This is a genomic window from Sporolactobacillus shoreicorticis (genome assembly GCF_024125445.1).
Taxonomy (GTDB): domain Bacteria; phylum Bacillota; class Bacilli; order Bacillales; family Sporolactobacillaceae; genus Sporolactobacillus; species Sporolactobacillus shoreicorticis.
In genome coordinates, this window is sequence record NZ_JAMXWM010000035.1 from 1 (window position 1) to 47,420 (window position 47,420).

47 protein-coding genes and 1 pseudogene are annotated in these 47,420 nt (G+C 43.7%); 3 read left to right on the top strand and 45 right to left on the bottom strand.

Annotation, left to right across the window (positions count from 1 at the left end; all coding sequences use genetic code 11):
- From NIE88_RS19625 to NIE88_RS19725, 21 genes are all read right to left on the bottom strand, one after another.
- Positions 1–825, bottom strand: an 825-nt coding sequence (locus NIE88_RS19625; protein WP_253065082.1) for an FtsK/SpoIIIE domain-containing protein, incomplete at its 3' end; no start/stop codon positions are given.
- Positions 826–855: 30 nt separating this feature from the next.
- Positions 856–1,239: a YdcP family protein gene (locus tag NIE88_RS19630; RefSeq protein ID WP_253065040.1), complete on the bottom strand. Its 384-nt coding sequence runs from the start codon at positions 1,237–1,239 to the stop codon at positions 856–858.
- A 12-nt stretch (positions 1,240–1,251) separates the two neighbouring features.
- Entirely contained in the window at positions 1,252–1,566 is a 315-nt protein-coding gene (locus NIE88_RS19635) for a YdcP family protein (RefSeq protein WP_253065041.1), read from the bottom strand.
- Positions 1,567–2,608: 1,042 nt separating this feature from the next.
- Positions 2,609–2,950 carry a 50S ribosomal protein L19 gene (gene rplS / locus NIE88_RS19640; RefSeq protein WP_253065042.1) on the bottom strand — a complete coding sequence of 114 codons (342 nt, stop codon included), beginning with the start codon at positions 2,948–2,950 and terminating at the stop codon, positions 2,609–2,611.
- Between the two features lie 144 nt (positions 2,951–3,094).
- Positions 3,095–3,838 carry a tRNA (guanosine(37)-N1)-methyltransferase TrmD gene (trmD, locus tag NIE88_RS19645; RefSeq protein ID WP_253065043.1) on the bottom strand — a complete coding sequence of 248 codons (744 nt, stop codon included), beginning with the start codon at positions 3,836–3,838 and terminating at the stop codon, positions 3,095–3,097.
- Positions 3,828–4,355: a ribosome maturation factor RimM gene (gene rimM / locus NIE88_RS19650; protein WP_253065044.1), complete on the bottom strand. Its 528-nt coding sequence runs from the start codon at positions 4,353–4,355 to the stop codon at positions 3,828–3,830. The genes trmD and rimM overlap by 11 nt, the downstream gene beginning before the upstream one ends.
- Before the next feature lie 96 nt (positions 4,356–4,451).
- A complete protein-coding gene (locus NIE88_RS19655; protein WP_253065045.1) occupies positions 4,452–4,682 on the bottom strand; it encodes a KH domain-containing protein in 231 nt (76 codons plus the stop codon).
- Positions 4,683–4,702: 20 nt separating this feature from the next.
- Positions 4,703–4,975: a 30S ribosomal protein S16 gene (rpsP, locus tag NIE88_RS19660; RefSeq protein ID WP_253065046.1), complete on the bottom strand. Its 273-nt coding sequence runs from the start codon at positions 4,973–4,975 to the stop codon at positions 4,703–4,705.
- Between the two features lie 28 nt (positions 4,976–5,003).
- Entirely contained in the window at positions 5,004–6,347 is a 1,344-nt protein-coding gene (gene ffh / locus NIE88_RS19665; protein ID WP_253065047.1) for a signal recognition particle protein, read from the bottom strand.
- A 12-nt stretch (positions 6,348–6,359) separates the two neighbouring features.
- Positions 6,360–6,695: a putative DNA-binding protein gene (locus NIE88_RS19670; RefSeq protein ID WP_253065048.1), complete on the bottom strand. Its 336-nt coding sequence runs from the start codon at positions 6,693–6,695 to the stop codon at positions 6,360–6,362.
- A 99-nt stretch (positions 6,696–6,794) separates the two neighbouring features.
- On the bottom strand, positions 6,795–7,796 hold the full coding sequence (ftsY, locus tag NIE88_RS19675) for a signal recognition particle-docking protein FtsY (protein WP_253065049.1): 1,002 nt from the start codon (positions 7,794–7,796) through the stop codon (positions 6,795–6,797).
- Between the two features lie 34 nt (positions 7,797–7,830).
- Positions 7,831–11,403, bottom strand: a complete 3,573-nt coding sequence (gene smc, locus NIE88_RS19680; protein ID WP_253065050.1) for a chromosome segregation protein SMC — start codon at positions 11,401–11,403, stop codon at positions 7,831–7,833.
- Between the two features lie 130 nt (positions 11,404–11,533).
- On the bottom strand, positions 11,534–12,262 hold the full coding sequence (rnc, locus tag NIE88_RS19685; protein ID WP_253065051.1) for a ribonuclease III: 729 nt from the start codon (positions 12,260–12,262) through the stop codon (positions 11,534–11,536).
- Positions 12,263–12,379: 117 nt separating this feature from the next.
- Positions 12,380–12,622, bottom strand: coding sequence for an acyl carrier protein (gene acpP, locus NIE88_RS19690; protein ID WP_253065052.1), 243 nt, complete (start codon positions 12,620–12,622; stop codon positions 12,380–12,382).
- 160 nt (positions 12,623–12,782) lie between these two features.
- On the bottom strand, positions 12,783–13,529 hold the full coding sequence (fabG, locus tag NIE88_RS19695; protein WP_253065053.1) for a 3-oxoacyl-[acyl-carrier-protein] reductase: 747 nt from the start codon (positions 13,527–13,529) through the stop codon (positions 12,783–12,785).
- A 4-nt stretch (positions 13,530–13,533) separates the two neighbouring features.
- The gene (gene fabD, locus NIE88_RS19700) at positions 13,534–14,478 is read right to left on the bottom strand and encodes an ACP S-malonyltransferase (RefSeq protein WP_253065054.1); all 945 of its coding nucleotides are present in this window, start codon (positions 14,476–14,478) and stop codon (positions 13,534–13,536) included.
- 71 nt (positions 14,479–14,549) lie between these two features.
- Positions 14,550–15,125, bottom strand: a complete 576-nt coding sequence (gene fapR / locus NIE88_RS19705; protein WP_253065055.1) for a transcription factor FapR — start codon at positions 15,123–15,125, stop codon at positions 14,550–14,552.
- Positions 15,126–15,298: 173 nt separating this feature from the next.
- Positions 15,299–17,344, bottom strand: a complete 2,046-nt coding sequence (gene recG / locus NIE88_RS19710) for an ATP-dependent DNA helicase RecG (RefSeq protein WP_253065083.1) — start codon at positions 17,342–17,344, stop codon at positions 15,299–15,301.
- Positions 17,344–18,246: an L-serine ammonia-lyase, iron-sulfur-dependent, subunit alpha gene (gene sdaAA, locus NIE88_RS19715; protein WP_253065056.1), complete on the bottom strand. Its 903-nt coding sequence runs from the start codon at positions 18,244–18,246 to the stop codon at positions 17,344–17,346. The genes recG and sdaAA overlap by 1 nt, the downstream gene beginning before the upstream one ends.
- 32 nt (positions 18,247–18,278) lie before the next feature.
- On the bottom strand, positions 18,279–18,941 hold the full coding sequence (gene sdaAB, locus NIE88_RS19720) for an L-serine ammonia-lyase, iron-sulfur-dependent subunit beta (RefSeq protein ID WP_253065057.1): 663 nt from the start codon (positions 18,939–18,941) through the stop codon (positions 18,279–18,281).
- A gap of 15 nt (positions 18,942–18,956) precedes the next feature.
- A complete protein-coding gene (locus NIE88_RS19725) occupies positions 18,957–19,355 on the bottom strand; it encodes an Asp23/Gls24 family envelope stress response protein (protein WP_253065058.1) in 399 nt (132 codons plus the stop codon).
- Positions 19,356–19,593: 238 nt separating this feature from the next.
- Between NIE88_RS19725 and rpmB the strand changes: the two genes are divergently transcribed.
- Positions 19,594–19,782 (top strand): 50S ribosomal protein L28, encoded by a 189-nt coding sequence (rpmB, locus tag NIE88_RS19730; RefSeq protein WP_253065059.1) that lies wholly within the window; start codon positions 19,594–19,596, stop codon positions 19,780–19,782.
- Between the two features lie 142 nt (positions 19,783–19,924).
- Here the strand turns inward: rpmB and spoVM are convergent, their stop codons facing one another.
- The 16 genes from spoVM to NIE88_RS19810 form a co-directional block, all read right to left on the bottom strand.
- Positions 19,925–20,005, bottom strand: coding sequence for a stage V sporulation protein SpoVM (spoVM, locus tag NIE88_RS19735; RefSeq protein WP_253065084.1), 81 nt, complete (start codon positions 20,003–20,005; stop codon positions 19,925–19,927).
- A gap of 100 nt (positions 20,006–20,105) precedes the next feature.
- Positions 20,106–20,747 carry a thiamine diphosphokinase gene (locus NIE88_RS19740; RefSeq protein WP_253065060.1) on the bottom strand — a complete coding sequence of 214 codons (642 nt, stop codon included), beginning with the start codon at positions 20,745–20,747 and terminating at the stop codon, positions 20,106–20,108.
- A 51-nt stretch (positions 20,748–20,798) separates the two neighbouring features.
- Entirely contained in the window at positions 20,799–21,686 is an 888-nt protein-coding gene (gene rsgA / locus NIE88_RS19745) for a ribosome small subunit-dependent GTPase A (protein ID WP_253065061.1), read from the bottom strand.
- Positions 21,687–21,724: 38 nt separating this feature from the next.
- Positions 21,725–23,710 (bottom strand): Stk1 family PASTA domain-containing Ser/Thr kinase, encoded by a 1,986-nt coding sequence (gene pknB / locus NIE88_RS19750; RefSeq protein WP_253065062.1) that lies wholly within the window; start codon positions 23,708–23,710, stop codon positions 21,725–21,727.
- Positions 23,707–24,456: a Stp1/IreP family PP2C-type Ser/Thr phosphatase gene (locus NIE88_RS19755; protein WP_253065063.1), complete on the bottom strand. Its 750-nt coding sequence runs from the start codon at positions 24,454–24,456 to the stop codon at positions 23,707–23,709. Before NIE88_RS19755 ends, pknB begins: the two co-directional genes overlap by 4 nt.
- A gap of 34 nt (positions 24,457–24,490) precedes the next feature.
- A complete protein-coding gene (rsmB, locus tag NIE88_RS19760; protein ID WP_253065064.1) occupies positions 24,491–25,831 on the bottom strand; it encodes a 16S rRNA (cytosine(967)-C(5))-methyltransferase RsmB in 1,341 nt (446 codons plus the stop codon).
- Positions 25,831–26,772 (bottom strand): methionyl-tRNA formyltransferase, encoded by a 942-nt coding sequence (gene fmt / locus NIE88_RS19765; RefSeq protein ID WP_253065065.1) that lies wholly within the window; start codon positions 26,770–26,772, stop codon positions 25,831–25,833. The genes rsmB and fmt overlap by 1 nt, the downstream gene beginning before the upstream one ends.
- 75 nt (positions 26,773–26,847) lie before the next feature.
- On the bottom strand, positions 26,848–29,268 hold the full coding sequence (gene priA / locus NIE88_RS19770) for a primosomal protein N' (RefSeq protein ID WP_253065066.1): 2,421 nt from the start codon (positions 29,266–29,268) through the stop codon (positions 26,848–26,850).
- The gene (gene coaBC / locus NIE88_RS19775; RefSeq protein WP_253065067.1) at positions 29,265–30,461 is read right to left on the bottom strand and encodes a bifunctional phosphopantothenoylcysteine decarboxylase/phosphopantothenate--cysteine ligase CoaBC; all 1,197 of its coding nucleotides are present in this window, start codon (positions 30,459–30,461) and stop codon (positions 29,265–29,267) included. The genes priA and coaBC overlap by 4 nt, the downstream gene beginning before the upstream one ends.
- Before the next feature lie 182 nt (positions 30,462–30,643).
- Positions 30,644–30,838 carry a DNA-directed RNA polymerase subunit omega gene (rpoZ, locus tag NIE88_RS19780; RefSeq protein ID WP_253065085.1) on the bottom strand — a complete coding sequence of 65 codons (195 nt, stop codon included), beginning with the start codon at positions 30,836–30,838 and terminating at the stop codon, positions 30,644–30,646.
- 9 nt (positions 30,839–30,847) lie between these two features.
- Positions 30,848–31,462: a guanylate kinase gene (gmk, locus tag NIE88_RS19785; RefSeq protein ID WP_253065068.1), complete on the bottom strand. Its 615-nt coding sequence runs from the start codon at positions 31,460–31,462 to the stop codon at positions 30,848–30,850.
- A gap of 35 nt (positions 31,463–31,497) precedes the next feature.
- Positions 31,498–32,385 carry a YicC/YloC family endoribonuclease gene (locus NIE88_RS19790; RefSeq protein WP_253065069.1) on the bottom strand — a complete coding sequence of 296 codons (888 nt, stop codon included), beginning with the start codon at positions 32,383–32,385 and terminating at the stop codon, positions 31,498–31,500.
- An 81-nt stretch (positions 32,386–32,466) separates the two neighbouring features.
- Positions 32,467–34,203 carry an Rqc2 family fibronectin-binding protein gene (locus NIE88_RS19795; RefSeq protein WP_253065070.1) on the bottom strand — a complete coding sequence of 579 codons (1,737 nt, stop codon included), beginning with the start codon at positions 34,201–34,203 and terminating at the stop codon, positions 32,467–32,469.
- Positions 34,204–34,335: 132 nt separating this feature from the next.
- A complete protein-coding gene (locus tag NIE88_RS19800) occupies positions 34,336–36,528 on the bottom strand; it encodes a sensor histidine kinase (protein WP_253065071.1) in 2,193 nt (730 codons plus the stop codon).
- On the bottom strand, positions 36,506–37,198 hold the full coding sequence (locus NIE88_RS19805; RefSeq protein WP_253065072.1) for a response regulator transcription factor: 693 nt from the start codon (positions 37,196–37,198) through the stop codon (positions 36,506–36,508). The genes NIE88_RS19800 and NIE88_RS19805 overlap by 23 nt, the downstream gene beginning before the upstream one ends.
- Positions 37,199–37,303: 105 nt before the next feature.
- A complete protein-coding gene (locus tag NIE88_RS19810) occupies positions 37,304–39,460 on the bottom strand; it encodes a glycosyltransferase-like membrane protein (RefSeq protein WP_253065073.1) in 2,157 nt (718 codons plus the stop codon).
- A 662-nt stretch (positions 39,461–40,122) separates the two neighbouring features.
- On the opposite strand from NIE88_RS19810, the gene NIE88_RS19815 reads away from it, so the two are divergent.
- Both NIE88_RS19815 and NIE88_RS19820 read left to right on the top strand, forming a co-directional pair.
- Positions 40,123–40,896: an RDD family protein gene (locus NIE88_RS19815; protein ID WP_253065074.1), complete on the top strand. Its 774-nt coding sequence runs from the start codon at positions 40,123–40,125 to the stop codon at positions 40,894–40,896.
- 10 nt (positions 40,897–40,906) lie between these two features.
- Positions 40,907–41,221 carry a PadR family transcriptional regulator gene (locus NIE88_RS19820; protein WP_253065075.1) on the top strand — a complete coding sequence of 105 codons (315 nt, stop codon included), beginning with the start codon at positions 40,907–40,909 and terminating at the stop codon, positions 41,219–41,221.
- Between the two features lie 41 nt (positions 41,222–41,262).
- Here NIE88_RS19820 and NIE88_RS19825 read toward each other — a convergent pair whose 3' ends face one another.
- The 8 genes and pseudogenes from NIE88_RS19825 to NIE88_RS19860 all read right to left on the bottom strand — a co-directional run.
- Positions 41,263–41,541 carry a hypothetical protein gene (locus NIE88_RS19825; RefSeq protein ID WP_253065076.1) on the bottom strand — a complete coding sequence of 93 codons (279 nt, stop codon included), beginning with the start codon at positions 41,539–41,541 and terminating at the stop codon, positions 41,263–41,265.
- Between the two features lie 836 nt (positions 41,542–42,377).
- On the bottom strand, positions 42,378–42,629 hold the full coding sequence (locus tag NIE88_RS19830; RefSeq protein ID WP_253065077.1) for a hypothetical protein: 252 nt from the start codon (positions 42,627–42,629) through the stop codon (positions 42,378–42,380).
- A gap of 205 nt (positions 42,630–42,834) precedes the next feature.
- Positions 42,835–43,071, bottom strand: a complete 237-nt coding sequence (locus NIE88_RS19835; protein ID WP_253065078.1) for a hypothetical protein — start codon at positions 43,069–43,071, stop codon at positions 42,835–42,837.
- A gap of 335 nt (positions 43,072–43,406) precedes the next feature.
- On the bottom strand, positions 43,407–43,754 hold the full coding sequence (locus NIE88_RS19840; RefSeq protein WP_253065079.1) for a hypothetical protein: 348 nt from the start codon (positions 43,752–43,754) through the stop codon (positions 43,407–43,409).
- A gap of 116 nt (positions 43,755–43,870) precedes the next feature.
- Entirely contained in the window at positions 43,871–44,524 is a 654-nt protein-coding gene (locus tag NIE88_RS19845) for an ABC transporter ATP-binding protein (protein WP_253065080.1), read from the bottom strand.
- A gap of 3 nt (positions 44,525–44,527) precedes the next feature.
- On the bottom strand, positions 44,528–44,851 hold the full coding sequence (locus NIE88_RS19850) for a DUF1430 domain-containing protein (RefSeq protein ID WP_253065086.1): 324 nt from the start codon (positions 44,849–44,851) through the stop codon (positions 44,528–44,530).
- A 58-nt stretch (positions 44,852–44,909) separates the two neighbouring features.
- Positions 44,910–46,916, bottom strand: coding sequence for a DDE-type integrase/transposase/recombinase (locus NIE88_RS19855; RefSeq protein WP_253065081.1), 2,007 nt, complete (start codon positions 46,914–46,916; stop codon positions 44,910–44,912).
- A 171-nt stretch (positions 46,917–47,087) separates the two neighbouring features.
- Positions 47,088–47,420, bottom strand: a pseudogene (locus NIE88_RS19860) (helix-turn-helix domain-containing protein); the annotation flags it as partial.

Below are 47,420 nucleotides of genomic sequence, written 5' to 3' on the forward strand. Positions count from 1 at the left end.
TACTTCCGAAAGATCGGCAAGATCCGCGTTCTTTGGGTCAAGGACGTAAAGAACAGCGTTGGTCCGCGCCAAGGCCTCGATGAGCGAGAAGATAAAGTAGGTCTTTCCTCCACCCGTTCCGCCGGCGATGAGCATATGGGGGAGCTGATCATAGTCCCACCAGACATTTCTCATGAGCCGAAGTCTCCCATGTTCTGCCCTTACCTCGTCAATCGTAATCCGGTTCGCAATCATATCGTAGAGCAATGTATATTCGATATAGGCATCCTTAAGCTCTTTATCCACCAGCTCACAGTACAAGCCGCTTTCCAGTTTCTTCTCTAAATGCAAGAGCTGATCTTGATATTTTCCTAAGGGTATTTCGACATGAATATGAATCAGCCCGTCTTTTAGTCGGTAATACATCCTTGGAAAATGAGTGATTTTCTCTTTTGACTTCCCAGACGGCCAATCTTTAAAAAATCCTTCATGCTGGACCTGTTCGGATTCGTACCACTTATTTTCCAGGATCATTTTGGCTAGTTTTTGACAATGCATGAGCCGGTTCACATGATCCCGCTGAAAATGGTAAAAAAGATAAGCGGCAAGCAAGCATACTCCTGCGGCCGCAAGGACACTGAAAATCAGATAAGGCGTGATGAAAAACTGAAACTGCCCATCACGTAAAAGTCGGACTTTCTGCCAATCCGTATGCATCAGCCATTTCCCATGGAAGGCCAACAACACCAGTAGGAAGACAAGGCCAAGCGACGTCGCGGCAAAACGCAAGATAAGATGTTGATCACTCGCTCGAATCCGTTTTCCTTTATAGACAAAATGGCACATCATCGATCCTTTCCGGAAAATGAAAGGGCGTTATTTTCCTTTTGTTTGCGGCTGGGCCTGTTGACTCGTTGAACGAGAGAGGGACTGCTTCTTTTTCAGTACAATATCCTCAGCCTTGATATACCAATCCACATCGGCCCCTCGAAACGTCGCGGTTGCCACTGTATTTGCCACTGGATTGACCAGTTCGACTTCGGCATTATAGTCATACTCTTTTAACGGGATGGCGGCCGGAATACTGACTTGGATCATCTGCCCTTGTCCACGGGATTTTAGATCATAGGTGCGTTCCTTGATTTCGTCACTGACTGTCCCATCCTCATTATTCACGCGCACTTCACGGCGGAGTGCGGAGAATTTCAACGCACCAAATGTCTTGTCCTTGTCAATCACAATACCTTCAGCTAATCTCATTTTTTGCCCTCCTTATGCTTTTACTAGATCGTCGGCATGCAAGATATAGTTGGTGAACGCACGATTGCCAATTTTATAGCCCTCTGCAGTAATTCGAGAATTGACTAGTTTTACTTTATCTTCGATCTCAAAATGCTTTTCGCCCGCTTCCGGTGGCAGCATCAAAACAATATCATCCGCTCTTTGGATGTCAGAATACAAGTTATAGCTGCGGGAAAGGATCGCTAGGCGTCCATTGACCCGGCGTTGTTCCACATTGCCTTCTCCGGCATATTCCAGATTTCCAAAAGTTTTCTCCATATTTGGGATGACAAATTTTAATTTCATAATTGTTTTCCTTTCTGTGCATAATTTTGTTTTGGCGAATAAACTAATCATTTGTCACAAACAGAGGGAAATGTTTAAGAACCATCTCCTTTCAAAAAACTAAAACCTGAAATAAAAAAGCTAAAATGATTTCTCATCTCAGCGCATTATTGATTAAAATTCGCGGCACAGTAATGGCACACTTCCGAAATAAAAATATTTGGCGGAAAAACACAATAAAAAAGAAGGCATATTCTACAAAATATACCTTCCAAATCTCGAATTGATACGGTTCTCTGATTCTGGCTCTTGGCGGAATCTTGGCGGAGATCCTTATCAATTTAAGTGCTTTTATCCATTTTACCTTTGCCAAAAATGCTGTTAAATCAACGTTTCGACACCAAACGAGGTATCTACTTTATTCCCACTCAATAGCTAGTTTGAAAAATCCACTTTTTAATATGCGTATGATTAGTTATATAAGAAACGTATTTAGAATTGCCATAATAGGAGACAATATTTCCTGCTTCGGCAATTTATTCTTCCATACTATTTTACACAAATATTACACAAATCATCAGGAAAATCTTATTAAATCAGTACTTAGACCGTTTTTTCGCCCCCGACCACCAGAGGTACTATTCAAGATTTCCGGAAAATATTTTTGGGCAAATTTTTGGGCAAAATCTGATGTTTATTGCTTATTATTGCTCAACATAATAAAAATCACGACATTTTAGTAAAGGTTTAGAAGAACCAAAATATTTCAGATAAAAATTAAAAAGCCCTTTAATTATAGGGCTTAGAGCTAATCATAATTCAAATTTTATCATTCTTCGGCTTTATGTTTTCTTTTGGAGTTATCATTCAGGTCATTCTACCATTGAATGGTCACAATTCCTGCCTCCTTCTTTTTCAATTTAAGGACTGATCTCTTTATCTCCGTGGAACAATTCGTAGCTTTTTCTAATATGGAACCTTCTCATATAAAAAATCGGAGAAGCTTGGTCATCCCAAGCCCCTCCTCTCTTCAATGCCCTGTACATTCAATTTCCAATCATGATTATCTGCTCTTAATGCGTGCTTTCTTACCACGCAGCGCACGCAGATAATAAAGTTTCGCGCGACGTACTTTACCGTGACGTACTACCTCGATCTTGTCGATCTTCGGTGAGTTAACCGGGAATGCACGTTCAACACCGACACCATAAGAAATCTTTCGTACCGTAAAGGTTGCGCTGATCCCGCTGCCGTGACGTTTGATCACGACGCCTTCAAACACCTGAATACGTTCATGTGTACCTTCAGTAATCTTCACGTGCACTTTCAACGTATCGCCAGGTCTGAATTCCGGAATATCTGTTCGCAACTGTTCTTTCGTAATTTCATCAAGAATGTTAGACATAACAAAATGGCCTCCTTCCGTACAAATGCTCTTGCCCTCTTTAAAGAAAACAGCGGAACATCGTATTCACTGGCATTTGCCACAGCGATTATCATACCATAATCGAGAGCGCTCATGCAAGCATTTAAATGATTGAAGAATCACTTAATCATCTTGATTTTCTTGTTCAAATTGTTTGATCCATCTTTTTTCCTGTTCACTCAATTTATAGCCGTCCAATAAATCCGGTCTGCGTTCATAAGTACGCCTCAGTGATTCCCTCAGACGCCATTCGGCAATCTTCTCATGGTTCCCGGAAAGCAAGACTTCTGGAACCTTCATGCCGCGAAAATCCGCCGGCCGCGTATAATGCGGATGCTCCAGCAATCCCGTGGAAAATGAATCGGTCACTGCCGATGTATCATTGCCGAGCACACCGGGAAGCAGCCGTACAATGCTGTCGATCATTGCCATCGCAGCCAATTCTCCACCGGTCATGACAAAATCACCAATGGAATACTCATCAGTAACAAGGAATTCAGGGACGCGTTCATCAAATCCTTCATAATGTCCGCAAATAAAAATAAGTTTTTTTTCTTTTGAGAGCATCTCTGCGTCATGCTGCTTAAATGGCTTTCCCTGCGGTGAAGTCAGAATGATACGTGTTTTTGTGTGTTCTTCATTACATACCGCTTCAACCGCATCAAAAAGCGGCTGAGGCATCAAAACCATTCCGGCACCGCCGCCAAATGGATAATCATCAACTTTATTATGTTTATTCGTGGTAAAATCCCTGAAATTCGTCATTTTAAAAGAAACAACGTTTTTTGCGACTGCCTTGCCCAAAATCGAACTGTTTAGAACACCCGCAAACATTTCAGGAAAAAGGGAAAGAATATCAATCTTCATCGTCCACCAACCCCGGAATCAAATGAACAGTTACCTTTTTTTGCGCGACATCAACATCTTTCACCACATCGGCAATATACGGGATTAAAACATTCTTTACTCCCGTATCAACAACCCAAACATCGTTCGCTCCAGGAGAAAGAATTTCCTTAACTTCGCCTAAATGACGTCCTGTATCTGTAATAACTTGTGAGCCGATAATTTCATGATAATAGAAAGTTCCTTGCTCTAAATTCGATAACTGCTCTTTGGAAACAAACAGTGAACGGCCCTTGTATTTCTCTATATCATTGATCGAATGATAATTTTCAAAAGTTAGACAGTCAAATTGTTTGTGCCGACGATAACTTTTGACCTTCAGCGGTTCATACGTATCTGTCTTTGGATCCTGAACATACAGAGTTGCGCCAACCGCATAGCGTTCCTCCGGAAAATCAGTAATACTGACAACACGCACTTCGCCTTTAATTCCTTGGGTATTGACAATCTTTCCAACATAAAACCATTGTTCAGTCATGATGCAGCCCCCTTCAATCGCCATCTGACAATCTGTAAAAAATTTCTATGTATGATGAAAAAGAGAAGGGCAGAATGCTCCCCTTCTCTTTTTTTATTATTCACGAATTAAGAATCGTGTCAGCACACCATTCGCGCTGCCGACGGCAGACACAACCGTTCGCACTGCCTCAGCAACCTGACCGTGCCTGCCAATCACTTTTCCCATATCCTTTTTATCTACTGAAAGTATATAAGTTACATGATCAGATTCTTCTTGTTTCTCAATCATAACATGCATATGATCATCAACGAGCGGAAGTACAATGGTTTTGATTAATTCTTCCATTTATCTGCCGCCCCTCATCATTATTTTTGCAGTTTGGCAAGATGGAATTTCTCCATAATGCCTTCTTTTGAGAACAGGTTGCGTACGGTGTCTGAAGGTTGAGCACCCTTTTGCAGCCAATCAAGCGCCTTTTCTTCATCAACTGTGAATGTCTTTGGTGTGACAACCGGATTATATGTGCCGATTTCCTCAATGAAACGACCATCGCGAGGTGCACGTGAATCGGCAACAACAACTCTGTAAAATGGGCGTTTTTTTGCACCCATACGCTTTAGACGGATTTTAACTGACATAACAAAACAACTCCTATTTTTTATGATCTTACATAAATGGTAAATTAAATGGATTGCGCTTCTTGCCTTTGGTCTTGCCCATAAACTGTTTCATCATTTTTTTCATGTCCTTGAACTGTTTCAGCAACCGGTTGACGTCGGCGACTGATGTGCCGCTGCCAAGAGCAATGCGTTTTTTTCGACTCGCATTAATGACATCTGGATCTGTTTTTTCCTGAGCAGTCATTGATCGAATGATTGCCTCAGTTTGGCCGATTTTCTTCTCGTCAATTTGCATGTTTTTCATACCCTTAAACTTGTTTGCCCCGGGCATCATCGCAAGTAAATCTTCGAGTGGTCCCATATTTCGAATCTGGCCGATCTGATCCAGAAAGTCATCAAGTGTGAAGCTGACGGAGAGCAGCTTTTGCTGCATATCACGTGCTTTCTCCTCGTCGATTGTTGCCTGTGCTTTTTCAATCAGAGAAAGTACATCGCCCATTCCCAAAATTCTTGAAGCCATACGATTCGGATGGAAAGGCTCAAGAGCATCCATCTTCTCGCCCATACCAATAAATTTAATTGGTGTTCCTGTGACAGAACGAACAGACAATGCAGCGCCGCCTCTTGTGTCACCATCGAGCTTGGTCATGATCACACCAGTCAAATCCAGTCGATCATTAAATGCGGTTGCAACATTGACCGCGTCTTGTCCGGTCATCGCGTCAACAACCAAAAAGATCTCATCCGGATGGCTGACTGCTTTGATCTGGTCAAGTTCGTCCATCAGTCCTTCATCAATATGAAGCCGTCCTGCGGTATCAATCAATACTAAGTCGTGATGATCCGTCTTCGCCTGCTCCAGTCCCTGACGCACAATTTCTACCGGACTGACCTGATCACCAAGCGAAAAAACAGGTATATTCAGTTGCCCGCCCAAGGTCTGCAGCTGCTTAATCGCAGCAGGGCGATAAATATCCGCCGCAATCATCAATGGATTCTTATTATGGGTTTTTCGAATATAATTGGCAAGTTTCGCTGCAGACGTTGTTTTTCCGGCGCCTTGCAATCCGACAAAGAGCAGAACGGTCGGCGGCTTCAAAGCAAGATTAAGCTTGGTTTGTTCCCCGCCCATCAACTTAGTCAATTCTTCCTGGACGACTTTAATAACCTGCTGTCCGGGAGTAAGACTTTTTAAGATTTCTTGACCTACTGCGCGTTCCTGAATGTTTTTAACAAATGATTTTACGACTTTAAAATTAACATCAGCTTCAAGAAGCGCCAGACGGATCTCACGCGTCATCTGCTTGACATCGGCCTCGGTCACCTTGCCTCTGCCGCGAATCTTTTTCATTGTCGCCTGTAATCTGTCCGACAGACTTTCAAATGCCATACTTCTCACTTCCTAATCTAAATTCTCTAATTCATCAATAAAAGAATCTAGTTTTTGGCTTTCCTCACTATTCAGATGACCAGCCAATTCCCTCATTTTCGAAACAACAGAAAGCCTGACTTCGTATTTACGAAAAAGACCTAACTTTTCTTCAAACGCTTCAAGAGCGTTCTCAGCACGTTTGAGGTTATCATAAACAGCCTGTCTAGTAACTTGTTTTCTTTCCGCAATTTCACCAAGAGAAAAATCATTGAGATAGTAAAGATTCAAATACTCTTGCTGTTTTGGGGTGAGAAGCAGCTGATAAAAATCGTATAGGGCGTTAACTCTCAAAACCTTCTCAAGCATAGCAAATCCCCTTGGCTGTAAAGGCATTTTACTTTACAGATTAAATATTACTTTTTTTATCTTTGTGTGTCAAGTTTTTTCTTAGTGGCAAACACATTTTTATTCGGATTGTGGTGCTTCATCCTCGTTCTGAAAAAGTTCAGAAAACAGCCCATAGATAAATGCGTCCGCATCAAAGGCCTGAAGATCATTCAATTGTTCGCCCAGTCCGACAAATTTAACAGGGATGTTCAGTTCGTTGCGAATGCCAAGCACAATACCGCCCTTCGCCGTTCCATCCAGCTTTGTAAGAACAATCCCTGTAACCTCTGATGCTTGCCGAAACAATTTCGCCTGGTTAAGTGCATTCTGGCCGGTTGTTGCATCCAGTACCAGCAAAACTTCCTGCGGTGCTCCCGGGCATTCGCGCGTGATGACACGTTTGATCTTTTCGAGTTCCTTCATTAAATTTACTTTATTTTGAAGTCTGCCCGCTGTATCGCAAAGCAGAACGTCCACTTTACGCGATTTTGCAGCCTGCATGGCATCAAAAACGACCGAAGCAGGATCTGATCCTTCTTGATGCTTGATTACATCAACGCCTGTACGATCTCCCCACACCTGCAGCTGGTCGATCGCACCCGCCCTGAATGTGTCGGCGGCTGCAAGCAATACCGTCTTTCCTTCATTTTTAAGTCTGCCGGCGAGTTTTCCTATGGTTGTCGTTTTACCCGCACCATTTACGCCAACCATAAGAATAACCGTAAGTCCGGAAGAATTTATATTAAGTTTTGTTTCTTCTTTACTTTTAGTCAGAAATTCGGAAAGAACCTCAACAATTACATCTTTTAACAACGCCGTATCCTTGATGTTTCTCGTACGCGATTCATCTTTTAATCGGTCAACCAGATCCATTACGGTGGTCATTCCGACGTCGGACTCGATCAGCAGTTCTTCTAATTCATCAAAAAAATCTTCGTCAACCTTCCGATAGCGCTTAACCAAGTTGTTCATGCCGTCCGCAAATGACTGTCTTGTTTTGGACAGACCGTCTTTAAATTTATCCGTAACCGCAGTTGTGCTTCCTGTGATTCGGTTCTTCAGCTTATTAAAAAAATTCATGTGTTTTCCTCCTCGTCTCTTAAATTGCTGTTCATTAAGCGTTACCCGCAGTCAATAAATCTTCCGTTTCTTCCAACTTTACCGACACAAGCCGGGAAACTCCTGATTCCTGCATCGTGACCCCATAAAGGACGTCGGACCGCTCCATCGTTCCATGCCTATGCGTCACAACAATAAACTGCGTATCAAGGCTGAATTTTTTCAAAAAGGCTGCGTAGCGGTCGACATTTGCGTCATCGAGAGCAGCTTCCACTTCATCAAGGACACAAAATGGCACAGGGCGAACTTTCAGAATAGCGAAGAGCAGCGCGATCGCTGTCAACGCACGCTCTCCACCGGATAGTAGGGAGAGTCTCTGAAGCTTCTTTCCAGGCGGTTCTGCAAGAATTTCCACACCGCTCGTCAGCATGTCATCCGGTTCAATGAGCTGCAAATCAGCACGTCCTCCACCGAACAGTTCTTGAAAAACCTTTTGAAAATGTGTCCTTATTTTATTGAATGTCTCTGTAAAACGCTGCTCGACAACTTGATCCATTTCCGACATAACATGGTTAAGCGTCTCGCGCGCCTTTAACAAATCCGCTCGCTGCGCGGAGAGGAATTGTTCGCGCTCCAGAACGTTCTCATATTCTTCTATTGCGCCTACATTAACAGCTCCAAGTTCTTCAATGGCTAATTTAATTAATTTGACTTTTTTTCGTGCTTCATCAACGTCCATCGTTAATTTGTACTTGTCCCTTGCCGCTTCAATGGTCAGTTCATAGTCTTCTCTTAGTGTGTCTAACAGATGGTCAAGTCGGACATCCATTCGCCCAAGAAGAACATTTTTCTCTTGATATAAATTACTGATCCCAGTTAATTCTGAACGGCATTCTGACATGAGTCTCTCTTCCTCTGCCAGAGCCTTTTGCTTATTCTGCCGAGAATCACGCATTTTCATCAATTCTGTCATGGTCGTTTCTTTATATCTCTTTGCTTCTTCAATGAGCTGATCCAGCTTCTCAGCACTTTCATGCTGGTTTTCGATTTCAAAGCCGATCCCATCAGCAGATGAACGCAGCGTGTCAAGAGATTCTTCAAGTTCGCCGACCCGCCGATTGGATTGATCTGCTTTTTCTTGTTGATATGCAGTAATTTGGCTTTGTTCCGCAATTTGAACCTTGAGTGCTGTTATCTCCGACTGAATTTCTTGTTTTGATGAATCGATATCTTCTCGATTTTTCGTTAAACGTTCAATTTGTTCTGTAAGTGTTTTGCCGCGTTCTTCATTCTTCGAAACATCAGCGTCGATTGTCCGTAACCGATCAGCGATTTTTTTCTGCTCTGTGCTGAAGTCTCCATTTTCTCTAGTCAGCAAATGATATTTCTCAAGGTTCGCTTTTTCTTCAGTTTCTGCGTCCCTTTTCTGTGATTCGATGCTGCGATACTGATTCAATGCTTCCTCCACAGATTTGCGCGCTGAATCCGATTCCAACTCATCTGCCGCAATCTGATTCTTCAAGTTGGAAAAATCGATTTGCAACTGGTTTCGTTTCTTTTGCATCTCGTCGATTTGCCGGCCCAATTCTTCAATTTCGGTACTTCGGCTGATCAGACTTGTTTGCTGCTGCTTCGTACTGCCTCCGGTCATCGCACCACCAGGAGCGACAACATCTCCTGCTAAAGTAACAATTCGATAGCGATAGTTCACTTTGCGGGCAAGTTCATTGGCTCCTTCCAAATGCTTCGCAACAATCACGGATCCCAATAAGAAATCGGCAATAGATTTATAACGAACGTCGCATGTAAGTAGTTCGGAGCCTGTACCAATAAAAGCGGAATTTGATCGAAGGCGGTTCCGTTCTGACGAAGCAATCGCTTTTGGCCGAATAACAGAAATAGGCAAAAAAGTTGCACGGCCAGCTTTGTTTCGACGTAAAAATTGAATTGCCTGCCTGCCGGCGGATTCATCAGAAACAATCACATGCTGGGAAGAGGCACCAAGTGCGATTTCGATTGCCAAGCCGTACTCTTTACCCACCTGAATCAATTCAGCGACTGCACCGTGAATTCCGATCAGCTTTTTCCGATTTTTTAAAATAAATTTAACGCCTTGATAATAACCGGCATAATCTTCTTTAAGAGATTCCAGCAATTCCCTTCTTGACTGGGCTTGTTCAATGTAATTATTGATCTTATTTACAGCATCTTTTTCTTTAGTATATCGCTCACTTCCCTCTTCCAATCGAGTACGGAGCCTTTTATAGCGTTCCTGAAGCGTTTTTCCTTCATTGGCCAACTTTTCCAGTTTAGCCGTAAATAGCTGTTTTCTCTTGCCTGCTTCTTCTGCCGATGTCTTTATTTCTGCCGTGTTTGATTGAATGCGCGTTTTTTTTAATTCCAGAGCTTTCGCCTGATCAGAAAGATAGCGCTGCTCATTGCGCATGGAAGCTTGTTGATTTAAGATCTCGATGTATTTGGCTTTCAGTTTTTCAATCAGCTCATCCAGATTCTGTTCAAAACTATGATACTCATTTTGTTTTTTCACTAGATTCTGCTGCAGCTGTGCCAAAGAGGTGCGTTCTGATTTACTGCTGGCAAGTGCCTGATCAAGTATTTGCCGTTCTTTTTCCAACTGGTGTTCCAGGTGGGCAATGCGTTCTTTCATTTCCTCAGCATTGCTTTGTGCATGCTTGTGCCGTTCCTCTATAACTTGCTTCCTGCCTAATAATTTTTCCAGTTTTTCAGCAGATTCTGCCCATTCATTCTGCCTTTTTTCAATTGAACGATCCAATTCTTCAAGTTCAGAACGATGCAGCCGATAATCATGCTCACTGGCAGTCACTTTTTCGGATAATTCTATTTTTGATTGATTCAGATGTTCGACCTGATTTTTCGCATGTTCCCATTGGCTATGGACTTCACCAATATCATGAGCAAGCAGCGCAATGTCCACTTTCTCTAACTCGTTTTTTTTCTCTAAAAAATCTTTGGCAATCGACGCCTGCTTCTCGAGTGGTCCAAGCCTGTCGTCTAACTCATGCAGGATATCTTCAACACGATTTAAACTGTCTTCAGAGTCATTTAGTTGTTTTTCGGCAGCTTGCTTGCGTAATTTATATTTGAGGACACCGGAAGCTTCCTCGAATATTTTTCGTTTTTCTTCTGCTTTACTATTCAGGATCTCATCAATTTTCCCCTGACCAATGACCGAATAGGCCTCTTTCCCCAGCCCCGAATCCATAAATAACTCAACGATATCTTTGAGCCGGCAGCTTTGTTTATTTAATTGGAATTCACTTTCTCCGGAACGAAATACGCGTCGTGTGACACTAATTTCGCTAAAATCCATCGAGATGTAGTGATCACTGTTGTCGAGAGTGAGTGTTACTTCAGCCATATTGACAGCTTTTTTCGCGTCACTTCCCGAAAAAATAATATCTTCCATCTTAGACCCGCGCAGCGATTTCGCCGATTGTTCCCCGAGCACCCATCGAATAGCTTCTGTGATATTACTCTTGCCACTCCCATTCGGGCCGACAACCGCAGTAACTCCCGGAACAAATTCTACAGATGTTTTGTTGGCAAATGATTTAAAGCCTGAGACATCCAATCTTTTGAGGAACATCCCGATCCCTCCGTTTCTTACCTTTCTATAATTCACCTTGATGATATGCACAATTGATTTGACTTCACCTTCATAAAATAAAACCACAAAGCGAGTAACAAAAACAGCCGAGAGCGCCCGGCTGCTTTTGTTACTCGGCAAGATTCTTAAGCGCTTTGCATGCCGCACTTTGCTCCGAGTCCTTTTTCGAATGTCCCTTGCCGACACCGACGACTTCGCCATTCAACAATACGTTTGACGTAAACTCGCGATGATGTGCCGGTCCCTTTTCGGACAACAGTTGATAATCCAGTTCACCCAGATTTTTTCTCTGAATCGTCTCTTGCAATTGGCTTTTGTAATCCATCACATGGGAAAAAGAGCCGTCGTTGATTCTCGGATAAACAACGATTTTCAGGAAACGGTCGACTTCAGACAATCCCTGATCGAGATACAGAGCACCGATAAACGCCTCAAAGACATCCGCTAAAAGTGAAGGACGCTTCCGTCCGCCGGTTACCTCTTCCCCGCGTCCGAGAAAAATCTTATTCTCGAAAGACAGCGAAGACGCGAATTGAAACAATCCGCCTTCACAGACAATGGCCGCACGCAGCTTGGTCATGTCTCCCTCCGTAAGATTCGGGAAATGTTTAAAGAGATATTGAGAAATCAACAACTCAAGAACAGCATCCCCAAGAAATTCAAGCCGCTCATAATCGTCCTGTGATGCACGACGGTGCTCATTCACATAAGATGAATGGGTAAACGCTTGCTTTAATAAATCTTCATTTTGAAATGAGAATGAAAAATCATCAAGAAAATGATGAAGCCTTTGAGTCACTTCTTTTTCCTGATCCTGCATTTTCTTTGAACCTGGCACACATGTCACCTCCGCGAACTAAGAAACCAAAATCCATTTTTTCCGTAAGTGCCGAAAATAATAAGAAGCCCCGCCCTTATAAACGGATTTATAAAAACGGGACTCATGGTTAGCATGTCAGGATTTGTGGCTCTCTATGTAAGATACGACGTCACCAACGCTTTGAATCTTTTCCGCATCTTCATCGGAGATTTCCAAATTAAATTCATCTTCAAGTTCCATGACAAGTTCTACAATGTCAAGAGAATCTGCGTCCAGATCTTCTTTAAATGAAGCTTCAAGTTTAACATCTGCTTCATCTACGCCTAATCGGTCGACAACGATCTTTTTGACACGTGCCAAAACATCTTCATCTGCCATGTCGTCACCTCCTCTCGAGGGCATTTACATTTTTTAAACTCTCCGTCCTCTTTATAACTATAAAAGGAGTGGGCAAAACACCCTGAAAAGCCTTCACAGGGAGAACTTGATGAAACAGCCTCACCTAATGAAATTTCTTTTTAAGCATACCTCAATCATTTTATTGCATTGCCATTCCGCCGTCAATACTTAATGTTTGTCCGGTCATGTATTTGCTGCCATCAGAAGCAAGGAACGCAACAGCATCTGCTACGTCATCTGGCATACCCGGTTTACCTAATGGAATGTCTTTTTTCATTTTCTCTTTCACTTCGTCGGGAAGTTCATCGGTCATATCCGTAACAATGAAACCAGGAGCAACAGCATTCACATTGATGCCTCGCGACGCCACTTCACGAGCAGTAGCCTTTGTCAATCCGATCACCCCTGCCTTGGCCGCTACATAATTTGCCTGGCTTGCATTCCCTAAAATACCGACTACAGATGCAACATTAATAATTTTGCCCTGTTTCTGTCTTATCATCGGACGAAGCGCAGCTTTGGTAACCAAAAAAACTCCTTTAAGATTAGTATCCAAAACCGCATCCCAGTCTTCTTCCTTCATGCGCATGAGCAGCCCGTCGCGCGTAATTCCTGCATTATTGACGACAATGTCAATATGGCCAAAATGAGCGAGCGATTCTTTAACCATCTCTTGAACTGCTTTTTCATCCGAGACATCACACTGCCAGATCAGCGCTTCACGCCCAACGGAACGAATTTCAGCGGCCGTATTCTCCGCACGCATCTTATTGCCTGAATAATTAACAATCACAGATGCGCCAAGCTGAGCCAATTTAATGGCAATAGCGCGGCCGATTCCTCTGGAAGCGCCTGTAACCAACGCTGTTTTCCCTTCCAATCCCATTCTATTATACACGCTCCTTCAGTTTCTCAGACACGTTAATCAAACTCTCTGCGTCACTGACTTGATAAACAGTCAGTTTGCGATTAATCTTTCGAATCAATCCCGAGAGCACCTTTCCCGGACCAACTTCAACAAAAGTGTCGACGCCAAGCTGATTCAGCCGTTCCACAGATTCAGTCCAGCGAACCGGCGAGTACAAATGTTCAATAAGGTGATTGCGGATCTCTTCAGCAGTTGTTTCTTCCAGCGCAGTACTGTTGGCAATCACGGGGACAAGCGCATCTTTAATGGGCAGTGCATCGAGAACTTCCCGCATCTTTTCAGCTGCAGGTTTCATGAGTGAGGAATGAAACGGTCCGCTGACAGAAAGAGGGACGACGCGATGCGCCCCAGCCTCCTCTGCCCGTTTCGATGCCTTTTCAATACCCTTGACCGTTCCGGAAATAACAATTTGTCCCGGGCAATTAATATTTGCCGTTTGTACCGATTCGCCCTGCTCTGAAACAGCCGTACAAATATTCTTCAGCTGTTCTGCATCCAAACCGAAAACGGCCGCCATCGTTCCCTTTCCGGCCGGAACGGCAGCTTCCATGAGCAATCCCCGTTCACGTACGGCATAAACAGCATCTTCAAATCCCAGAACACCGGCTGCATGCAAAGCGCTGTATTCACCAAGACTGTGACCGGCCAAATAATCCGGTTTAACACCTTGCTTTTCTAACAATGCGCAAAGCACGGCACTTACTGTCAGAAGTGCCGGCTGCGTGTTTTCCGTTCTTTTCAATGTCTCATCAGGACCGTTCATGATCAGCTCAGTTAACGGAAATGACAATCGGCTGTCTGCCGTTTCGAACATTTCTTTTGCTTCAGGATAGACAGCAATCAGATCAGCACCCATACCAACTGTTTGAGAACCTTGTCCCGGAAAAACAAATGCAATCTTACTCAAAACACATCAACCTCCGCAACATATCGAATCAACACTATTTGACATAAATCAGAAGGCCATGTTCCCACCGTTCATCCCTCTGATCTATCTTTTCCTCCATGAGCGCGATACATGGTGAATACGCCCTTGAAAACATGATCATGCCCCGAGTAGCTATTCACTTCAACGACGGTACGCACACGTTCCTTGCGCATCACTTTTGCTTTTGCGACAACGCGTTCGCCTGACTTAACCGGCCGAATGAATTGAATTTCTGCTTTCGAAGTCAGAGCAAGGTCATCGTTGATTACGGCTACCGCAAGTGAATTTGCCTGTGCAAACAAATGATGCCCACGAGCAATCCCGGTCCTTGAAAAAACAAAATCCGGTACTATTTCAAGAATAGAAATTGCGCTGATATCAAGTTGAAGATCAAGGATATCTCCAATCACTTCTTCTTTATGAAGCGCTTTAACATCATCAAATTGCCTCTTTGCTACATGTTTGATCCGTTCCCGTAGCTCCGGAATAGATAATTCCAAACGATCCAGCCGAATCGTCTGAACGCTGACTGTGAATTTCTTGGCCAATTCATCATCCGTAATAAATGGATTATCGTCAATCGTTTGTTTCAGAGATGCCTGTCTGTCTTTTTTGCTTTTTCTCATAAGCTGGACACCGCCGTTTTATGTTCGTCATGACTACGAAACATCATTTTAAGACTAGGTAATATTAGTTAGTATATCATAACTTATCTGTGACGGGTAGCTAAGCACAAACGAGTCAAGCCACTCATTTATCGACTCATAACATACGCGGGCAAACATTCTTTGGTTTCAATTCAATCCAGATGAAGAAGCTGTGTCAATCCCGATTCCGCTAACGGCTCGCGAAGCCCGGCGTAACGATCGTCACGCCAGAAGTGCGGATTCTGAACAAGCCGCACCGCATCGTCTCGTGCAGCCGCTAAGGTTCGGTAATCATGAATCATGTCGGCAAGTTTAAATGTAGGCAAACCACTTTGCTTTTTACCAAAAAAATCTCCGGGTCCGCGAAGTTTGAGATCATATCCGGACAATTTAAATCCGTCCGTAGTCTCCGTCATCATTCGCATCTTTTCTCTGCTCGTCTCCGACTTGGCATCTGCAAGCAGGATGCAGTAGGCTTGATCACTGCCTCTTCCCACACGACCGCGCAATTGATGCAGCTGGGACAGGCCGAATCGATCTGCATCATAGATAACCATCAGTGATACATTCGGGACGTTGACCCCAACCTCAACGACTGTGGTCGATACAAGAACATGCACTTGTCTCCTTTTGAAAGAATCCATAACCTGATCTTTCTCATCAGGCGTTAATTTGCCATGCATCAAAGCTACCTTGTAACCGGGCAGCGCTTGAGAAAGCTGTGCGTGGACATCAAGGGCATTCTGGACATCGAGCTGTTCGGATTCCTCAATCAAAGGGCAAATGACATAAGCTTGCCTCCCTCGATCAAGTTCTTTTTTCATAAAATTGATGATGCGGTCGATCACATTTTCCTGAACCCAGTACGTCTTAATTTTTTTTCTGCCGCCTGGAAGCTCGTCGATTGTAGATACATCCATATCGCCAAAGACTGAAAGTGCCAGCGTACGCGGGATCGGCGTGGCAGTCATATACAAAACGTCCGGTTCCTTTCCCTTCAGCCGCAACGCACCACGTTGACCAACACCAAAACGGTGCTGTTCATCGGTTACCACAAGTCCGAGCTGTTTAAATTCTACTTCCGGTTGAATCAAAGCATGCGTGCCAATGAGTATCTGAATGTGACCTCGAAGTAGCTGATCAAGCAGTATTTTTCTTTTCGTTCCACGCACGCTGCCGGTCAACAATCCGACAGAAATACGAAAAGGGCGGAACAATTCATCAAGGTTTTCAGCATGCTGCTGCGCAAGTATTTCTGTTGGAGCCATCAGTGCCCCTTGATAACCGGCGCTAACCGCTGCATACAGTGCGATCGCCGCGATCACCGTTTTTCCGGAGCCAACGTCACCTTGAAGGAGTCGGTTCATCGGTGAATCAGAATTCATATCTGTTAGAATTTCGCTGACTACCCGCTTTTGCGCTTGTGTCAACGCAAAAGGGAGGTTGCTAATAAATCGTTGGACGCTTTCCTGATCTGCAGAAATCCGTATTCCCTTGGATGATGCGCGCCGTATTCGTTTATAAGCTTGCAATTTTAATTGATAATTTAAGAATTCTTCATAAACAAGCCGTCTTCTCGCTTGGTGGAGCTGGGTTTGATCCTTCGGAGTATGTATCGTGCGAACTGCTTGTTTTTTGCCGATTAATTTGTAAGTTGAAAGCAATTCATCAGGAAGATTCTCTTCTATATAGTCGGGAAAACAAGTGAAGGCCTGGTTGATCAGGCTTCTGATTTTCTTAACTGATACACCTGCGCGCACCGAATAAACCGGTGCCCATCGTGCCTCTTGATCCGGTTGTCCTGTATGAAAGTCGGATGAAGTCAGTGTTGCACGATTTCGATCCCACTTTCCTGTAACAGTAACGGTCTGACCGAGTCTCAGACTTCGTTTTAAATAGGGTCTGTTGAATAAAATAACAGTGATTAAATAACTGCCGGATAGCACACGCACAGTCAAACGTGACTTTTTCTTTCCATAATAATTAAGTAGCGGCTCACTCTGTACTTTTCCCATAATTGTGACCTGTTCTTGATCCTGAACATTTGCCAAATCTCTTAACTCATAATTCTCATATCGATAAGGATAATAGGCAAAAAGGTCGTCAATTGTTATAATTCCAAGAAGCTTTAGTTCTTCTTTCAGCCGTGGGCCAACGCCTCTGAGCTTCGTAATCGGAAGATGCAAGGTTGTGTTCATCATTTTTCTTTAATCACGGATGATCGACCATCCGTTCCGAAAATTCGTTCTTTTAACGCACGCCCGGTTTTGGTATCGGCGAGCCCGCCAAGCGCGGTCTCTCTCAAGGCAGGCGGCATCATGCGTCCCACTCGATACATGGCGTCAATGACCTCGTCACAAGGGATAATACTCTTGATTCCGGCAAGTGCCATGTCTGCAGCAACAAGTGAGCTTGAGGCGCCAATTGCATTTCGTTTCACGCAAGGCGCTTCGACGAGTCCGGCTACAGGATCACAAATCAGGCCAAGCATGTTGCCAAGTGCCATCGCCATTGCATGTGCCGACTGTTCAGGAGTGCCGCCGGCCATTTCAACTGCCGCAGCAGCAGCCATACCAGTAGCAGAGCCCACTTCAGCCTGACAGCCGCCGGCCGCCCCTGAGATAGAAGCATTGTTGGCAACCACAGAGCCAAACGCACCTGCTGTAAAAAGAAAGTGAATCATCTTATCCCTGCTCGGATTCAGTTTGTGCTTCAATCCGAACAGTACGCCGGGTACTACTCCGGCAGAACCTGCCGTCGGTGTCGCACAAATGGTTCCCATTGCCGCGTTTACTTCATTCGTCGCCATTGCTTTGCTTACGGCATCAAGCAGGACCGAACCAGATAATGTATCGCTGTTCTCTAAATAGCGCTGCAAAAGACGGGCATCTCCACCCGATAATCCCGAACGCGATTTAATGTCTTCATGAATACCTCTTTGGACAGCCTGCTCCATAACCAACAATTGACCAGACATTTTTTCGATAATCTGATCACGGCTGTTCCCTGTCGTTTCGATCTCAGTCTGAATCATCACTTCATAGATAGGCAGAGAGCTGCTGCTGGCGACGTGTACCAGTTCTTCAATTGATTGAAACAATAAAGACACCCCCTTTTCTGCAAGATACTTGATCAAGCTAACACGGCAACATTAAGTATATTTGGAAGACCGGAGACTTCGGCAGCAAGCCCCTCACTGATTTCTTCATCCGTTTGAATCACCATAAGCGCCAGCTGTCCCTTTTCCTGTCGTGAAACTTCCATATAAGAAATGTTCATCTCATATTTGGCAATCAATCCGGCGACCTCAGCAACAGCCCCATATTTATCATAATGCAGCACAAGAAGTGCCGGGTTACTTCCGGACAGGGAAATAGGAAAGCCGTTTACTTCTGTTATTTCAATCTTTCCGCCGCCAATAGAAACGCCGACTAATTCCAGGCTTTGGTCACCTGCTGATAAATGAATTCTTGCTGTGTTCGGCTGCTCTACCTGCGAGTCTTTATCCACAATAAATTGGATATCCATTCCCCTTTGACGCGCAATATTTATTGAATCCGGCAAATTTGTGTTGCTTTCATCAAAGTCCAGCAATCCGGCAATAATGGCTACATCAGTTCCATGGCCACGGTATGTTTCAGCAAAAGAACCATACAGCGTTATTTTCACATGCTCCGGCATGACGCCAAGAAGCTTTCTCGCCATTCGCCCAATTTTCGCCGCGCCAGCAGTATGCGAACTCGACGGTCCGACCATAACTGGGCCGATAATATCAAAAACGCTTCGATACTTCATGTCGCGTAGCTCCCCTTATGCTTGTAGTGATTGATCTTCACGCTGCACGTCTTCATCTGTGAGACGGACGCCTTGTACAAAGATATTAATCGAAGCAGCATTCAATCCAAGCATTTCATTTAAGGTTTCTTTAACCTTTGTTTGAACACTCCCCGCAACCTCTGAAATACGAGTGCCGTAACTCACAATGATATACATATCAATAAGCAAATTCTGATTTTCATCAAAGCGGACAACAACGCCGCGGCTGAAGTTTTCTTTTTTCAGCAGTTCAGTAAAACCGTCTTTCAATTGATTTTTCGATGCCATACCTACGATTCCAAGGCAATCCATCGCAGCACCGCCAACAATTTTAGCGATGACATCGATTGATATATCAATTTGCCCATAGCTGTTCGTTATAGAAACCGTCATCTGTAAGCCCTCCATGTGAAATTCTATTCATTAAATTATAGAAACGTCAATCTTATTCCTCTATCCGTAATCTTATTCGACTTACCGTTATTTTACACTAGCTTTCTTTTTTTTTAAAGTAATGCATAACGGGTTCATCCACTCAGTCATAATGTTATCTCTAGTTGCACGTCACGTTCGTACGTGTTACTATAAAGCTATTGTGTTAATGAATTGCATGGTCAAGGAGGTCATCTATATGGGACGTCGATGCTTTGTTACCGGCAAAACAACGAAGTTCGGTCAGAACCGTTCATTTGCTGAAAATAAATCGAAAAGAACATTTAAAGCGAATCTGCAAAAGATCCGGATTCTTGTGGACGGAAAACCGAAACGTGTTTATGTATCCACAAAAGCGCTTAAAGCAGGTAAAGTTGAACGCGCTTAATGAGCTTGATCGACAAAATCATTTGCATGAACGCGGAGCAAAAAAGCCAAGTTCTTTTTTTCTGAGGAATTCGGTTTTTTTGTTCACTGATCAAAAAAGGCATCTCTCACTAGAGATGTCTTTTTTGATGATGTGAGCTCATTTACCCCTTCTTAAACGAACCGAGGAGGGCTCTCACAATACTTGCCAGAAATTTTGGCAGCTTAATCGTATAAAATTTCATGATACTGCTCCTCCTTGTCTCAAGCGCCGTCATCCTTTATCACGTGCTTCTAGAATATATGAAGCGATATTGAAAACTATGACCGCTTCATATAGACAAGTCAATCACTGCAGCGCATCATTAACAGAAGGCCATGTGAAAAGGAAACGTGAAAAATGGCTGCTTGGGGTTCATTGCTGATACAAAGACTCGATCCTAGATGCAGCTCTGCGTCGCGTAGCGGATACTTAACACATGACAAACTCAGCCCTGTCACTCTTTCAGTCAAAGCAAGAAATGAAAGATAACGGTATGATGGATTGTTCTTTACAGGATATGCGCCCGGAGTCAATAAAGTGATCCAATTCTTTTTATCAATAATAGCGAGTTCAGTAGTGGTGTCAGTCGATTTCATCAGCAATTGCACACTGGCAAGCGCATGATCCATTCTACCGCCGGTCACACCAAACAGATAACACTGTTCCGGATTCAAACGAAGCGCCCAGTTAAGTGCCAGTTCTAAATCTGTTTTATCTTTTTCAGGGGGGTAGGCGCAAAGATCAAGCGCATTCTTGTCAATCTCTATTCTTTCTTCTGGAGTTAATGAATCAAAATCACCGAATGCACGAATCGGACGAATCTTATTTTTCAACAAAACGACCGTCCCATGATCAGCACCGATCCATTCAAAGTCCTCATATTCCGAATCATTCAGATCGGGCAGAAGTGATTCTGGACCTCCTGCAACAATTGCCAGCTTCATTCGCAGCTGCCTCCGTTCTTTACTTTTTTACTAATGAACTTTAACTGTTCGTTAATACTTCGTGCGTTCACGTTCATTGAGTTCGGATAAGAAAATTTTATAATGTTCATAGCGCAAATGATCAATCCTGCCTTTGGAGACTGCGTCCTTTACCATGCAATCCGGTTCGGCAAGATGCATGCAGCCTCTGAAACGACAGCCTTCCCTAAATTCGTCAAATTCGGGAAAGCATTTTTCCAAATCGGACGGAGCTATATGCGGGAGTTCCAAAGAACTGAATCCTGGTGTATCTGCTACATAACCATTGATAGAGATCGGCAGCAATTCTACATGTCTTGTCGTATGTTTCCCGCGGCCTAAAGCATGTGAAATTGCCTGAGTTTCGATGTTTAATGAATCACCTAAATAATTTAACAGTGTCGATTTTCCGACACCGGACTGTCCGGTAACAACGCTGATTCGATTTTCCATTCGCTGCGTGAGTTCGGACAGTCCTTCCTTTTTCAAACTGGAGGTGAACAAAATAGGATAGCCAATCTTTTCATAAACACTCATTTGCAAACGAAAGATTTTGATTTCTTTTTCCGACAAAAGATCCCATTTTGTAAAACAAATAACCGGATCAATTTGACTTGCCTCCATTGAGACAAGAAAACGGTCAAGAAGCTGGCAGTCCAAAGCAGGTTCCGCAACCGAAAAGACCAAAATAGCTTGGTCAATGTTGGCAATTGGTGGACGTTTCAATACATTCTTACGCTCGCTGATCGATAAAATATAGCCATCCGTCGGCTTTGCTGCCTCATAAAGAACATGATCGCCAACAAGCGGACTAATGCCGCGCTTTCGAAACACCCCTCTTGCGCGACATTGGATCAGCTGATCACCATTCTTTACATAATAAAACCCGCTTAGTGCTTTAATTATCGTACCTTCAGGCATATCAAGACTCCTTATAAGGTTTAGAGACGTATTCTCTATTAATCCGGATAATCAACCGTACCTGTCTTTCTTTCGACACCATCAATTAATACCCGGTAAGAACCTTTTTCATTCGGATTGATCGTAAAAGGTATCGTATAGGTTTTCGTTTCAGTGATTTGTTCATCGGTAAATACAGAGTTGTCGTGGTTGGCATCAGTATAATATATTTGTACGTGAATCGGCGCGCTTTCCCCTGAATCGGAGGATGTGCTGTCATCGCTTGTTTCCGGATACACTACTTTGATCGGCTGATCAATTTCCTTTGGCTTGGCCTCTTTTCCCTTCGACAATGTGACGATGACAGAAGAATCCTTGTCCACTTGGCTTCCGGCAGCGGGGTCCTGATCAAGCACACTGCCTTTTTCGATATCGTCGGAATAGTCGCCATCAGAAAAATCAGCCGTCAAGCCTCGATTTTTAAGCAGTTTGCTCGCTTCGCTTTTCGTTTTCCCCTTCAGATTTGGAACGGTAGCCTGTGGATTGCCCGTACTGTAGGTAAGTTCCAATATTGTTTTTGATGGGACAACTTTTTCTCCTGCAGCCGGATTTTGGCGTATTATCTGATCCTCAGGTACTGACGCCGACTGTTCCTCATGCCAAACCACATCTTTATAACCGGCATCCTTAATTGCATCAGTAACTGTATCTCGGCTGTAACCGACATAATTGTCCAGCGCAACGGTCTTAGCGCCCTTGCTCACGACGAGAGAAATCTGCGCATTTTCTTTAACTTCCGTGCCTGCATCAGGATTCTGACTAATAATTCTTCCTTTTGCAACAGAATTGCTTACACGGTCCGTTCGGATCGGCTTCAACTTCTGATTAGACAAAGCCTTGCGCGCATCTTGATAGGTCATTCCTGTTACATCAGGAACTCGAACATTGGAGACGTAGAATAATTTAGGCAAAAGCGTTAACCCAAGGGCCAGTCCTGCTGCAATCAGCAAAATAAGAATTCCTGAGAAAGTAAGCCATTTTTTAGCTTTTGATTTTTTCTTTTTCCCGTTCCCGCTTGTCTGGGTTGGATCGGCAACCTTTTTTTCTGCTGTTTCTTGATTCTTTTTAGGCTGGTTTTTAATCGGTGCCATTTTAATCGTTTTTTCCAGATCTTCGTTTTCTTCCTCAGGAACAGGCTGAGCAAGAGTCAGTCTTTGCTCATTTGCACGTCCCGGATCAAGCGCAGTGATTAAATCATTGTACATGTCCATTACTTGATCATAGCGGTCAGATGGATTTTTCGCCAGAGCACGAATCATCACATTTTCAATGGATTGAGGAATATCCGATCGAAAATCACGCGGATAAGGCATTGGAGAGCTGAGATGTTTCAACGCAACAGATACAGGGGAAGTTCCGGGAAACGGTAACTTTCCTGTCAATAGTTCAAACATAACAATGCCGATTGCATAAATATCCGATTTAATCGTGGCTTTCCCGCCTCTTGCCTGTTCCGGGGAAAGATAATGTGCTGATCCCATGATCGAATGGGTATAGGTGATCGTCGCACCGCTGACCGCAAGCGCGATACCGAAATCAGTTACCTTCACCCGTTCGGTTTCATTGATTAATATATTTTGAGGCTTTATATCCCGATGTACAATGCCACGCTGATGTGCATGAGTAATGGCAAGCAAAATTTGCTTCATTATATAAACAGATTCATCTATAGAAATGGGCGAATAGTCCTTTATAAATTCTTTAAGTGTCATTCCTTCAATGTATTCCATGACAATGTAATAGCAGTCCTCTTCGCCGATATCATAAATCGCAACAATATTTGGGTGAGAAAGACTCGCGACCGATTCCGCTTCACGATGAAAGCGGCGGACAAATTCCTCATCTCCGGCCAATTCAGGGCGAAGTGTTTTTACTGCGACAAAGCGTTCCAAAATTAAATCTTTTGCCTTATAGACGATCGCCATTCCGCCCTCGCCGAGACGGGATAGAATTTGATATCTTCCGCCAACTCGTTTTCCGATCATAGTTTCTCACCATCACCATCTTTGGAAATAATGATCACCGAACTATTGTCCTCTCCGCCGGCATGATTCGCCTCATTGATCATCATTTCTGTTTTCTCACGCAAATTCATTGTACCCTCCATAATTTCGCTCAATATCTGATCAGACAGCTTGTTCGTTAATCCGTCGGAACAAATCAAAAGATGCGAACAGTCCGTCCAGTCAATCACCGATGTATCTAGAGCGATCGTTGGCTCGGTTCCTAAGGAACGCATCAAAATATTTCTTTTTGGATGGTCCGCAGCCTCTTCTTTGGTTATTTGTCCGGATTTCAGCAATTCATTAACGAATGTATGGTCTTCGGTAATCTGTTTGACAATATAACCCTGTTTCCATATGTATATCCTGCTGTCTCCAACAGATGAAACGGCGATAAATTCATTCGTGCAAAGTGCAACTGCGAAAGTCGTTCCCATACCTCGGCATTCTTCGTGAGTCTCTGCATATTCGTATAAACGCAGATTCACACTACGAACTAAACGATTCAACCACATCTCTGCTTCTTCTTTAGTGAAAGTGCCTGAATGCTCCGACCACTTGGCTGATGTAAGCTTCAAAGCCATTTTACTGGCAATTTCGCCTGCGGCATGTCCTCCCATCCCGTCAGCAACGATGCCAATCAGGCATTCATCACCATAAAACACACCCAAACTGTCCTCATTTTGTTCTCGTACGTTTCCGGAACTTGTATACCATTCGGCCTTCACGCATTTCACTCCTTTAAGAAAGTCCATCTTCCGCTTAATTTAAGCGCTCAAGACAGCAAATGAAAAAGCCATCGGTTTGAAACATATAGGGCATAATCTGCAACATACCGTCACGTGGATCAGTCTTAGCCTTTGGCATTCGTTTTGCGAAAGATGCTTCCGCACGAAAGTTCGAATGATTCGCTAAAAAAGCTGCCATTTGTTTTTCATTTTCATCTTTATGGATCGTGCATGTGCTGTAAATTAACCAACCGCCGGGTTTTACGAGTAAAGCCGCTTCTTCCAAAATCATCTGCTGAATGGGGATCAGCCCCTTGATCTCATCCACCAATTTGGTCCATTTAATCTCAGGCTTCCGCCTGATCACGCCTAAACCGGAACATGGAACATCAAGAACAACGCGATCAAAAGATGCTTCACCAAGCTTGCTTCGCGCCGATCTTGCATCCATAGCATGGGCCTCGATATTGCTTAAGCCAAGCCGCTCAGCCGCATGATCAATTAACTGCGCCTTATGTGGATGCAAATCAAGTGCGACAATTCGGCCGCGATTGCCCATTCGTTCAGCTAAATGCGTTGTTTTTCCGCCGGGTCCTGCGCATGCATCCAAGACCAGCATCCCTTCCTCAGGTGCTGCAGCATCTGCGACCAGCATTGAACTTTCATCCTGAATCGTAAAATAGCCCTTTTGAAATGCTTGCGACTGAACGGCGTTCCCGCTTGTGACAATCAAAGCATCCGGAGAGAGTTTTCCGGGAAGCGTTTCTATGTTTTCTGCCGCTAATTGATCTGCCAGTTCCTGCCTTGTAACCTTGAGTTGATTGACTCGAATGGACACACTAGGCGGAAGATTATCGGCCTCAGCAATTTTAACAGCGGTTTCGCGGTCCCACTGTGCTTCCCATAATCCCATCAGCCACTCTGGATGGCTATATACAATCGAATTCCTTTTGCTTTCCGGTTCAATTTTCGATAGGTCAGGCAAGCCTTCACGCAGAATCCGACGAAGTACGCCATTGACAAATCCTGAAATGCCTCGATGCCCCCGCTTCTTTGCAATCGTAACCGCCTCATTGACGATTGCATGATCGGGAATACGGTCAAGAAATGCTTTTTGATAGATAGACATAAAAAGCAGCTGCTTCACCCAATCATCTATTTTTCTTTTCTTTTCCACAAAGGATGATAAGTAATAGTCTAATATCAATTTTTGCTGCAACACGCCATAAACGAGCGTCGTAACCAGCCCTTTATCTTTATCTGATAAGTGCCCGGCATTTAATGTCTCGTTCAAAACAATTTGACTGTACGCATGCTTTTTTGTTATTGCAAGAAGCAAATCCAATACGGTCTCACGGGCTGTCATTTTGCTCATCATTTCACTCCAAGTACGGTGCCGTTTTTTAAACGCGTACCTCGAAGAAAATCGACAGCCTTCATCCTTTTTTTCCCCGCAGGCTGACACTCGACAATTTTGATAACCTGACCGTTTCCCGTTGCAACAAAGAAGCCTTCTGAGCCGGATTGGATAATCGTGCCTGGTTTTTCTGCTGTCCTAAGATCCGTTAACTCAGCAGCAAAGAGCTTAAATATGGATCCTTCCAATCGTGTGAACGCTCCCGGAAACGGATTTAGTCCACGAATCAGATTCCGTACTGCCGAAGCGGACTTCTCCCATACAATCTCTTCATCTTCATGCTGGATACTCGGCGCAAAGGTAACCTCTTTCTCGTTCTGCGGCCGGGGGGTCAGCGACCCTGCCTCAAGTTTCGGCAAGGTTTCCATAAGCAGATTGCTTCCGGCAGTACTTAATTTATCATGCAGCGTTCCGAATGTATCCTGATCCTCAATCGGCACGCGTACTTGTGATAAAATATCTCCCGCATCCAGCTGCTTCACCATATACATGATCGTAACGCCGCTTTCCTTCTGCCCGTCAATAATTGACTGTTGAATCGGAGCCGCACCGCGATAAGCAGGCAGCAATGAGGCATGGACATTGACGCACCCAAGCCGCGGTCCTTTAAGCAGCGACTCAGGAAGAATTTGTCCATAAGCGGCAGTTACCAACAGATCCGCACCGAATGCGAGAATTTCTTGAATCGCTTCCGCTTTGCGCACTTTCTCCGGCTGCAGGACAGGTACAGAAAACTTCTCGGCAAGTACTTTTACCGGAGGCGGGGTTAATCGATGCTTCCGACCTTTAGGACGGTCAGGCTGCGTCACGACGCAGACCACTTCATATGCTGGGTCCTCCAGTAAATACTGCAGGACAGGTACCGCAAAATCCGGTGTTCCCATAAACGTTATTTTCATTGAATCATCCTCTTCAGCTTCATTAAATAAATCCTCGTTTAGGTCTGTTCGAAAGTCAATAGCCGAACACCTCAACTACATAAGTGCAACAGGATTAAGATCAATAGATACCTGCAAACCGTTCTTTCCGCCTTCTTGAAAGTGCTGCATAATCCGGTGCAGTACAGGCAGAAGTGCGGGTTCTCTTTTGTATTTTACCATGCACTGGTAACGATATCTATCCTTTATCTTTGCGACAGCCGGCACGACCGGACCGTATATCTGAGATGAATCAGACAGATGCTTCTTCAAAATCAACGCAATCCGTTCCGCCGCCTCCGCAACCTTTGCCGGCTCCGGATGGGTAAGACAAATCAAAACCAAATAGTAAAACGGCGGATAGCTCCCGAGCCGGCGAAGCGCCATTTCCTGATTATAAAAGCTTTCATAGTCGTGCCGTGCGGCATCAAGCACAGCGTAGTGGTCCGGGCTATAACTCTGTATGACGACTTCTCCCGGCAGGTCATGTCTTCCTGCGCGTCCAGCTACCTGCGTCACGAGCTGGAACGTTTTTTCCGAAGCGCGGAAATCCGCGAGATGCAGTAATGAATCTGCCGCGAGTACGCCTACGAGCGTCACCTTTGGAAAATCCAGCCCCTTAGCGATCATTTGCGTTCCAAGCAGTATATCCGCCTTCTCTTCGCCGAATTGCCGCAGCAGTCGTTCATGGCTGCCTTTTTTTCGTGTCGTATCCACATCCATGCGGATCACACGCGCTTCTGGAATCAGTCTGCTTAGTTCTGCCTCAACCTTTTGAGTACCTGTACCAAAAAAGCGCATCGCATCGCTGCCGCAGGTCGGACAGGTGTCGGACACAGCCTGTTCATATCCGCAATAGTGACACTTTAATAAATGCTGAGCGCGATGATAAGTCAGTGATATATCACAGTGAGGACACTCCACAACGGTACCGCATGATCGGCACATGACGAAAGTCGCGTAACCGCGTCGATTCAGAAAGAGCACGGTCTGCTCTTTCTTTTGAAGTCGATCCTTTATTTTTTCAAGCAGTTCCTTCGAGAAGACCGAGTGATTTCCCTGACGCATTTCCTCTCGAAGATCGACAATATGAACAGACGGCAGAGGCCGGTGATTTACGCGCTGTTTCAAAGAAAGCAGTGTATAGACTTGTTTACGCGCACGAGCAAAGGATTCGAGTGACGGCGTCGCACTTCCAAGTACAACCGGACACTGGTGGTCTTGCGCTCGATGAATGGCAATGTCTCGCGCGTGATAACGAGGCATATCTTCCTGTTTATAGCTGGATTCATGCTCCTCATCAATGATAATTAAACCAAGATTGTTAAAGGGTGCAAAAATTGCCGATCGCGCTCCGACAACAACCTGCACTTTTTCTTCGCGGATTTTGCGCCATTCATCATATTTTTCTCCTCGACTCAATCCGCTGTGCATTACGGCCACATGATCGCCGAAACGACCTTTAAACCGTACTACCATTTGCGGAGTCAATGAAATTTCCGGAACGAGAACGATGGCTTGCTGCTTTCGTTCAAGAACATGCTGAATGGACTGAAGGTAAATTTCCGTTTTTCCGCTTCCCGTAACACCGTGGCATAAAAAAACACGATGTTCGTTCTTATCCATCGATTGCAAAATAGGTGCAAGCGCATTCGCCTGCTCATCAGTTAGCTTTAGCGGTTCGGTGTGTTCAATGGCACGCTTATAGGGATTTCGGAACTGTTCAACTTGATCGATGCGCAGCAATTCTTTCTCTGCAAGTTTCAAAATTGCGTCTCGGCTTAAACCTTCATTTGTGAGAGCTTGCATCGTTGGATGAAAGGTTGCAGAATCGGATCGATGTATAAAATAGTAAAGCGCTTCCTTTTGCCGTTTTGCTCGATCACTGAGTTGCGAATACTCAAGTTTCATTCGCTCTGCGGAAACTGAAGCTGAAACAACAGCCACATGTTTCGCGGTGGCTTGGTTGCGTACCAGCTGATGAATGGAAAGGCTCCCTTTACGCAAAGCATGATTAATCGATGTTAATAAATTCACATCGTTTTTTACAAGTTCCGCCCAAAGCAGTTGTCCCTTTGATTCAAAAAGTCCGGCCAAATTCGGATGCTGTTTTTTTAATTGTTTCGGATCTTCAACTTTAACTACCTTTTTGTAGTCAGCCTTCAGCACCGCCGGAAGCATTGCCTGATATGCCGCCACGGTCGCGCAAACTGTCGTATCTGCCAGCCAGCGGCCCAACTCCAGCAATTCCGTTGTGAGGACGGGCAGATGATCTTCGATGGCGTCTATCGATTTTAATCGAGTAAATTCCGAGCTTTCCTTAAGCGCCGTCACAAAACCAAGCCGACGCGTTCGTCCAAACGGTACGGTGACACGCATGCCGGGTTCTAGAAGATCGCGATACGGCTCCGGGACTCGGTAATCAAACGGCTTATTCACCGGATTCGCCGGAATATCGATATAGACCTCGGCAATCATTTTATTTCACTCGTTTCAAACAACTCTGCCAGAGCATCGCAGATCTTTGTTGCGACTTCCTGCTTGTGCATCGTCTCAAAAGCCTGCTTTTTGCCGCCCGCGAAATAGAAGGTTACTTTATTCGTATCTTCTCCAAAACTGTCGATTGCATGATTGGCAACGAGCAGATCCAAGTGCTTGGCTTCGAGTTTCCTGAGTGCATTCGCTTCTAAATGATCGGTTTCGGCCGCAAAACCAATCAGTATTTGGCTCTGTTTCTTTTCGCCTAATTCTTTTAATATGTCCGGATTCCTGATCATCGTAACCGTCAACGGATCATCGGATTTTTTAATTTTCTTCTCGCTCACCTGCTCCGGACGATAATCTGCAACAGCTGCCGCCTTTATTACTGCGTCAACGTCAGAAAAGCGTTTCATGACTTCACGATGCATGTCGCGCGCAGTAGTTACGTGAATTCTTTTGATTTCAGAGGAAACATTCAGGTCGACTCCCGCAACAAGCGTCACCTCGGCACCTGCCAGGCGTGCGGCTTCGGCAATTGCATAACCCATCTTTCCACTGGAACGATTGCTGAAAAAACGGATTGGATCAAGCGATTCTTTTGTCGCACCGGCAGTTACAAGAATCTTTTTCCCGGCAAGTGATCGGTGAGCAAAGTGGTCACCTACTTCGCGGACAATATCCTCAGGTTCAGTCATTCTGCCTGAACCTGTCCATCCGCACGCTAATCTGCCTTTTTCCGGACCGATTAAATGATAACCGTAGCTTTGAAGGATGCGCAAATTCTTCTGAACGGCAGGATGTGCATACATATTGACATTCATAGCCGGAGCAATCCAGATTGGTGCTTTTGAGGCAAGTGCTACCGCAGTAAGCATGTCCTCAGCCATACCCGCCGCCATCTTTGCAATGGTGTTAGCCGTTGCGGGTGCTACAATAAAAGCATCTGCATCATCTGCTAAATCAATATGAGCAATTTGTCCTTCCTTCTCATCCAAAATGACGCGATCATAAACCGTATGTCTCGTGAGCGCTTGAAAAGTAACAGATCCGACAAATTGTTTTGCGGATTCGGTCATCAGAACATGAACATCTGCTCCTGATTTAACCAGCCGACTCGTCAACTCTGCTGCCTTATAGGCGGCAATTCCTCCGGTTACGCCAAGCACAATTTTTTTCCCTTGTAGCGTCATGAAAACACATCCTTATCCCTTATCAATATGATTTTTATTTTGACACTCATTTTGTTCCTCATCATCCGTCATCGGAAAAGTCCTGTGCTGTAATGCAAATGCCGTACCTTCAGGCTTAGAACCTATATAAAAGGCAACAACCTGTTTCAGGTTGTTGCCTTGCCGTTCGGCCGCCCTTGTCGTTAATGTTTGTAATTGAGCAGTCCGGCATTAATTTCTTCCAAGGCCTGACCGACTTCTTTAACGGAACGCGGATGTTCAACGAGCAAATGTCCGGAACCATCCTGAAGCTGGCGCGCACGTTTCGCAGAAAGCGTCACCAAGGTATAAGTAGAATTCACTTTTTTTAGCAGACTGTCAATAGACGGATAGATCATCATATTCCGTCATCCCCTTCCGTTTTCAATATATTTCTCAATCAGCCGATCGACTCTGCAATGTTCAGCAAGCACGATGGCTTCGATACGATCGCAGGCGTTTTCAACTTGATCGTTTTCCACGACATAATTGTAATTCTGCATTAATTCCATTTCCGATTTTGCCACAGTCATTCGGCTTTCAATCAGATCTGCGGTTTCTGTGCCGCGTCCGACAATCCGATTTTTCAATTCGGCCAGATTAGGTGGAGCGAGGAAAATGAATAGCGCTTCCGGGAACTTCTTTTTCACTTGAAGTGCACCCTGAACCTCAATCTCCAAGATAACATCTTCGCCGCTCTCAAGCGATTCATGGACATAATCAACCGGCGTACCGTAACAATTGCCCACATACTCTGCCCACTCCAGAAGCTTTTCCTGCTCAATCATCTGCTGAAACTGCTCCCGTGTTTTAAAGAAGTAGTGAACGCCGTCGATCTCGCCTTCCCTCGGCTTTCTCGTCGTAGCTGAAATGGAATATTTTAATTTTGTGCCGCGCTTGCGCAGCGCCTTGCATACGGTTCCCTTGCCAACGCCGGAAGGTCCGGACAGAACCACCAGCAGTCCCTTTTCTTTAAAACTCATCACTTTGCCTCCAACAGATACACATCAATCATACATCATTCTATATTTTGCACTTGTTCACGTAATTTTTCAATCTCGGTTTTCATGGACACGACAAAGCGGCTTACTTCAGCATGGTTCCCCTTCGAGCCGATCGTATTCACTTCACGGTTCATTTCCTGAATGAGAAAATCGAAACGACGGCCAACGGGTATGTCCGAATTTTCATCCAACAAAATGGTGCATTGATTTAAGTGGCTTTTCAAACGCGTCACTTCTTCGTCAATAGCCGTTTTATTGATGAATACAGCCATTTCATTCATCAATCGATTTTCATCAATCGATTGATTCTGTCCGAGAAAGTCAGCGATCGCCGTGCGGAGTCTCATTTTATACTGAGTACGAACCTCAGGCATCAGTACCTCAAGCCGGTCGACCTCAAGTCGGATTTCTCGAATTTTATCTAAAAGATCACTTCTCAGCGCCTCTCCCTCTTTTTCACGCATTGCAATGAGCCTCTCCGCAGCCTCACGAACCACATTAAGCACCAGTGTTTCAACAGATTGTGCGTCGTAATTGTCTGCATCACGGAGTGAGAAGATGCCGGGAAGCTGAAGAATAGCGTCGAGATCAGTCAATTGGAATCCGCTGCGCCGCTGCATTTCTTTAGCGGCATGCACATACTGGTCAAAAAGCGGCCAGTTGGTTTCTACTTGAGGAGAATTAGCATCACTGCCTTTAACAGAAAGATATAGGTTAAGCGATCCGCGCTTCACATAGGAATGAACAATTTTCTTCAACTGATCCTCAAGATAGACAAATGATCTCGGTCCATTAAAAGTAAAATCAAAAAACCGATGATTGATCGTTTTGAGCTCAACATGTACTTGTGTGTTGCCTTGACTTTGCTCACACATACCGAAGCCTGTCATACTCTTAATCATCCGATCACTTCCACTATTCCATTTTAAACAACTTCCGCGCATTGTAGCAAGTCCTGGCAGCAAATAAATCACGATAAGCTGTTAAGTCTGCTTCTTTGACTCGGATTTTGGCTTTTCACGCATTTTCAGTACCTGCGACTCATTGGGTGTCACATAAATCGTTTTTTGATCCGTATAAATGACAAAGCCCGGTTTAGCTCCGCTCGGTTTTTTGACATACTTTACTTTCGTATAATCAACCGGAACGCCGCTCCCCATCCGTGATTTGCTGTAAAAAGCCGCCAGATTAGCCGCTTCCATCAACACATGCTCGCTCGGATTCTGAGACCTGATCACAACATGTGATCCGGGAATGTTTTTCGTATGCAGCCAGATTTCTTCACGTGCCGCCTCTTTCGTTGTCAAGTAATCATTTTGCTTGTTGTTCTTACCAACGAGAATAAGCGTACCATCCGCGGCAAAGTACTGATCAATGGCTGGTTTGTTTTTTTTCTTCCGATCCTTGCCTGAACGCTTCTTTCTTAAATAGCCGCCTTCAACCAATTCCTCGCGAATTTCTTCAATGTCTTTCATGGATGCCGACTCAACCTGTTGGGTTAAGCCTTCGAAATAGGCAATTTCATCATTCGTCTGTCGAACCTGTTCAGCGACTACTTTCTTTGCCGTTTTCGCTTTGTTATACTTCTTAAAATAAGTCTGCGCGTTCTCAGACGGTGTCCGGTTCGGGTTGAGACTGATCGTCACTTGTGCCTGATCGGGATCATAGTAATTGATCGCGTCCACATGCAGGTCACCACGTTTAAACAAATGCATGCTTGCTGTCAGCAGTTGACCGTACAAGCGATACTTATCTGCATCTTCCGCATCTTGCAGCGTTTTTTTCAATTTCTTTAATTTTGTCTTGTTTTTCTTCAATTCCAAACTGATGAAGTGGCTGAGATCGCCCGCCTTTTGTCTGACCGCGTCGGTTCGCGCTTTAACCGCATAAAAACGATCCAGCATCTGGTGGACAGTGGCAAAGGTCTCCGTTTTTTCTGATTTATGTGTCAGTCGCAGCACATGGAAATCATCTTTTCCCTTATCATTAAAAACAATCATCGGGTGGTAATCATGATTGCGTATTTCCGTTTGAATTTCAAGAAACGCTCGGGCAACCGCTTCTTGATGGGGGAGTCCGGCACGACGAACAATTTCGGCACCAATCTGCGGTGAAAAGCCACTGACGACGCCGACAATCTGCCGATCAATGCGTCCGGCATTCCATTCAACCCTGCTGATTAAATCCTGTACACTGACCTCAAGCGGGTTAAGCTTTCCCTGATCCGGCGGCAAAACATAGGTTACACCCGGCAATACCGTCCGAAAACGATTGACCGCCGGAGTCAGATGTTTCATTGAATCAATGATTCGCTTGCTCGCCTTATCAATTAGAATCACATTGCTGTGCCTGCCCATGAGTTCAATAATTAATTCTTTTTCCGTCAGGTCGCCTAATTCATTGCGCGAACGAAGATCAATATGCACAATGCGTTCAAAACCTAACTGCTCAATCCGCTCAATCACGCTGCCCTCAAGATACTTTCGCAAAAGCATGCAGAACATCGGTGGCTCCTGTGGGTTTCCTTCCGATTGCTCCGTCAAATGCATACGAGCAAAAGCCGCATTAATGGAAATAAGCAGCTTCCCACGTGTCCCGCGTGCGCGCAGATGAAAAATAAGATCTGTAGGCGTCGGCTGATATATTTTAGCCACTCTGCCCCCTGTAAATTCTTGCAGGCTTTGAACCGCGGCATGGGTAACAATACCATCATAAGACATGGCGCATTCCTCACTTCCAAAAAAAAGCGGGCACTCGCTGCTCGCTTTTTAACTTCCAATAAAATACCGGATTCTATTGTCTCACCCGCCATATGCCCGCGTCAAGGAGAAGCCGTCTTCCCTTCTGACTGATTACGCAATGGGGAGTCTGATCATCACCTTAAATAAATCACCATCAAGGTCAAGATCAAACAGTCCACCGTGAAGATCAATAATCGACTTGGCAATTGCCAGGCCAAGTCCCGATCCTTCCGTATGGCGTGACGCATCCCCGCGCTTAAACCGTTCAAATAATTCATCAACATTATCTCCAAGTTCGTATTTGGTAACGTTCTTGAACGTCGCCGTTGCCTCGTCGTTTTTTATCTCAATTGTGATGTACACGCGTGTCCCTTCCAGTGAATATTTAAGAATATTTCCGATTAAATTATCAAAAACACGCCATAACTTCTGACCGTCGACATAAACCGGAACCGCTTCATTCGGCGTCTTTATACGAAAATTAAGCTTTGATTGCTGCATTGCCTCATCATATTCAGCGAGTGCCTGAGTCAGCAATTCGTTCAAGTTCACCTTTGTTTTGTGCAATTCGATTGCGCCGCTTGCCATTTTCGAAGCGTCAAATAAATCATCAATCAGCCGCTTCAAACGCTTCGCTTTTCGATCAATGATCGCTAGGTAGTCCTGCCGTTCCTCATCGCTCACATCCGACTTTCTTAACAAATCGTTATAGGTAATGATGGAAGTCAGCGGCGTGCGCAAATCATGGCTGACGTTGGTAATCAGTTCCGTCTTCAACCGTTCACTCTTAAGCTGCGCGTTTCGCGACGATCGAACCCCGCGCTGCATCTCATTCATTGTGTGGCTCAGTCTGCCTAACATACCTTTTCCTTGTATGGGAAATTCAACCAGATCACCGCCGGCAGCAACAATTTCTGCCTGCTTGACGACTCGATTGAGCTGGGCAGCCCGATGAAGAACAAACCACATGAACGGTAATGCTGCAAAAATAAGAACAACCATTGCAAGGGCAAATTCGTTCTGTATACTTAAGCCAACCGCAATAAGTCCAAGTAAAAATAGAGCAGTACCGGCCGCAAACAGCTTGAGCACAATAAATGGCGCAAGCAAAAATTCATGAAAAATTATACCGGTTTGCATGAAAATACTGTTCTGCCAGCATATCCGACGTTTAACTGGATCACGAAACATCTCCGCCAACCATTGAAGTTGGTAGAGCAGAGTTGAGACAGCCACAATAATTCCTATCATAATTGAGAAAAATCCACCTGAGAATCCGATACCGCCAATTACCCCAAAATAATAACTGCCGAAATAATTTTGGCTTTTAATCATTTCCAAAACGCAAAGAAAAATATAACTTTCCACCGCAAAGAAGATTAGCCTGAGTTCGATTGGTATGCGCGCATACCATTGGTGGACCGGCTCAATATCGGCAAGTGAACGGATTGATCGTTTTACGCTAATGAAAAGTGCTGTGGCAATCATTATCAAGCCCAATAGGAGTAAGATAAAACCTGTTGTTTTCCCGAATTCGTAATGTTTATATCCGGTCAACTGATTCAACGGTGCATTGTCTGCAACAAATATCTTTCCCTGATAGTTATCTGCAGAAAGCTTCAACACACGATTAATAATTTTATTTTCGTTACCGGAATATTGATACGCAGAAACAGCCGTAAACTTTTTCTTGAAATGGGTTTTTACTTTCGTACCTTGACCATCAGCAGCTCGAACATTCGTCATTCGTTCTCCTGTTCGTTTATTGACGAAATCGTAGTGAAATACTTTCGTCAATTTATTAAATTGCTGACGTTCTTCAGCAAGCGATTGATCATACTCATCCATTTTCTTCGCGCGTTCATCGCGTATTTGTTTGATGACGTGCCGATCACTTTCGAAGTTTTTTTGAATCGCTTTTAATTTGCTCTTTTGCACTTTCTTATAATAACTGACAACGTCTTTATCATTATTTTCCTCTGCTTTTGCAATCACATCTTTATATTGACCGCGCACGTTAGCCAACTGTTTTTCAAGGTTCCCATATCGATAACGAAACTCATGAATATCTGAATCGGTTACCAGCAATTTTTTTACATCTGTATTAAATGGAGAGTTAAGCTTCAGCAAAGCCAAATAGTGTCTAAAGTTATAATAGCTGCTCATAAAATCGTCTGTTTTTTCAAAAGTGCCAAACATGTAGTTGTGAAAGGCCGAAAAAGCAAAAATCAGTAAAGAAAGGCCAAGAATTAGTAAACCGGTTATCAGCTTCGCAACAGTTTTATTTTTCCATTTTGTAGCCAATGCCCCACACCACCTTCAAATATCTTGGATTTTTCGGGTCAATTTCAATTTTCTCTCGAATTTTACGAATATGTACGGCGACCGTGTTCTCTGCGTTATAACTCGGCTCTTCCCAGACACGCTCATAGATTTCATGGATGGAGAAAACACGACCGGCGTAGCGCATCAGTAAATCGACAATTCGGTATTCAATAGGCGTCAGGCGAACGGGTTCGCCATTCACAGAAACGCGCTTCTCTGCCTGTTCCAGAACAAGCCCGTTCAGATCGATCACCTCATCTTTCTTCTCATATGTGCCGAGTGTCACGTATCTTCGCAGCTGCGACTTCACACGCGCCACGAGTTCGAGAGGATTGAAAGGCTTTGTCACATAATCATCCGCGCCAACCTGCAAACCAAGAATTTTATCCATGTCCTCGGTCTTGGCACTGATCATGATAATCGGAATATTTTTCTGTTCACGAATTTTGAACGTTGTCTGAATTCCGTCCATACGCGGCATCATAATATCAAGCAGGATAAGATGTACTGTATGACAGCGCAGCACTTCGATCGCCTCAAGTCCGTCCTCTGCTTTCAATACATGAATGCCTTCATTTTTTAAATAGATACCGATGACATCGCGTATTTCTTTGTCGTCATCAACAACAAGCACATTGTATTCTTCCATAGGCCACACTCCCCCGCACAACTTACCTTATTTATTGTAAAGGGCGGTTCTTAAAAAATGCAATTGGAAAAAATGAAGGATTTCTTAAGAATATCCGGTCATGTATCAGCGATACTGAGACGGGAGCGTTCGTCCGTTTCGATCAATTTGACTTGCTCGTTGTGAGCTCCACAGAACGACATAACCATAGAAGCTAAGCATCACAGCAGGAATAATAATGAGCAGCCAATAAACCGAGGAACTCAAGTAAGGCCTGTTCTGAACTCTGTACACGCTGAACAGCAAATCCTTTTTGCCTTCCGGCTTCCCGTCTACAAACATTTTGCCTTCGGGATACGCGTCGCGCTGTTCAAACCCTTCTCCATTTGCCGCAAGCATCAGATAGGAATCCGGCCGTCCTTCGACCTGAGACAAGTTGATCTGGTGCGTCGCACCTGGTTCCGGATGAATCATTTGGTTCAATTTGAACTCAATCATTTGCCCCGGTTTCATTTTTCTACAATTAAAAGTTCTGGATTCAATCATTTGCCCCGTATTCCGATTGGCGAGTCTCATACGGTAGATGCCGGAACCATTCAGGGAAGAGAAGCGCACGGCCAGATGACGATATGCCATCCTTGGTCGAAACGTTTGGGTAATTGATTGCTCTTTGTCGATAACGACGCGCTCTCTTCCTCCTGAAAAAGGCTGTTCCGCAGCAATCATTCGATGCGGCAGCCTCTTTTCCGTCATTGTACGGGCACCGGCGATCCCTCCGATCAGCAACACCATTATAAGAAATAAGACCATTGGAAAGCGTTCAGAGGCAAAAACACGGCTGCAAGCCATATGAGACACATCTCGAAGCCCAAAAACACTGCCGATCAGAATAAAAGGTGTGAAGAGTAAGCTATAACGAGGCTCCGCCTCCCAAACGAATGTATAGAACAGCACATTGCCGAACAGACAAATCAAAATCAACAACCGCAGATCCACTTTTTTCATTCGTAAATAGCGAATTGCAGAAAAGATCAAAAGAATAAGATTGGTCATGTGAAAAACTTGAGTCAACCACACCATCAGCTGTCTCTGATTACCAAACAGATAATGATAGGCTCTTGTGGGTCGCGTGTTGAACTTCGTATACCAATAGTAGCCGCGCGCTCCCATGCCCCATGTTCTAAATGTTTTGACTGTCCAAATACGCATCAATCCAAACGGACCGTTTTCTTTTATTCGTTCTGCGATCCGCGCACTGTCTGCTTTCTTTTTCGTTGCCTGATCAGGCTGCTCCATCGTCCAATTAAAATCCGCCTTAGAGTACCGCCCCGCAGGAGAAAGCCCCAGCATCATCCAATGCATCGTGGGCATAGCAAGCGCGGGATCACGCTGATAACCTAATTGCGTTTCAATAGCTTTCGTGGTAAAATGCCCCGCCGTCAGAACAATCAAAATCAAACCAAGAATCATCACTATTTTTTTCCATTTGAGCATGAAGCACATGTAAATGGCAAGTGCCGGAAGAAATAAAATTAAATTCATGCGGAGCTGAATACCGACAGCAAGCGAAAGACCGAGAAGCAGTACATAACGTATCTTCTTGGACTGTTCAAATAAGTACCAAAGATACAGCATCAACGAAGGAAACAGGATCACTGCCGTATCCGTATAGAAATAAAGCGTATAAAAAATTAAAGGGAAACAGGTTAAGGCCGTCAGCATGAATAAGGCACCGGCTCTTGCTCCGGATTTTTGCCTCATTAATTTCCACGCAAAATAAATTCCGATATTTAAAACGACCGAGCAAAAAACACGATCAATAACCATGTAATTGGAATAGTGAAACAGTGATGCCAATTTATACAACGCATATCTGAGCAAAGTAATCGGAATATTATTTGGGTAAATCGCAAAATAACTGTTACCGGAGGCATGCCCGTGTTCCAGAAGATACAGAGCCTCAACATAGGTATGCCCGCCATCAATCGTTGGAGGCTGGATGGACTGAAAACCAGCAATCAGCATAACTTCAACAGCGCCAATCACCAGAAAAAGAATCCATGACACCCGATCCACTGTCCGATTAGGCAAATCCTGAAAGAAACGGTTTACAGCAAGAAAGAAAAGAACTGCGATCAATGTAAAAAAAACAAGTAAAACAATCAGGGTCGGCGCACCGCCTCCTCCGGATACAAATGGATAGCTCAAGGCGGTAGCCAGCACAAAAGAAAAAAAGATCACAAATGCATAGGTGAATCCTGAAAGAAGTACTTTTCGAAACAAATCATCACATCCTAACAACGAACCATTTAAAGATAAATGCGGCTCAATTTTGCTGCCAAAGCAAGGCTCTTGCTTTGCGAAGGTCAGGCAACGGGGCAATTCCGCCAAGAAATTTTTTCTTTATAGTTAGAAATGCCGCAACCCGCGCGCCTGTTTAACAATCAAAAGTCGTCATAGTTAGATCCAAGCCGTTTTATTAGCTGATAAAAGGAAAGCACAGTACAACTCTAAAAAATGGAACACCAGTCCTTCCAACACAACACCATACACGAAATTAAAACCCTCGTTGTACTTAATGAGAAAATTTTCAATTACCGGTTCATCATCTTTCAGGGCGGTATCAATCGTAATAACACAATATGAAGAACAACAATCGCCATAAGCATTTTTACTTATCTGCCCCTGTTCCCACTCCTTAGATTCTATCTATCGGTTCTTAAGCGCTCCTAATGAAAAATATGAATTTTTTCTTAAGTAAAAACGAAATTTCTATTGCGCAATAAGATTTTTAAAAGTTGTGACACCGCAATTTCTTCTGTCACGGCTTTTTTCTGTCTCCGGCATCATAATTAAGATTTCTAAGATTCGGCTATTGATTATCAAACAGTAGTATGCCATAATACTACTATTCACTAAATAGTATCTCAGGAGATGAATTTGTAATGACGCAAACTGAGTTTATTCATGAATTAGAAATTCAACTTAAAGGAACGATGCCAGAAGAAGAATTGAGGGAGGTTCTATCCGATTACGAAAGCTTTTTCATTTCCGGCAGAGAAGAAGGCCGAACAGACGATCAGATTTCCGCAGAGCTCGGTTCCCCTTCCTATCTGGCGCAGTCGCTCAGAGAAGATCAAACGAATCAAGTGCATGCATTTACGATGAACATTGCGAAACCGGGAAAACGTTTATGCGCCTTTCTGATTGATTCGGTTATTGCCGTACTTCCCGCCCTCTTATTTTTTCTTTTGAGCAAAATAGCTGCCCCTGTTCTATTCGTGCTGATCTTTTTCTATGCGAGTCCTGCAGCGGGTCTGTCCATGTATGTCGGAGCAAATGCTTTTTATCAAGAAACATCAACGACCGTTTCTGATGGACAAAACGTCGTAACCGAGGATCGAACGATCGGAAAGCCTAGCGTACCCATGACTGTATTTGGCTATCTTTCAATCGCTTTTTATCTCTTTTACGCACTCATCTGCTCATGGCTGTTGCACGGACAGACCTTAGGTAAGAAACTGATGCACATTCGTGTACGCGCTGCAACCGCTGAACCGGCATCAAAACGGACCATTTTTTACCGTGAATTTCTCGGAAAAGTTCTGATCAACTCCATTCCGATCGTTCCGCTTGCTTCGTTGTTCACTCTATTATTCATGAAAGAACACAAGACGCTCCATGATATGCTGGCAGATACGATCGTCACGAATGGTTGAGGTGAACCCAATGGATACGCAAATGAAAAAAGGTATTTTAGAAATGTGTATTCTTTTTAGGCTGAAGGATGAATCGCTCTATGGCTATGAACTGATGAAATCAGTGCGGCAAGTGTTCCCTGATGTATATGAAGGATCGGTTTATACGATTCTCCGTCGTCTGAAGACTGCCGGATATACATGCGTCACGCAAAAAGAATCGGCAACCGGCCCAACACGAAAGTACTATGGAATTACCAGCCAAGGTTCAGACTACTTGCGTAAGAGTATTAATGAATGGAGAGCCGTCGTTCAAGGAGTGACGCAATTAGGCATCGAGCTATGAGCTTTCGCAGCTGCTTTTTGAATGAACAAGAAAACTTTCTCTTATTTATGATTGCGTTTATTCAGATAGCGGATCGCGTCTCCTGCAATAAAGGCCGCCAAAATTGCGCTCCACACATAAATACCGACAGTTTTAGGCAAAAATTTCAATACCCATAAAGATGCCGTGATCGTCGCCAACGTTAAATAGCTTATTCGTTCTTCATTCTTGAATCGATCCAGATTGGACACGACAAGCAGATAGCCGATAGGCGGCGTGATCAAACAGAAAAATAAAAGTGGTTTGGGTCGCAAATACCACGCGCTTTTCTTCTTTGGCATAGTTTTCCGTCTCCTTAAGCCGCTAAATCCTACAATTCGTCACTTTTGCCAGTGTCTCATGCAAGCGGCAGCAATGAGCGCCAACAGGCAAAGCAAAAAACCAGTAATAATCCAAGGCATGACCATTGTTATGTAAAGCAGCAGATGATTCATTCCGCATTCGCTCCTTTTTCATTCGCTCAATCAATCTCATTGTATTGATATAAACCAAGCGGATGATTTTGGGGTTCTATGTATTTTTGGTGCTGCATGTTTTCCTATTTGTTGTCTGTAAAAAAACCGAAATAGGGCATTAAAACAAAAAATGACACACACACCGATTTACGTACCCCGCCATTAAACCCCAACTATCTACCTTTCTTCTATTGTAAATCATCTATTCACTGGAGAAACCGCATTTTTTATGGAAAAGTCCGCATTTTTTCGTGCGGGGTCACGCACATTTTCGTTCGGGGGCGTTCGTCCTATGCGTTTCGCAGCAGGACAGAAAAAGATATTATAAGCATCGTGATGAAAAAAAGATCCAGCACCATGACCACATCCCAAGCAAATCATTATTCTGCTTATTACAATTTGTGAAATCATTTACTGACGATACAAATAATCCGTTCAAAAGAATTCTACTATTGGCTGGCAGTTCTTACTGTAGGACCTGTAGCGAATTTTCTTTACTGTAAATTGTATTTTGACAATTATGAAGAAGTATTGCTAAACTAAAAGCGATATCTATAATATATTCCATTTATAAACTCCTTTTTTTCTGTATTAAACCAACAAAAAAATGAACAAGGTTTAGATACATTTTCAGCAAGATTCTTTTTATAACCTGCCGAAGATCACTGAACAAACAAACAGAATATCCCCGAAATCCACATCACCGCCGCACCAACTAACCACAACACTAATTTAGTTCCTTTACTGAAGCAAAAGCTACCATAGCAAAAGTTCCCAACTGTTATACCCATTATAAATAGCGGATTAACGATCGCTTCCTGTTTATAAATACTCAATAGCAATAGAACCAGGATTGAAACCGATAAACCAAAACAAGCTACTTTCACTGAATCATAAAATACTCTTTTTGTCATTTGTGGAACCTGCTTTCTCACGTGATCAAATACAACACACCGTCGTTGAAAAATTGTTTGACGTAAATGATCCACCATCATCGCTTCTAAGGCACCATTTGGGACGGTGTCACTGTTGAGTTGGAGCAGATCAGTTCAGAAAAGGATAGACAATCGAAATGCAGGAGTGTTGTGGTATCTAACTTTTCAGTTTATTAAAATCAGATCAATCACTTGTAAATTGGCTGAGTTTGTCAAACTGTTTGGATGAGATCTTTTCTGAAAAATAGTGAAGTCCCTTATCGCTTTCGCTGTCAGCAGATTCCGGGACATGAAGAGTCATTTTGACTAATTTATATGGCGGGTTCATTGCTCCTGTGTAACTGATTACATGGAGAGAGACCTCGTAAAAATCTTTCTCGTTGTTCTTTACAATTTTTTCAATACGCCCATTGCCATACATTTCGTTCTCTCCATGCTTCTCCATCACATTTGAAATTCTTGGATCGAGTGAACGCAGAAACGCTAATTCTGTTAAATCAGGATATCGATTCTGGTTGATTTTTAGTACATTCGGCTGCGTCTTGATCGTAGACTTAGTCAGTTTAACTTCATTTTTTTATGTATTATCGGATGATCCACAAGAAGTAAGAAGGAATAGTAAACTAAGGCTCAAAGCGCATATCGTTATCTTTTTCAACAAAATAATTCCCCTTATCTCATAAATGGTTTTAGAAATATCTGGAAAACAAACAATTTCAGATAACTTGCCATTTGGATAATGCTCATTCAGTGATCTTACAACGATGTTTGATTGATCAGCTTACCCTTAAACAACAAATTAAAATAGATTAAAAGGTAGCCTAAAACGACACTAAAAAATAGAATCATTTTAATGATCATTGGTATAAATTCAGAAGAACTTATGATTATTAAAAATAGTGTAATAAAAATGTCCGCTACTCGGATTATATGTTTAAAATAACGATCAGTAGTTCGTTTATTTTTTATGAGAAAACAGACACCACCAACGAGTTCAAAGGATAACCACATCCATATCATATTTTTACCGTACATTGCATATCCCCAGATTCCACCAAACAAAGCAACGTATGTCAAAATAGAGATATTTTTTAATGCGATCATAGTTGGTGCCTCCCGACCCAATTATTATTGTCCAGTTTATTTTATTTTCAGATGAAATAAATAATTATATCGGAGAAATTCTACTAACTCGTCCGTGATGATTTTAATTTTTCCACTTATTCCCCATCTAATTTCACTTCTCGATCACATACCGCTGCAACATGTGGATCGTGAGTGACGATGATAATGGTTTTACCTAGCCTTTTTTTGAACTCCGTTAATATCCGAAGCACATGATCCCTATTTTCTTCGTCCAAAGAGCCTGTCGGTTCATCGGCAAGAAGCAAATCAAATGGCTTCAAAAAAACACGCGCCAAAGCGACTCTTTGTTGCTCGCCCCCGGAAAGCTCATAGATCTTTTGCTTAAGTGAAAGATCAAGTCCCACTTTTTCCAGTGACTGCCGCTTCATCTGCTCCTTCTCTTTTATCGACTTGCGGCTATAGGTTAAAGCAATCGTCAAATTGTCATCTATTGACGCATGATCAACCAGAGCATAATTTTGAAAAAGATAAGCCAAGTGATTACGCCGCATTTTGTTTACCTTAGCGGAACCCGGATTTGGGGCTGGCGATCCTAACAAATTGATACTGCCACGATCCGGCTTTTCCAGTAGGCCAATGATATTCAAAAGGGTTGATTTGCCGACGCCACTTTTTCCTGTTAAGGCCACCATTTCACCGATGTTCACCTTAAAACTCTCTTGGTGCAACACATGGTGCTTGCCAAAGCTCTTGTCAATATTAATTAATTCACAAACCGGAACTACCATTTTTTACGTCCCCTCCTTCAACAATTCTGAAAGCTTACGTCTTTCAATTGCAAGTAATGAAATTAGCGTTAACATGAGTTCCAAAACAGCCAAGGCAACAACAATGAATACTAAGCCGAGCCGCGTATCTAGCGTTAACACCCCCATACTGTTAATAATCAATCCGCTGATCATCCCTTGAATGATCCATTCGATTCCAAGAAACAGTAAATAGACACGATATGTGCGCATGATACTATGACCAAACAATCGACGGACAACAATTTTCTGCCTGTTTTTAGCGTACAGCAGTACAAGACTCTGAATAGCAAGTAATCCCGAACCCACAACTAGTATGAGACAGGCAATTAAATTGGCAAATATTTGCCTCTTTAAAAGATGAATTTTATACCTGATGCCTTTGATCAACCGTTATTAAGTTTTGCAGTTGATGCTCAAGGTGCAGCTTTCTTAATGTAGGCTTAAGGATTTCGAGCGTATGCTGTGCATTTCCGCCCGTCAGCTTGATTTTCATTCCATTGACCTCACCCAAATTATCCATGAATACGCTGTTTTTTTCCGTCATCACTTGTATAATCGGATCAATGATTTCACTGTGTTGGTTAGGAAACACCTCCGGATCAAAACTGAATATCTTTTGATTATTAGCCAACCAAACAATTTTCACTTTCTGATGCCTTAATGCTTTGGGCACGGAAAACTGCTGATGTTGTGAAACTTTATATTGTGTTGCACGCATATCGCTGAAATAGTTTAAAATAACTTGCTCTCGATTTCTGTATTTTTCAGGAACAAGCAGGACCCAGTCTCGCGTTCGTTCCGATACCTTGACACTCCGTCCTTTAACATCATCTACTGCGTTTTGTTTCAAATAATTAGGATTAACAGAAATTGAACGAATTGCATCTGGACTTTGTGGCATTCGCAGTACATTCATATTATAGCTTTGGGCATTAATAAATAGTGCGCCTTGTCTGTTTAACCACTGATAGAGACGCTGCGTAACCGTGTAATTCAAGCCAAGATTACCATTTAGTTGATCAATAAGCTGATGGTCTACAGAAACCGGATAAAAAACACCATATCCTTCACTATTTTCATTATGCTGCCAATCTTGTAATTGATTGTATTGATCATTAAGTGTTCTAAAATTCTGAATGAAACTGAATAACATAACAATTAGTATCAGTGTTGAAACCATTTTGAATCCTGTGTTCATAACAAAAACAGTTTGCGTACGACGACGATTTTTTATTGCCGAACTTATGTGCACGTATTTAATATAGAAAAGAGAAATGAGCGAAGCAAATACGATCGTGCAATAAAGACCAATCTGATTCGTTAAGACGCAGAGCATAAAAGATGTCGTCGTGTTTGGAACGAATACGGCTGCGGCTAAAGACGAAATGATGGCAATGAAGAAACCACATAAAATAAAACGTCCAATCATAATGTACCATATCCGTATCATGGACAGCCCATGCATTTTCATAATTCCAATCCATTTGCCGGATGCGTAACAATAGTAAAGAAGCAAAATAATCGTCATCATAAAAGCAAGAATAGCAACGATTTGCGACACACCAAAAAGGCCATAGGCAGGAAGTGCGAAGTCATTTACGAAACCACTGCTGTTTTTCACCATGAAATCGTGCGGCTGATATTTTTTTATCCGGTTCATCTGGGGCAGTTTGTTTATTGTGGCACTAAAATTTGTGATAAATTGTCGGTATTTTTGATTGCTTGACGCTTCAACTTTTAGATTATCCGGCACTAATACCTCGGTTACCCCGCCAAAGAACGCGTAGGCGTGAACGTGTGCGCGAATCCAGTCTTCGGTTTTCATCGTCAGACACGCCTCACAGTAGCTATACTGGCTGCTGGGCAATGTCGCAAGAAACAGGTACGCTTTGACGAACTCGCCTGTGTCTCGATCAATCAACTTTAGGGTCGACCCAGCCCAATCGACCTCCATGATCTCGCCCGGTTTACGTCTAATCCGCATTGTGGCTTTGAATTTTTGTGCATACTCCGTGTAGTTGCGGCAGAACGTTCGGTATGAGTAGGGTGCGGTACCGGATTGCCGACAGCTTGCCTCATACTCGTAATAAAGCAAGGTCAAGGTGACATTAGGCTTGGCGAGTTCCTTGTGCAGGTATTCATAGTTGGGCGCTTCGCGTCCTTTCGCTTCCGGCCTCAGTTCGGGAAAGAGTCGCCGTGCCAGATCATCGTCACTGACCGTTGAATCAAACGGTGGTCGTATGCCCATCGCCTCTGCCCGGTGAATGGTGTCACCGATCTTGGCTCTTGAATTTCCCGTGCTTGCTGCGATACTACGCTGGCTGTGTTTCTGGCCGTGCAACTCCAGGATCCTTCGATAGTGGATTGTCATAGAAAAACCTCCTGTATCGTTGATGTCACGCGCTTTTGACACGTGCTACCAAAGTATACAGGGCGTTACTCAGTGCCTATGGATCAAATTATGGCAGAAGGTGGACTATTTCTTGGCATTAAGTGGACTATTTTTTAGCAAAAGGTGGCCGATGACATGGCCGCCTTCAAATCGCATCTGACGAGAACTGTACCCCCGTTCTGTCATTCTTTCTTGAAGAGTCGAGCGTTTGATTTCACCGGGTTCTGCTTTGCCTTCCCATTCCAGAATTTGAATGATCTGTCGAATACTGCGATGGGGGGCTTCTCTTCTTAATAAAATGGCTTCTTCCACTACCCGTTCGTTGAGGTGACTCTTTCTGTGCTCATTGCGTTGCCGGGGTTTCAAACCTTCGAATCCCTTTAAACGATAACTTGCTAGATAGCGCCGAAGGGTTCGATCCGACAATCGGTTCGCCTCACAGATTTTTTTCTTCATTTCCGCCACTTGAGCGGCATCCAGATC

What these genes read in the sequence shown, in the direction of transcription:
- NIE88_RS19630 (WP_253065040.1), bottom strand. Translation starts at nt 1,239, where the DNA reads ATGAGATTAGCTGAAGGTATTGTGATTGACAAGGACAAGACATTTGGT.
- NIE88_RS19635 (WP_253065041.1), bottom strand. Translation starts at nt 1,566, where the DNA reads ATGAAATTAAAATTTGTCATCCCAAATATGGAGAAAACTTTTGGAAAT.
- rplS (WP_253065042.1), bottom strand. Translation starts at nt 2,950, where the DNA reads ATGTCTAACATTCTTGATGAAATTACGAAAGAACAGTTGCGAACAGAT.
- trmD (WP_253065043.1), bottom strand. Translation starts at nt 3,838, where the DNA reads ATGAAGATTGATATTCTTTCCCTTTTTCCTGAAATGTTTGCGGGTGTT.
- rimM (WP_253065044.1), bottom strand. Translation starts at nt 4,355, where the DNA reads ATGACTGAACAATGGTTTTATGTTGGAAAGATTGTCAATACCCAAGGA.
- NIE88_RS19655 (WP_253065045.1), bottom strand. Translation starts at nt 4,682, where the DNA reads ATGGAAGAATTAATCAAAACCATTGTACTTCCGCTCGTTGATGATCAT.
- rpsP (WP_253065046.1), bottom strand. Translation starts at nt 4,975, where the DNA reads ATGTCAGTTAAAATCCGTCTAAAGCGTATGGGTGCAAAAAAACGCCCA.
- ffh (WP_253065047.1), bottom strand. Translation starts at nt 6,347, where the DNA reads ATGGCATTTGAAAGTCTGTCGGACAGATTACAGGCGACAATGAAAAAG.
- NIE88_RS19670 (WP_253065048.1), bottom strand. Translation starts at nt 6,695, where the DNA reads ATGCTTGAGAAGGTTTTGAGAGTTAACGCCCTATACGATTTTTATCAG.
- ftsY (WP_253065049.1), bottom strand. Translation starts at nt 7,796, where the DNA reads ATGAATTTTTTTAATAAGCTGAAGAACCGAATCACAGGAAGCACAACT.
- smc (WP_253065050.1), bottom strand. Translation starts at nt 11,403, where the DNA reads ATGTTCCTCAAAAGATTGGATGTCTCAGGCTTTAAATCATTTGCCAAC.
- acpP (WP_253065052.1), bottom strand. Translation starts at nt 12,622, where the DNA reads ATGGCAGATGAAGATGTTTTGGCACGTGTCAAAAAGATCGTTGTCGAC.
- fabG (WP_253065053.1), bottom strand. Translation starts at nt 13,529, where the DNA reads ATGGGATTGGAAGGGAAAACAGCGTTGGTTACAGGCGCTTCCAGAGGA.
- fapR (WP_253065055.1), bottom strand. Translation starts at nt 15,125, where the DNA reads ATGAGAAAAAGCAAAAAAGACAGACAGGCATCTCTGAAACAAACGATT.
- recG (WP_253065083.1), bottom strand. Translation starts at nt 17,344, where the DNA reads ATGAACACAACCTTGCATCTTCCGATTACGAAGCTCAGAGGCGTTGGC.
- sdaAB (WP_253065057.1), bottom strand. Translation starts at nt 18,941, where the DNA reads ATGAAGTATCGAAGCGTTTTTGATATTATCGGCCCAGTTATGGTCGGA.
- NIE88_RS19725 (WP_253065058.1), bottom strand. Translation starts at nt 19,355, where the DNA reads ATGACGGTTTCTATAACGAACAGCTATGGGCAAATTGATATATCAATC.
- rpmB (WP_253065059.1), top strand. Translation starts at nt 19,594, where the DNA reads ATGGGACGTCGATGCTTTGTTACCGGCAAAACAACGAAGTTCGGTCAG.
- spoVM (WP_253065084.1), bottom strand. Translation starts at nt 20,005, where the DNA reads ATGAAATTTTATACGATTAAGCTGCCAAAATTTCTGGCAAGTATTGTG.
- NIE88_RS19740 (WP_253065060.1), bottom strand. Translation starts at nt 20,747, where the DNA reads ATGAAGCTGGCAATTGTTGCAGGAGGTCCAGAATCACTTCTGCCCGAT.
- rsgA (WP_253065061.1), bottom strand. Translation starts at nt 21,686, where the DNA reads ATGCCTGAAGGTACGATAATTAAAGCACTAAGCGGGTTTTATTATGTA.
- pknB (WP_253065062.1), bottom strand. Translation starts at nt 23,710, where the DNA reads ATGATCGGAAAACGAGTTGGCGGAAGATATCAAATTCTATCCCGTCTC.
- rsmB (WP_253065064.1), bottom strand. Translation starts at nt 25,831, where the DNA reads ATGAGCAAAATGACAGCCCGTGAGACCGTATTGGATTTGCTTCTTGCA.
- fmt (WP_253065065.1), bottom strand. Translation starts at nt 26,772, where the DNA reads ATGAAAATAACGTTTATGGGAACACCGGATTTTGCGGTACCTGTCCTG.
- priA (WP_253065066.1), bottom strand. Translation starts at nt 29,268, where the DNA reads ATGATTGCCGAGGTCTATATCGATATTCCGGCGAATCCGGTGAATAAG.
- coaBC (WP_253065067.1), bottom strand. Translation starts at nt 30,461, where the DNA reads ATGACGCTACAAGGGAAAAAAATTGTGCTTGGCGTAACCGGAGGAATT.
- rpoZ (WP_253065085.1), bottom strand. Translation starts at nt 30,838, where the DNA reads ATGATCTATCCGTCTATTGACAGTCTGCTAAAAAAAGTGAATTCTACT.
- gmk (WP_253065068.1), bottom strand. Translation starts at nt 31,462, where the DNA reads ATGAGTTTTAAAGAAAAGGGACTGCTGGTGGTTCTGTCCGGACCTTCC.
- NIE88_RS19790 (WP_253065069.1), bottom strand. Translation starts at nt 32,385, where the DNA reads ATGATTAAGAGTATGACAGGCTTCGGTATGTGTGAGCAAAGTCAAGGC.
- NIE88_RS19795 (WP_253065070.1), bottom strand. Translation starts at nt 34,203, where the DNA reads ATGTCTTATGATGGTATTGTTACCCATGCCGCGGTTCAAAGCCTGCAA.
- NIE88_RS19805 (WP_253065072.1), bottom strand. Translation starts at nt 37,198, where the DNA reads ATGGAAGAATACAATGTGCTTGTTGTTGATGACGACAAAGAAATACGC.
- NIE88_RS19815 (WP_253065074.1), top strand. Translation starts at nt 40,123, where the DNA reads ATGACGCAAACTGAGTTTATTCATGAATTAGAAATTCAACTTAAAGGA.
- NIE88_RS19820 (WP_253065075.1), top strand. Translation starts at nt 40,907, where the DNA reads ATGGATACGCAAATGAAAAAAGGTATTTTAGAAATGTGTATTCTTTTT.
- NIE88_RS19825 (WP_253065076.1), bottom strand. Translation starts at nt 41,541, where the DNA reads ATGCCAAAGAAGAAAAGCGCGTGGTATTTGCGACCCAAACCACTTTTA.
- NIE88_RS19830 (WP_253065077.1), bottom strand. Translation starts at nt 42,629, where the DNA reads ATGACAAAAAGAGTATTTTATGATTCAGTGAAAGTAGCTTGTTTTGGT.
- NIE88_RS19835 (WP_253065078.1), bottom strand. Translation starts at nt 43,071, where the DNA reads ATGTATGGCAATGGGCGTATTGAAAAAATTGTAAAGAACAACGAGAAA.
- NIE88_RS19840 (WP_253065079.1), bottom strand. Translation starts at nt 43,754, where the DNA reads ATGATCGCATTAAAAAATATCTCTATTTTGACATACGTTGCTTTGTTT.
- NIE88_RS19845 (WP_253065080.1), bottom strand. Translation starts at nt 44,524, where the DNA reads ATGGTAGTTCCGGTTTGTGAATTAATTAATATTGACAAGAGCTTTGGC.
- NIE88_RS19855 (WP_253065081.1), bottom strand. Translation starts at nt 46,916, where the DNA reads ATGACAATCCACTATCGAAGGATCCTGGAGTTGCACGGCCAGAAACAC.